This is a genomic window from Enterococcus sp. 5H (assembly GCF_028128615.1).
Taxonomy (GTDB): Bacteria; Bacillota; Bacilli; order Lactobacillales; family Enterococcaceae; genus Enterococcus_L.
In genome coordinates this window covers 173,015-230,685 of sequence record NZ_AMDP01000018.1, presented here as the reverse complement: position 1 = coordinate 230,685, position 57,671 = coordinate 173,015, and the positions used below count along the sequence as shown (strand labels likewise).

Here is a 57,671-nt window from a genome sequence, read left to right as displayed (position 1 = left end):
TTGGTTTCAATGAACTTATAATTTCCCGGCGCAAGCCCCTCAATTGAAACAACACCTGATCCGTCCGAAACCAACTGATCTTTAATCGTGTTATTATTACTGTCAACAACTTTGAATTCAGCTCCTGCTAAAACCGTGCCGCTTTTATCTGTTTTAACTAGTTGCGCAATACCTTGGTAATTAATAGCTGTACCAACTTCAATGGTTTCAGGTTTTCCAGTATCTGAATTAATAATCGAAAATGAATATTCTTCAGTATTTAAGATATAACCATTTGGTGCTTTAGTTTCAACAAATTTATAGTTTCCCGGAGCCAAACCAGTAACATTAACTTTTCCTGACAGATCAGAAGTCAAATTGTCTTGCACTATATTTCCGTTTTGATCGACAACTTTGAAAACAGCTCCAATTAATGAATTGCCTTCTTCATCATTTTTCTGTAGCTCTGCTGAGCCTTGATAATCAACCATCGCTAAATTAACTGTTGGAATTTGGTTATTGGCATTTTTTAACACATCAAATTCAATCGGTGTTGTATTTAAAAGATAACCAGTAGGTGCTTTGGTTTCATTTATACGGTAATGACCAGGTAATAAACTATCAATAGTTAGTTTTCCTTGGCTGTCTGTTACTAAATTCCCGACACTAATCGGTAACCATAAAGAAGCGTCCTGGCGCTCTAGTTTGAATTCAGCACCTGCTAGTTTTTCCCCTGATTCTCCAGTTTTAGTTAAAATTACTTTATTAGGGGTGTTCACAATTTTCATTGGAGCTGCATTGACGTCAGATGTTTCGGCCGTAATCTTAATTCGCAAACCGTAAATTAAATTATCAGGAATAGTATAGCCATTTGGCGCACTTGTTTCAAAAAGTAAATACTCACCTAATTGCAGGTTACCAAATTGGATTTTTCCAGAAGCATCAACATCACCTTCACGCAAAACTTGCGTCATCGTAGTATTCCACAATTGAAAATGAGCACCCGTTAGAAAAGTACTTTGATCTTCTTTCGTTTTTTGGAACGTAATACTGCCCTTTTTACCCGAGGCATTTCCACCTGTATGATCGACCGGAACGGTAATATCATGACCGCTGTCATCTGTTATTGTCTTAGTCCCATCACCTGTAATATCTGCTTTGTTTGAAACTGTATCCGTACTACCTGCTGCACTGGAATTAACCAAGGAACGATACTCCATATAATAGGCTTTTGATATTTCGTGCAGGAATGTAACGGTTATCACTTGATCCCCTGTAACATTGTCTGTTGTCATTTCAACAGAATAATCTGTTCCCTCAATAAAAGGTCTGGTTTTATCTGGTGTCACATCACCCAGCTCGTTAACTGTTGTTTCATAAAGTTTTATTGATTCTTTATCAGCAATCTGGTTATCAGAAGGATAGTCATGAACAACAACGTTTGATAACGTTGATTGAGCTGGATTAATCGTTAAATTCCAAATAACATACGAGGGATCATTCGGATCTAGCTTACCATTTTTTTGTAAATGCGAGCCGCCATTTTTTACTGTAACTTCACCAATGACATCTCGCTCAAGTCCATTATTGGAATATTCAGCGACATTTTCATAAGACTGCGAATCGTCAATTACTTCACCTACTAACGAAGTTTGAAACTCAATGACATAGGTATATTGACTCTCATTCGGAAAACGAATATCCATTAACTGACCATTCTCTACGCTTGGTTCTTGAACAGAAATCATTCTGTCATTGTCGGGAACATCATCTATTTTTTGGACAGTACCATCAGGTTGTGTTCTTCCTTCATAAATTTTTAGTGAGTCTGAAACATATTTTTGATTATCTTTGATCGTATCTTTAAAGTACGCATCAGTTAACAAATGACCACTTAGATTAACCGTACTGGTCCAAGTGATTAATTTTGTTTGAGCATTATATAATCCACCTTTTTTAGCATTTAAAGAGTAATCTGGATCTGGGGTAAAATTATCTCCGTCATCTGAATGATGGTCATCTCCGTTTTGATCTTTCCACTGCGCAAATACATCATTTGTAAAATGATCTAAATCTGGATCTCTAGGATCAATCAATTCACTATCAAAATTAGTCGTATACTCAATTACAAAAGAATCTGTTGTTGGATTATAGGTCGGAGCCAAAAATTTAATTGTAAAACCTGTCTCCTGACTCGCAGCATCAAAATGCTCTTCAATTGTATAATCTTGCCCATAAACTAAAGTTGTTCCGTTTGATGATTTTATGGTTAACAGACTATTCCCATCAGGATTTTTAGCTAAAGTTAGCCCCGGAACCGGTTGAAAAGTATCCTCAATCTCCAGATCTTTCATATAGTAGTGATTATTATTGACTTGAACTTTCCAATTAACACTATTGTTTTCATAGTCCACTGTAGTTAAATTTTTGATTACATTTTGCTGATTAGCATTCCCGCTTCCTTCTCCATGCTCACCTGTTCCCACGTCAACCGAATTGTTTACTGCTGTCGGGTCAGTAATAATTGTATTTACTTTTGATTTGTATTCAATTTTGTAGGCACTATCAATATCATGAGTAAATTTAACTACGAATCCTGAACCATTCGGGTTAGGTTCCAAAGTGTAGTCTCCGGGCGTTGAAAGTTCTGCTCCTTTGATTTCTTCACCATTAGGTCCAAATGTTACATTATAAATATGCACAGAGTCAGCTACTAAATCCATATTGCTGCTCAAGGTATCCGTAATAACTGCTTGATCTTGTTCGATTGTTTTTTCGCCATAATTGTACTTAATTTCCCAAGAAAATTCTTGTGCATTCGGATCATAATTGCTGCGGTTTTTTTCAACCATTTTTCCATACTCACTCGTTACAGTGTCTTTCGCATCAATTCCATCTACATCGTTATCATCAGACAATGTGGCACGGTTAGTGAACGAAATGTTTCCACCGTCATCTGGAATGACACTTTCATTAATATCTGTTTGGTAAACAATTCGATAAGCATCAGAAGTATCGCCTAAAATTTTTACATTTCCATTAGCATCTACGGTATATTGGCTAGGATCTAATTCTTCAGCAACTTCTTTGATTGTTCCATCTAAATTCATCACGAGTTTATAGACTTTTACAGATTTGTAGTCAATACCGGCTGGCCAATGTTCCGTAATTTCAGGATTAGACAATTCATTCATGCCTTGATTAAAGTCTACAGTCCATTCAACAGATGTTGGATTAGGTGTGCGGTCAAAGTGTCCATCTTTTGCTATTGATGTACTTGTTGATGGTTTTACTACCACATCAATTGGAGGAACATTATCTTCAGTCGGAAAGGTAATTTGGTGATCTCCGGGTCCATCGATATGTTCAGTATCAAAAACTGTATTAAAATTGAAATCGCCTTTAATATCGATCTCAGTTGTTACATTCTCGTTAAAAGTAATTGTTACCTTACCATTTTCATCCAATGTATACGTTGCATACACTTCACCATCCGGTCCTTTTAATGAACCACTTTGAGGGCCATTTATTTTCACTTCGTTAGGAAGGTTAAATGTAAAATAGTCTCCAGCTTTTATTTGACTACGAATTTCTTCAGGAATTGACCAATCATAATGAACCGTAACGTCAGCATCTGCTGGAATTGGCGCTGTTAAAATATTCCCTGCTTTATCTTTATAGACAACACTTGCATTGTCGATAATCGTTCCTGTATTGTTTGGAAAATAAGTTCGAATGTCAGAAGGAGTATCTGCTTTAGGTATAACTGTATTATTATCTGCTGTTTTTGAAGACTCAGTTGTCGACGAGCTGGCAGCTTGTTCTTGCTCTGGATTTGATGATGTGTTAGTCTTTGTGGTTATTTCAGTTGTCACAGTTTGATTGCCATTTAAAACTGAAATATTTTGAAGCGACCTTAATTGTTTTTGATCAATTGGTACTTTAATCAAAAAATCACCAGTACTTCCAGCCGTAATTTTTAAATATATTTTATTTTCATTAATTAAATAATTAATATCAGCTGATCCATCTGCTTTTAATTCAGATTGATCGGCAAGTGAGATAGCATTAGAAAAACTTAGCTCTTTCTCTATCATTTGTGTTCCATTATTCACAACTTGTCCTTTGATCTCGATTGTTGCTTCTTCAGAGTCTAGGTTTTTTACTTCTACATTGTTGAGTTGAAGCGATTCAGCTTCTTTTTTATTAAATGTTTCAGCAATACTAATAATTGGAATAAAATACTGAATAAAAATCAAGAGCGTCATTATTCCATAAATTATTTTTTTTCCATAATTTTTTTCCATTTTTAATTCCTCCAAATATATCAATAATTTAGAGTATAAGCCTACATGAAACATATTACTATAGATAAGAACCTTATATAAAAAACGTATGTGATTTATATGCAAAATAAACAAAAATATTTATTTATCTATCATTATTTTATTATTTTTCATTAAAAAAAGAAAAAGACGAGCATTTAACTTGCTTGCCTTTTTCTTTCTACTTAAAAATTCTAGTTAACTTATTGAAATCTTACTTACATTTCTTCTGGCGCATGTAGTCCTAAAAGACGTAAATCTTCTTTAATAATTGTAGCCATGGCAAACACTAAAGCCAAACGTGATTCCTTTTGTTCATCATCAGCTAAAATTTTCACATGGGCATAGTATTTATTAAACGCTTGGGCCACTTGGATTGCATGTTTAGCGATTACAGATGGTTCGTATTTATCCGCAGCTTGCATAACGATTTCCGGAAACTTTTGCAATAATTTGATAACTTCCCAGCTTTCTTTGTCATTTAATGCATAATCTTTGGTTTCGTCAATTGTAAATTCTGCTTTTCTCAAGATACTCATTGCACGAGCATGAGTGTATTGAACGTAAGGTCCAGTTTCACCTTCAAAACGCACAACTTCTTCTAAAACAAAATCAAAGTTATTCAAACGATCATTTTTCAAATCATGGAAAATAACTGAGCCAATCCCAACTTGTTTGGCTACTTCTTCACGATTTGGCAAGTCAGGATTTTTTTCCATAATTTGCTTATTAGCTAACTCAACCGCTTCGTTTAATACTTCTTCTAAAAGAACAATTTTCCCTTTACGAGTAGATAATTTTTTCCCGCCTTGTGTGATTAATCCAAATGGGATGTGGTGCATATCATCAGACCAATCAAAACCAAGCTCTTTTAAGACTGCTTTTAATTGCTTAAAGTGATTACTTTGTTCATTACCTACAACATACAATGATTTAGCAAAGTCATATGTGCGTTTGCGGTATACCGCTGCAGCTAAGTCACGAGTAATATAGAGTGTTGCCCCATCTGATTTTTTGATTAACGCTGGATTTAAATCGTAAGCTGTTAAATCAACGATTTCAGCTCCTTGATTTTCTGTTAACAAATGTTTTTCTTCTAACATTGTCACGATTTCATCCATTTTATCATTGTAGAATGCCTCACCGTTATATGAATCAAAAGATACTTCCAGCATTGAATAAATTTTATCGAATTCCTTTAATGACTCAGTACGAAACCATTGCCACAATTGAGTAGCTTCTTCGTCGCCTTCTTCCAGTTTTTTAAACCAAGCACGTGCTTCGTCTTCCAATTCTGGTTGAGTCTCTGCTTCTTCATGGAATTGAACATATAAACGTAATAGTTCCGCGATTGGTGCTGATTTAACCGCTTCTTCTGAACCCCACTTTTTATAACCAACAATTAACTTACCGAACTGTGTACCCCAATCTCCCAAGTGGTTAATCCGAACAGGTTCATAGCCGATTTTTTCTAAAATGTAAGCAATTGAATTGCCGATTACTGTAGAACGCAGATGTCCCATTGAGATTGGTTTAGCAATATTTGGAGATGACATATCAATAGGAACTTGACCTTTTCCGCCAATTGTACTATCACCATAGTGACCTTTTTCTTTAGCGATTTGGCCAATTACTGCTTGGCTGACAGCCGCTTTGTTCATAAAGAAATTTAAATAGGGACCAACAACTTCAATTTTTTCAAAATCATCACCAGCAATTTTTTCAGCTAAATCTGCCGCAATTTGTTGGGGTGCTTTGCGATAAACTTTGGCTAATGAAAAAGCTGGAAAAGCGACGTCACCGTGATCAACTGATTTAGGATTTTCCAGTAATTGTGTAACTGTTTCTAAAGATAAATCCTCTTTTACCACATCAAAAATGGCTTTTGCTACGATTTCTTTGTTATTCATGGAACGAAATTCCTCCTAGTATTTATTTTATGATAATGATGTATTTATTTTGTTTTATAGACATTCGGTCACCTTTAGAAAAATGCAAAAAATCTCTAGTGTTAAAAACACCAGAGACGAGATTTTCCCGCGGTACCACTCTACTTGTCCAATTTAATTGAACCCACTTCACTCTAATAACGGTAGATTGCCGTCTGCCTAAGCAGATTCTCAAAAGTACGTTTCTTCCATCCCATTACTTTCGGCTTCCACCAACCCGAAATCGCTATATTAATGCTAAATGAAATACTCTCTTTTTCAACGAATCAGTATGAAACTCGATTTATTATAGCAAAATTTTTTCACTCTGCCTAGTCTTCCATTAATTTTAATGTTCATTTCAAATAGTCATAAACGACAAGCTGGGATCGGCATTTAGATAATAGTCAGCAAAATGACCTTTTTCAGCTTCAACAAACGCTGCCGCACCAATCATCGCAGCATTATCGCCACAAAGTTTAAGCGGTGGAACAATTAATTTTACATTGGGAAGCTCTTCAGAAACCGTTTCGCTCAATCGCTCGCGCAATCCTTGATTTGCTGCCACACCACCAGCAACGACTAACTGTTTTACTGGATATTCTTTGCAGGCACGAATTGTTTTATCTACTAATACATCAATCACACTGGCTTGAAAACTGGCAGCTAAATCTTTGACTGACAAGTCTACTTCACGTTGTTGCGCATTATGGACGGTATTAATAAACGAGCTTTTTAACCCGCTAAAACTAAAATCGTAATTCGCTTCTTTAATCATCGCCCTTGGAAAATGATACGTGTCCTCACCAAGATGTGCCAGCTCATCGATTTCTTTTCCGCTTGGATAGGCTAAGCCTAATACTCTACCTACTTTATCGTAGGCTTCACCAGCTGCATCATCTCTTGTTTCACCAATAATTTCAAACGAACCCGTTTCTTTCATATAAACTAATTCCGTATGTCCTCCGCTAACTAATAAAGCCATTAATGGAAATTCCAACGGTTCAACAAAATTCGCCGCGTAGATATGACCAGCCATATGGTTAACAGGAATTAATGGTAAATCATGTGCCCAAGCAAAAGCTTTCGCAGCTGAAAGGCCGATTAATAGCGCACCCACTAATCCAGGTCCATACGTTACAGCTACTCCACTTAATTCTTCCGGTTTTACGGCTGCTTCAGTTAAAGCATCCTCAATGCATAGAGTAATTTCTTCAACATGGTGACGACTAGCAACTTCTGGTACAACACCGCCAAATCGTCGATGACTATTGACTTGCGAAGCTACAATATTAGCTAAAATTTGATCGCCATCTTCTACAACAGCAACACTTGTTTCATCACAACTGCTTTCAATGGCTAATAATAATTTTCTTTCTTTTGTAAAAAAAGTCATTGACTCACTTCCTTAATCTCTAAACACATCACAATTCCATCTTCGACAGGATGATGATAGTAATTTTTCCGAAGATTGATTTCTTTAAATCCTTTTTTTCGGTACAAATGCCGCGCACCTAAATTAGCTATACGCACTTCTAAAAATACCTTAGTTACCCCTTTTTGACTTAATTCTTGGATTACTTGATCTAATAATTGACTCCCCAATCCTTGTTGTTGATATTCGTAATGAGTAACTACATGAGTAAATTCCGCTTCATCTAAAACCAGATGATAGCTGATAAAACCAAGCAACTGCTTATTTTTTAACATCACTAGATAACGACTGGTATCTTGTTCGATATCTACCTGAAATTGTTCTTTAGACCAAGGTGAACCATGACTATATGCAGCTGAACTCAACTGCCAGACTATTTCAGCTAAATCTTCTTCAATTAAATCTTCTTTTGAATAATACATCGCTTCACACTTCTTTTAAATATAAAATCATTTCTAGCGCATCTTCGTTATCTTCTGCATAATACTCCGGTTTTATCGTATTTGAAACAAACCCGAGTTGTCGATAGACACGTTGAGCATTTTTATTACTAAGACGAACTTCTAAGGAAATTGTTTCGCAATTGTTATTCTCTGCAAACTGCTGAATCTCCCTAATCAAAAAGCTGCCGATACCTTTACCTTGATAGCTCGTTAAAACAGCAACATTCGTAATATGCGCATCTTTTCCAAAAAGCCGACACCCAATAAATCCGATAATTTGTTCTTCTTTTTTTATGAGTAGATACAAATGTGGATCAGATGACTGGAGTTCTACTAAAAAAGCAGTTTTAGTCCACGGCAACTCCCCTGCATAAACTTCTCTTTCAATTGAAAGTAAATCCTTGATATCATCAAGAACAATTGCACGGACGACATATTCTTCTGCTGAAATTGTGACTGTTTGTTCATCATAAGGTCGATTTTTAAAGAAAATACCTAAAATACTATGGAACAGATTAAATTTTTTCAACATAATTTTCTACCTCAGTATGTTCTTTTAACCAATTTTCTTCTGCTTCTACACGCTTTAAGTAATTAGGTAAAAATTGGTGAGCATCCGTTACAGGCTCCGATAATCGACCTAGTTCAGCCAGTACTGAGCCATTTGGGATTTGCCATTGCGGAATTTCGTTGATCTTTGCATCTGGTAAAATCGCCTCGATTTGCGATCGAAATTTTTCAACATCTTCGCCAACAAAATAGACAGTTTCTAACTCTTTTAATTGAATCAGCCAAGTTTCCATAGCAATATGGCAATCCTCAATAACTGTGGTTAATTTCCCATCAATAAATTGGTAAGCACCTGTATAAACATTGTTTCTTCTAGCATCAAAAATCGGAATAATTGGATTATTAATCTTGACACAATTTGCCGCTAAAGTTTTCAAACTTGAAACACCAACCAGCTCTTTTTTTAGCGTATAAGCTAGTGTTTTGGCTGTTGTCACACCAATTCTTAAGCCCGTATAAGAACCTGGGCCTTCAGCTACGACAAACCGATCAATTTCTTTAGGCGTTAACCCAACTTCTTTAATTAACTGTGTCACAGCGGGCATTAAGGTTAAACTATGGTTTCTTTTTACCGTAGTTGTATGTTGTCCTATTATTTTATTATCTTCACAGACTGCAATTGATAATGTCTGGTTAGAGGTATCTATCGCTAAAATTCGCACACAAATCCCTTTCTTTCTTCCTGTTAGTCGGTTTATTGTAGCATATTTTTCAGTCTTCGTAAAAAGTAATCGGCTAACTTAGAAAGACAGAAGCTCACATCGACCTCTGTCTTTCGTAATTATTTATTGTTTGCTTCTAAATATTCAATTAACGGTTTACTAATGTCTGTGGCTGTATCATTCTTTCTGGAATCTTCCACCATAATCATTGCCATAAATTGGTTATTACTGCGATCCATGGCTAATAAGAAACTATTTTCTTTCCCAACGGTATCTTGTTTATCTTTAATTTCTGCAGTCCCCGTTTTAGCTGCTAATGAAAAGTCTGGATTATACATATTGTGTACGTAACCTGTCTCGTCTTCTACACTGCCAAGTAAATCTGTTACAATCGTATTCGCTGCATTGGAACTGACCACATTTTCTTTTGTTTTCGTTTCTTTATCCATCTCGATTTTAGGATAAACAAGTTTACCTTCATTTTGGAAAACAGTATACATTGTTGCTTGCTGAATTGGTGAAATTAATAATTGACCCTGACCATATCCTGTATCAGCTAACAAAATTTCTGAATTAAAACTATCTTCGTTTGAGATTTGCGCTGGATTCATCGGGATAGATAGATCTAATTTTTCCCCGAAGATAAATTTATCCAAACCTTTTCTAAACGTTTCTTCTCCCATGCGCAATGTTTGTTCTGCAAAATAAATATTATCGGAGTTGACTAGAGCTGTGCGTAAATTAACCGGACTGGCTTCTTTTACACGTGTGACAAAATAATCACCCCAAGAAGCATCTTTCTGCCATTTTAAGCCATCAATTGCAATTTCTTCATCTGGTTTTAGTGTACCTGCATCTAATCCAATAGCACCAGTAATGGTTTTAAAGGTTGAACCTGGTGCATAACCTGTTGCAAAGCGTGCTGTGAATGGCAAGTTTTCATTATTTGCATAGGCATCATAATCTGTTTGTGAAATACCATTTGCCATTTTATTTGGATCAAAGGATGGTGAACTGGCTGTAGCTAATAAATCTCCTTGTTGCGGATTCATAATAACTGCACTACCAGGACGACTATTAAAAATAGCATACGCTTGTGATTGAACATTTTTATCAATCGTTAATTGGATTTTTTCACCATCTTTTTTCTCCACAGTTTGTAAATCTGATTTTTTAGTGCCATTTTCATCGGTAATAGAGATACTGCCGCCATCTTGTCCGCGTAATTGTTTATCGTAAGCCTGTTCTAATCCGACTTTACCGATTACGCCTGAACTACTTAAGCTAGGATCTTTTTCAATATCTTCAGCTGTTATTTTCCCCACATAACCAACGAGTTGCGCGGCTGCTTCTTTCAGTGGATAATAACGAATCGTTGCATCTTGCGCTGCAGCACCTTGTGGTAAAGTCGTCACGGGATCATATGAGATCGTCACTGGTACAAAGGATTCTGGCGTTACCCAGCTTTGCTTTAATAATTGTTCAATATCTTCTACAGAAACCCTAAACTGGTCACTGAAAGCTTTAATATTGTCTGTTTTTGTTTGCCCTTCACCTAGTTTTCCCGGAACAATTCCTACTTGATCAAAAGCCTGATTAACAGCTAATCCTTCTCCATTACGATCGACAATCTCTCCTCTGAGTGCTGAATCAACTGAAACAGATACCTTATCTTGCCCTGACATTTCAGGGAAAATTAAACTTGGTGACCATTTAACGACAAAATGATCTCCCTCTTTTTGAATGATGGTTTCATACGATAAGTCTTTCAAATTCCCTAAAGGAGTTGTCATTTCAAGTTTATAGCTAAATGTGTACTCGTTTTCTTCTGCTTTTTTTACTTTAACATCTGAACTTTTAATTCCTTGAGCATCAATCCCCGAAAATATAGCTTGATATTTTTCAACGACTTGTGTTTCATCGAAGTCATTTTGTTTTAATGATGCTTCACTTAACAAGGCAGTAAATTGATCAAATTCTTGTTTTGAAAGATGAGTTAAAAATGTCTTAGCTGTCTTTTCAGCTTCTTTTAGTTCTTGCGCTGATTGCCACTGTCCATAGGCAAAATAACCGCCAGCTAAACCTGCAACAATAACAATTCCACCAATGGTTAAAATTAATGGTTTTTTTGATTTTTTTCGATCTTTTCTTTCCATTTCTCAATCTCCCAACTGTGATTTCTATGTATTTTTATTTATTATACCCTATCGAACATTTTGTTTGTTACTATTTTCATTTTTTAGTAAAAATCTAATTTTTCCAACTCAATTCTTCTTTCTTAATTTACTTCTAATGGTATTTTTCTTTGAGCTCCTTATGGTATACTATTTGTACTACAACTTTATAGGAGGAACCTCGCATGGGAATTATCAAAGCAGCAACAAGTGCACTAGGCGGTGGATTAGCCGATCAGTGGATTGAAGTCATTGAACCTGCAAATATGGGCGACACAACTGTTATGACAAAAGGTGTCTTCGTACGGAAAGATGATAAAAGAGGATCAAATCGTAAAGGAACAGAAGATGTTTTAAGTGACGGATCTGTGATTCATGTTTATCCTAATATGATGATGATTTTAGTCGATGGCGGAAAAATCATTGACTACACGGCTGAAGAAGGCTATTACACGGTTAAAAATGATTCAGCACCTTCCGCTTTTAATGGTTCTTTAAAAGCAGCTATTTCAGAAACTTTTGACCGTTTTAAATTTGGTGGCGTTACTCCGCAAAAACAACAAGTTTTTTATATTAATTTACAAGAGATTAAAGGGATCAAGTTTGGCACATCTTCACCTATTAATTACTTCGACAACTTTTATAACGCTGAACTTTTTTTACGAGCTCATGGCAATTACTCAATAAAAATCACTGATCCGCTACTATTCTTTACCAATGCAATTCCACGTAATAAAGAACAAGTTGACATCAATGACATTAACGAACAGTATTTAGCAGAATTTTTAACTGCACTTCAGTCTGCAATTAATAAAATGTCTGCAGACGGTGAACGTATTTCTTATGTACCCTCTAAAAGTCTTGAGTTGAGCAAATATATGGGACAAGCCTTAGACGATGACTGGCGCGCTTTACGCGGAATGGAAATTGTTTCTGTTGCAGTTGCCAGCATTTCTTACACTGACGATTCAACTAAATTAATTAACATGCGCAATCAAGGTGCAATGCTTAGTGATCCAGGTGTGCGTGAAGGTTACGTACAAGGTGCGATGGCACGCGGAATGGAAGCTGCTGGAAGTAATGAAGGCGGTGCAATGAATGGTTTCATGGGCGTTGGCATGGGTATGAACACCAGTGGTAATTATTTTGCTCAAGCATCTCAAACCAATCAACAACAAATGCAGGAAAAACAGAACCAACAAAATGCTCAAGGCGCGACTAATACTTGGACTTGTCCTCAATGCGGCACAGAAAATAATGGTAAATTCTGTTCTAATTGCGGTACACCAAAACCAACAAACAGTGCACCTAAACTTGAAATGAAATGTAGCGAATGTAGCGAAATTGTAGATTTATCAAATGGTATTCCAAAATTCTGCCCACACTGCGGCAAACCATTTCAAGGAGTTCCTTTATAAAAATTAGCCGAACAAAATAAAAAGGGCTGGGCAACCGTGTCCTGCTCTTTTTTCTAATTTATCAATCAATTTACCAAAGAAAGGATCAATTATGGCAGATACATTTACGCATAAATGCCCAAACTGCAGCGGCCCATTAATGTTCGATCCCAAAGATCAAAAGTTTCATTGTGAATATTGTTTAAGCGTATTCACAGAAGATGAAGTCACTGCCTATGAAATGTCTCAACGAGAAGCGCATTTAGAAGATGATCTCAATAATACAGCTGAGGAAATATTAACATACACTGCTGAATCGCAAGAAAATGAAATGTCTTCTGAAGAAAAAGCCACGTTTAAAGAAGCAACTGGTACTGATGAAGCTGCAGAAGATACATTGGAAGGCGCAATGGAATTATTTAATTGCCCTAGCTGCGGTGCTCAAATCGTTACTGAAGCTACAACTGCTGCCACTTATTGTTATTATTGTCATAATCCTGTTGTCTTGTCAGGTCGACTTAGCGGTAAATTTTTACCCGAAAAAGTTTTGCCTTTTGCTATTGAAAAAGAAGAAGCTGTTGAAAAATTTTTAGCTTGGACTAAGAAAAAATGGTTTATTCCAAAAGACTTTTTTAACAAACAGCAAATCGATAAAATGACTGGCGTTTATTTCCCCTACTGGGTTGTAGATGCTGAACTCGAAGGTCAGCTGAATGCAAGAGGCACAGCAATCCGGGTTTGGCGGGTTGGTGACATTGAATACACCGAAACAAAACAATTTGATGTAGAACGTCAAGGGAAAATTTCATTTAAGGAATTAATCAAAAATGCACTTTCCAAAAATACTCAGCAAAAAATGGTAGAAGCTGTTCAGCCCTTTCTATTAGATAAAGCTGTTTCCTTTAAAAGCCAATATTTAGCAGGGTTCCAAGCAGAAAAACGTGATATTGAGTATGAAACAATTAATAAAACTGTTAAAAGTGAGTTAACAGATTACTCTGAATCATTGCTAAGAGATACTGCTTCCGGCTATACCAGCTTAACTAAAGTACGAACTGATATCACGATAGAAAATGAAGATAATCAATACATGCTCTTACCAGTTTGGCTCGTTACCTATCGAAGCCACGAAAAATCAAAAAAAGTTTATTATTATGCTATGAATGGACAAACTGGTAAAGTTAGCGGTATTTTACCCATTAGTTACAAACGTTTAGGCTTATTTACTTTCGGTATCTTTGCTGCTATTCTAGCAATTTTTCTGATTGGAGGCTGGTTTATATGAGAAATGTTCTGTTTCGTTTTTTTGCTGTCATTTTTCTACTATTTAGTTTTTCAATGAGTGTTGAAGCTGCAGAAGATTCAGTTGACGATCAGGCTTCACTATTTACCCCAGAGCAGGTAGTTCAATTAAAAGAGCTGATTAAACCAATCGAAGACAAGACAAAAGCTCGAGTTTTTATCGTGACTAATAACGACAATGAAATGGATTCCACAAGATTTGCTGATTACTATATGCTTGATCGTATTGGAAAAGACCAAAACGGTATTACTTTTTACATTGATATGAGTCAACGAAAATTTATTATTTCTACTTCTGGAAATATGATCGATTATTTAAACGACAAACGGATTGACCAGACTTTAGATGAAATTGAACCGAGCATGATAGCTGGAAATTACTTCGAAGCAGCTCAAAGCTTTTTAGAAAATACTAGTTACTATTTTGACCAAGGTGTTCCTGGTGGACATTATCGCGTTGATACTGAAACAGGTAAAATTACACGTTACAAAACATTAACTACAACTGAAATCGTTATTGCTTTCGTTGCAGCTATTATCTTGAGTGGTTTATTTTTAATTATTAATATTTCTAAATATCAATTAAAATTTGGAACTTATAAGTATCCGTTTAGAGAAAAATCTTCACTTAATTTACAACGAAAAAATGATGTTTTAATTAATTCATTTATTACCACTCGCCGAATTCCTAGAAACAACAATTCTGGAGGTGGAAGATCTGGTGGTGGCGGTGGAAGTAGCACACACTCAACTGGCGGTGGAACCTTTGGCGGCGGCGGTCGTAGTTTTTAATCTATCTAAAAAAGCAGCTAGAAAGCTGCTTTTTTTATTACGGATGAAAAACTGTATCCAGACAAATCAAAATTAGTTACTACATGTACAGTAAAAATACATTCTTTTTTTTTTGACTACTTTTAGTTTTGGACAAAATAAAAAAGGCTTCTCAGCCTTGAACTATCGTCTATTCAATCAGACACATGGCGGCACTTACTTAGTGCTGCTTCCTTCCGGATCTGACACGCTTCATAAGCCCACCATTGTCCTAGCCTTTCGGCAAGATTTAGTATACCGCATTTTTTGAACTTTGGCTAGTCTTTCTGTTGATTTTTTAAAAGTTTCTTTTTATCACGTAACTGTTTAAAAAAATTGGTTAGTAACGAACCGCATTCTTCTTCTAAAACCCCTGATTCTACATAGGCAATATGATTAAAACGTTCATCTTCTAATAAATTCATTAACGTCCCTGCTGTACCGCCTTTTGGATCTTTTGCGCCATAGTACACTTCAGCTACACGTGAAAGAATCATTGCACCACTACACATTGGACAAGGTTCAAGCGTAACAAATAATTGTGCCTGCTCCAAGCGCCAATTTTCAAGCACTTCACAAGCCTGTTTAATAGCAAACATTTCAGCATGAGCTGTTGCATCTTGACTTTCTTCTCTAAGATTATGGCCTCTACCAATAATTTTTCCATCTAACACAACAATTGCTCCAATTGGTACTTCTTGTAAACTCTCAGCTTTCTTCGCTTCTTTGATGGCTTCTTGCATAAATAGTTCTTTTTCTTCTATTGTTAGCGAAGTTGATTTTTCCTTCAAAAAAATTTCCGCCTTTCACTCGATTAGTAATAATTAAACGTTCTCTCCTATTCATGGTACAATAAACTAGTGAGGTGTGTCTATGACTATTGAAGAATTAGTTGACTTATATCCAACTGGAAAAATCCAGACAGAAAAATCAAATATGAGCGATTTGTCTTTACCAGTTGATGGAAAATATTTTATCATTAATAAAGATTTATTGAATGAAACAGAAATTAGGTTATTAGAAAAACTGTTTCCCTCTAACGAATGGGTTGTGAATTACCAAAAACATCCTTGGCATGCTTATCTTTTTAATCAGATCCCGCTTGATATAGAAGGAAACTTCCGTGTTCTTCAGTTTCAGATAAAAAAACCAAAAGAATTTTTACAACTTGAATGGGAAAAAAGCATGAGAGACATTTTCCCTGATTTAACCGATTTCTTTTTTATTAGTGAAAATGATGGCGCTTTAATAGAAGAATATACCGGGAAAAATTATTCCTTAGAAGAATTAAAAAGTATCTTTTTAACATTGGATGCCGATTTTGACTCTTCTACTACTGTTTTTATCGGGAATTTTTATGTCGCCAGTGGTGGATTTCCAAAATTATTTGAAGAAGAACAACGAATTTTTAAAGATGAACGAGAAACACTCCGCGGTAATTCTACCTTTTCACTTAGCACAGTTGCTCTACATTATTTTACGAAAAACGCAATGAATCAAAGTGCAATCGTCCAAGCTTTAAAAAAACAATTTGTTTTAACACCAGAAGTTCAGCAGATCATTCTTTCTCTTTGGCATAATCAAGGAAATATTAGCTCCGCTGCTAAGGATCTATATATGCACAGAAATACGCTCCACTACCGTTTAGAGAAATTTTATGAACAAACTGGTTTGTCCTTAAAACAAATGGATGATTTAGTTTTTTGCTACTTATTAATTACAAAATAAAAAATAGCAACCAAGTAACTAACAATAAGTTACTCAGTTGCTATTTTTACTTGCTTTTAATGACTTACATCATTTCTTCAATAAAACTAAAGAAACGATCTTTTAAATTTTCAGTATTGTCTTTCAAAGATTCACCATAAGCAGTGATTTTCTTTCTACCATCTTTAACTTTATCTAACACATTCAACATTGAATCTAATTCATCATCTGATAAATCATCTACAATGCTAAGTAATTTTTCGTTACCGCCAAATTTATCGTTAACAAATTTTTTCGCTTTACAGCGGTTGGTTACATGATAAACTTTTTTAACAATCTTTTCTGAAGCAATCACTGCCACTGAAACGCCAGCCACTGCTGCAATACTTAGACCAATACTAATTTTTGTTGATGTTTTCATTGTTATCAGCTCCCTATTACTATTTGTTTTAATGATAACACATTCTTAAAAATTGAGGTAATAAAACAAAACTTAAATCTGCTAATTAGTTCCTTCGATTGTTTCCGCCAAACAAGATAATCAAACGAAGTAATTGTAAAAACGTTGCTAAGGCTGCTGCTACATAAGTTAAAGCTGCAGCGAACAAGACTTTTCTAGCCATTGGTACTTCTTCTGCAGTTAAAATATTTCCGTCTGACAAAATTTTTAACGCTCTGCGTGATGCATTAAATTCCACTGGTAAGGTAACTAATTGAAAAAGTAAAGCTAGTGAAAAGGCAAAAATTCCGATATTAATTAATGTTTGGTTCCAACTAAATAGGACACCCACTAAAATAATCGGAAACGAAAGTGCCGAGCCAAAATTAGCTACAGGTACAATTGCCGCACGAATTTTTAAAGGGCTGTAGCCTGTATGATCTTGTACAGCATGACCACATTCATGGGCTGCAACACCAATTGCTGCAACAGAAGTTGACTGTGCCGTAGCTTCTGATAAGCTTAATATCTTATTTCCTGAATTATAATTATCGGTTAAATTTCCTGAAATTTGCTGAACTCCTACATTATTAATATGTTCCTCTTGTAAAATATACTGAGCAGCTTTTGTACCTGTTACTCCATTCTTACTTTGAACCTTATCATACTTTTTAAACGTACTGTTCACATAAGCAGAAGCAGCCATCGAAATCACTAAACCTATAATAACTAAAATAAAGGTTGGGTCAAAAATTCCATATAAAGGCATCATTTTTTCATTCCTCCTAATCTTTTATTTATTGTAGCATGAGAATCTAAAAAAAGTGTAACTATACCTTGATAAAAATGTGAATTTTACACGTTTACTAACAAAATTGTCACTTCATTTTAAGACAATTCAATGGCATCTTAAATTAAAAAAAGGCATACTATTTATGAGGTGACTATTATGAAAAAAATACTATCATTCGTCATTCCATTTGCCCTCTTAACCGCTGGCGTATGGTTTGGCTACAATTATTACTTTGGTGGAAAAGATTATTATACTCAAATAACAACACCTGGTGAAGTCAAAACAGGAAACTTCAACACTGGTGAAAAATATACAGAGTATAACTACACACAAACAGCTTTCGACACAAAAGGAGAAAAAACTGTTCAAAAGCTAAGAGAAGTCAGAGATCAGCCGTTACGAATTAATGCTTATTTGAAGTTAAAAGTTAATACTAGAAAAGGCGTCCTTAGTTGGGAAGAAATACCTGAAAACAAAGTCCCTAAAAAAGCGTTAGATCAAATAACAAAATAACAAAAAAGAGTGCGAGACAAAACTAAAAGCAAGTTTTGCTCCACACCTTAAATCCGAATAAACGGCGAGAAAAAAGCAGCTCCTTCGGAAATAAGCCGAAATTCACAAAAATTTGAAGAACACCGAGTAGGTACCAGTCATCATCCATTCGAAAGCTCATGGTGATTCTTGGCAATTTTCGTGAATTCCTTCTTATTTCTCGGAGCTAAACGCTTTTTGTCTCAGCCTCTTTTTTTATAATTGATTACTTATTTTTTCAATATTCTTCAGCATTATTGAAACTGTTCCATCAGGATTGTTTACAAACTCAATCAAATCTCCATTTCGATACACTTCAATTGGAACGATTAATTCAATGCCATTACTCATTTTTAATTTTTGTTTACCGAATTTTTTCTCAGAGATTTCTCTAGCTTCTCTAACGGGCGGCGTTTTATCAACAAATTTTGATTCATTAACTTCTTCTTGATAAGCCATTCGTGCAGAAATATTCTCTTTAAAAACTAGCTCAGCAACTTGCTCGTTATCAATGGTTCCTGTCTCTTCAATACTTTCATAAACAGCTTCCTTCACAGAAGCGATTAATTCAAACTCATCTTCATTGAATTTTTTACCGATTCGTTTGACTGCTTTTTTGATTTCTTTCATGTTTTCTTCAATTGATGGAGCTGGTTCAGATTCAATCACTTTTTCGGAAAAGTACCAAACCTTCTCCCCTGAAAATTCGTATCTTTTTTCCAATAATTCGTAAGCTAGTGTGTCCAGATTCACAGTCATTCCTTCATCTGGCTTTTGTGATTTAGACGGTAAAATTGCTCGGTTAATAATTAATTTATTATAGACCGCTTCATCTTCATAATCGACATAATGAGTATAGCTTTCTTTATAATTTAGTTTAATCATCGCTAAATGCACTACTGTATCTAGTTCATACAAAATAAATAGAACATCTGCACTAGGTGCATCTTCACTGCCAGAATAAACGTCATACCAATGTTGTGCAAGTTGTTGACTTTTTGAGACAAAATCATTTGGTATCCCTCTCATTTTATCTACAAATGCACTTTCCTCTGCTAAAATCCCGGTTTTTGTCTGTGCTGTTGATAATTTAGTAATTTTACTGGTTAAATATACGCGAATAAATTCTGTTGTTAAATCCAACTCTTTTTCTGAAAATACAGGTGTCCCTGTTTCGCGATCAATGATGTGCAAAATCGCACTTTTTAAATAAATATCCATTCGTTCGTCTCCTTTTGTTAAACCTTATTTAGTCTACCTGAAAGAAGAAAAAAAGTAAAACGAACATATACAACTTTAGTAGAAAAAAGACGCTGACAAAACTGTTAAGGTTTTGTCAACGTCCATTAATTATTATTTCTTAAAGATTTTCTTCTACAAACAATTTTCCGGTCGCTTCATCAACAGGATCAAGTTTATTAAAAATACCTTTTGTTCTAAAAATGTAAGTCAAGATAAATGGTACCACTACAGCAATTACCATGGCACCGAAGAAAGCTAAATAGTAACTAGGAACAATCGATAAAATCCCCGGTAAACCACCAACACCAATACTAATCGCTTTTACATCAAATAGTGTTGAGAATAAACCTGCACAAGCCGAACCAATCATTCCAGCCACAAATGGATAAACGTATTTTAAGTTAATCCCGAACATCGCTGGCTCCGTTACACCTAAATAACATGAGATCATCGCCGGAATTGACACTTGTTCTTCCTCTTTGTTTCCTCTATGCATGAATACTACTGCCAATACTGCAGAACCTTGAGCAATATTCGATAACGCAATCATCGGCCATAAGTTAGTTGATTGGAAATCGGCAATTAATTGAAGATCAATTGCATTAGTCATATGATGCAGCCCCGTAATTACCAATGGTGCATATAAGAAACCAAATACCGCTCCAAACAACCAGTTTACAGAAGAAGTCAAGCCAGCATTTACAATATCTGAAATCCAACTTCCGACCGCCCAGCCAATTGGCCCTAAAATAACATGAGCTGCTAAAACTGTTGGTACTAAAGCAAATAACGGAACAAAAATCATTGAAACTGCTTGTGGAATTACTTTTCTGAAAAAGATCTCCAAATACGCCAGTAAAAATCCAGCCAACATAGCAGGAATAACCTGAGCTTGGTAGCCAATCATATTAACTTGAGCGAAACCAAAATCCCAGAATTGAATATCAGCAGCAGGTGTACTTGCGACAGAATAAGCATTTAATAATTGCGGTGAGACTAAAGTAATCCCTAAAACAATCCCTAAAATTTGAGTAGTTCCCATTTTTTTAGTAATACTCCACGTAATACCTACTGGTAAAAATTGGAAAATCGCTTCACCGATCAGCCATAAAAATGAATTTACTCCACTCCAAAATTGTGAAACCTCAACAATCTTTTGACCATCTAAGAAACCAAACGGAATTCCTTCCAATACATTCCGAAAACCTAAAATCAATCCCCCAATAACTAAAGCTGGAATCAAAGGTGTAAAAATTTCTGCTAAAACTGAGATTGCTCGCTGCACAGGATTTAAATTTTGTTTTGCAGCAGCTTTCCCTTGTTCTTTGGAAACGCCTTCAAGACCAGATACAGCAGAAAACTCATTATAAAATTGTGGAACTTCATTGCCAATGATAACTTGAAATTGACCCGCGTTGGTGAATGTCCCTTTTACAGAAGGAATTTTTTCTATCTCTTTGGTATCTGCTTTACTTGGATCATTTAATACAAAACGCATTCTAGTTGCGCAATGTGAAACAGCAGCAATATTTTCTTTCCCTCCTACATCAACTAACAGTTTTTTCGCATCTTCTTGAAACTTACCCATTTTCCGTGCTCCTCTCTTATAACTTGTATATACAAATATCCTGTAAATGTATAATAAACGATTATTTTAAATTTTACAAGCGTTTTCTTTTACAAACTTGTATTTTTTTCTATGTATTCTATTCCAACTGATGTAAAAGGCTTTGCCAGCTAAACTTGAGCTAACATAAAAAATTTTTAACCTTGAAATACAATTGTAAAAGTAAAAAAAGGAGTGGAGCAAACTAAAAATCAGTTTTGCTCCACTCACTACATCCAAATAAACGGCGAGAAAAAAATAGTCTCCACACTTTGTTCCAATCACTCTCTCCTAAATCAGGAAAAATATCGTGGTTTGATGATGAACAGTATAAGTGCTTTGCTTCCTTTAAAACCTTAAGAATTGAAAATAAGCTGAATACAAAAAAATCCCACCTTCTAATGAAGATGGGAAAAGGAGTTTTACTCTATCGAGTAAAATGAAAAAATAAAAAGGGTTGTTGTTGGTATGAAATTATCATACTATTTTTTTATATAAATTTCAACTAAAACGACTTTTCGCAAATATTTTTCAAAGATAATGAAAAAACATTTTTTTTACGAAAATGAAAACTCACTCTAATATCCATAAATATAGTAATAAGACACATATAAAATTCAAATAAAAATCCCACCTTCATAATGAAGATGGGAAAAGGAGTTTTACTCTGACGAGTAAAATGAAAAAATAAAAAGGGTTGTTGTTGGTATATTTGTATAATACTAGGTTGTCAGAAATTTTGCAAATAATATACTCAATTTAATTTATTTTTCGTTTAGATATATCGATTGAAAACATTATATTATTGATAAAAATAAAAGAAATTAATATAATAAATCTATATTTTTTATTCACACAGAATCCATATATTTGACATTTTTGTAGATCAGACAATTATTAAACGTTCTGAAAAGCGTTATATTTTATTAACCTTATTCCTCAATAAATTCTGCAAAATAAGCTAACACTCGCTGAATTTCCTGATTCCAGAAATCCCATGTATGAGCGCCTACTCCTTCTTCATAGGTATAGTGTGCTAACGAATGTGCAGCTTTTTTTCGAAAGGTTTGGTTATCTCCATAGAGAAAATCTTCTGTCCCACAAATTTGGAGAAAATACGGAGCATATTCTTCATTCAACTCATGTGAAAACAACTGAAATAAATTATCGGAGCTGTCAGACACTCGCAAAAGCGAACCAAAAACTCGTTCAAACGCTTGATCTCTACCTCTATCCCGTTCCCATAGAGATACAATATCCAAAGCACCTGACATTGAGGCTACTGCCTTAACTTTTTCCGGCAAAGTCATGCCCCATTTAAACGCACCATAACCACCCATAGAAAGACCTGCAACAAAGGTTCTTTCGGGTAGCGCTGGTAAACCCAACCATTCTTCTATTTTTTCTGGCAACTCATCTGTTACATAATCCCAATAATTCAACCCATAAGCCATGTTTGTATAATAGCTAAGTTCAACCTGAGGCATTACGATTACAAACGGGTACTCGTCTGCAAATCTTGCCAAACTAGTTGCATCCAACCATGAATTACAATCATCTGAATAGCCATGGAGTAGATAAATAATCGGTGAATTCCGCGTCATCTTTTCAGGTAAATATACATTTACATTGGTAGCTTTCCCTAACACTTTTGATCGAAAACTAAGTCTTGCTATCGTCAAACTCATTCATCCCTTTCAGAAAATGAAGCCCCTTCGATAAAGCTTGTATAAATATGTTCATCTTCCGTTTTTTCACCAGTAATCAATTGGATAATCTTCTCAGCAGCCAACATACCCCAGCGGTGTTTAGAATAGGATATAGTCGCTAATCGAGGTTGAACAAAAGAACTAATATCGATATTATCAAAACCAATCAACCGAATATCCTTCCCAATTGCATAGGAAGTTTCTCTAAAATATTTGTACATCCCAATGGCCATCTCATCATTTAACGCAAAAATATCCACTGGTAACGTTGGTTGTTTTTCCATAATCATTTTTGCCACCCGATATCCGGAAGGTTCAGTAAAATCACCAGATATCACCTCGTAATCAATCCCATACCTTTCTAATTCCTTAACGCTGGCGCCTAATCGTTCTTGGCTGTCATAACTTTTTTTAGGTCCGGAAATTAAAAATAGTTTTTCTGTTTTACAAGCAACAGCTTTTTCAATTGCTAATGTTGCGCCGCCTTTATTATCAAGTAAAATTTTGCGTACATTTTCATGAGTGATTAATCGATCTAAAATCACCATAAAATGACCGCGGTCTGCAAACTGTTCAATCTCTTTATTTTTAAACGTCCAATCCAATACAATAGCTCCATCAACCATGCGTTCGGGAATAAACAAATGCGACTTATTCCCGCTGCATACAATCATTTCATAATTTTGAGCTTCTAATCCTTTTTTGATGCCATCTAGTAATTCGCCGTAAAAACTACCGCCATAATCAGCTAGGTAGACACCGATAATATTGGTTTGCTGCCGTTTCAGGGTCCGAGCTGCCATGTTAGGAACATAGTCCAATTCATCAGCAATCGCTTGAATTTTTGCTCTGGTTTCTTCAGTAACTTTTGGACTACCGTTTAGCGCATAAGAAACAGTTGAAATAGAGACACCTGCTTTTTTTGCAATTTCTTTAATTCCTACCATGTCCACTCATCTCCTAACAAAAAATATCGATTTTATTTTTCTCTTTATCTAAACAAGCTGTAAGTTCATCTAAACGAACCACGTAGCCCCCTTGTCGATACGGATTTTCCTCACGTACTAGGGTTAGCTCTTTTCCATTCGCTAAAACGGCTTCTTTCTGATGGTCTAAATGAAAGACAAGTTGAACATCTTTGCCTGCTAGCTGATACGTCATCTCCAGCTCGTTTAATTCGTTAGGTAATATTGGGTCAAAAATTATTTGATCCTTTTCTTCACGAATACCCAAGACATTTGACAACATCTGATTTAGGTAAATTCCTGGGCCACTAGAATAAATACGCCAGCCGCCTTTGACACCAACGCTGCCATCCTTTAATTTCGAAAAATTTTCTTGTGCATCATAGCGTGTTTTGAAATCACCGTCAGAACTACTAAAGTAAGCATTTGATTGGCGGATTTCAGCATTTGGCACATGTTCTTTCATCTGAATTGGGTTGATTACATTCAACGCGCGCCATGTTTCATCAGTTTTTCCTAATTTTGCCATTGCTTCGGTAAAACGAATGTGAGCATGAACATACTGCAGGCCGATTTCCCGACCAAAGTTGGCTGATTGTTCGGCACGTTTGAAGTTTGTGCTAACTCCACCATTATAATTTGCCGGTCGATTCATTAATCGCACACCATCTGGGAATTGTAGTTGTTCTTTAATAATACCATAATGATGTTCCGCTTGTTCGATTGTTAACAATTCAGCGATCATACTGCGTGTCATCGGTAATAATCGATATTGTATCCCAGTTTTTTTATCTGTTGGATGAATCATTAATTCGACATGATCTGTATCTTCCATGTAAACAAATCCCGGAATTGTTTGAGTACTTAAAATATATTTTTCATAGTCTTTTTTGATATTATTACTAAGGTCAACTAGATGTTCACCATACAACGAATCAACTTCAGCTAAAAGTCCAGCTAACTTTTTCACAACTTGATATGTTAGCGCTACGGTCCAACTACTTGCCATATATTTTTTCAATTTACTATCATATGGCTGTAACGTATCGTCCCAATCGCCATCACTATAACAAGATAAATAAGTTCCTGCCAAGAAATTATCTTCAATAAATTGAATTTCTTTTTTCACATGATCGAACAAAGTAGTTTTTTCAGCTGTTTTTAGGAAAGTTTGACGATTGGTGTACGGAATCACTTCTTCTAAAATCGTGAAGTCTTTCGTTTTAGCTAAATAATCCGCTACAATTTTCATCGGCCAAACAATCACATCTCCGTGACTTTCATCGGCTTTTTGTGTTTCATAACGATCAAACATAAACCACTGCGGCCAATTCCCATCATCTTCAAACTGATTAGCATAAACATTTTTGATAATCGAACGGACAATTTCAGGACGATTGACCGCAAAGAAAAATTCAGTCGGCCCTTGAGAAACATCACGCGTTCCCCACGCTGCTCCGCCATATTGCTCTAAACCATGTGGTGAAAGATAATGCACAAGCATATTATGGGTATACCAGCGAGCTAAAACGTTCATAGACTCAACATTTTCAGTTTTGTGGGTTAATTGAAAATTATTTAATAAATCATTAATGAAAGTAAGATATTGCTCGTTCTCATATTGGAAAGTTGTCTGGACTGCTTGATAATTTTCTCCAACTAAACTCCCTTGAATCTCCATTGTAAAACCTTTTTGCTCTTTAATCACAATTGTCGTCAATACTTCATGTGAGTGTCCAGCTAAGAATAATCGTTCGTCCGTTAATTCAAATGGTTTATCTAATACAAAATAATACGTTAGCTCTGGGTATTCTTCATGAATTATAGACTCACTTGTTGCTGTAATCATTACTTGCTGCTTTTCTTTTTTCACTTTATAAGCAGGTTCTTCCTCATCGCCATTCATGACTAACTGATTTGTTACCGCAAATGTATAATTTAAGCCTTTTTGACTAGTTACTTCTGTCCGAATTTCGCGTGTATCACATAAAGTAAACGTCGTTACTTTGATTATATCATTCTCTAATTTATAATACCAAACGGCTGAGTTCAAGCCCATTTCAAAGGCGGAAGGCATCGTTAAAATACGCCAGATATTCCCTTCTTTGATATAAATTCTTTGACCAGATTGTTTCAGGATATTTAAAGAATTACGGCTATTACTCATTAATTTATTCATTGACGTATTCCCTAAAACAATTTGAGAATTAAACAAGCCATACATATAGACTGTCGTACTCATTAAAGGTTTGTCTACTGTCAAATCCGTTCCACTTAGTAAAATATGCCCATGGGCTCGTTCCATTGCGATTTCTTTTTCTTTTAACACTACATGATGGTAGTCATCTGTATAAAATGATGCTACATTTCCATTAAGCATTTCGACTAAATTTTGTTGAGGAAATAGTTTGTTTCGTTCTTCATCTGTAAATGTTTTTCCAATCAGCGGTGCGCCGAGATTTTTCTTATAAACAGTTCCTATTTCACCAGCTTCCGCTTGTTTTAGTGAATCGTAACTTTTTATAATTTCAGCTCTGTCAATAAGTGGTTTCTCAATTACCCGCTCCTGATTATCTAATGCTGCTCCGTAAAAGACAACTTCCGTTTCGACTTCTGAAACTAGATAGGTTTGTGTTTGTAAAGCGACATAGGCAAATTCATATTGATACACTTCATTTGCTAAACACGTTTGTGTCAATGCTTTTGCCTGATTTGTTTCTTTATACTCTCGACCAAAAAACTGATAACCATCCGTTGAAAAGCCAACTAATGGGTTTAAACTTCCTTGTTCAACAACAGGAAATTTCCCAGCTTGAGGCTGATTTTGTCTAGAAGAAATAATAATGGTTTCATTTTCTTTAGTAATATGATGATCTACATATTGCGACATATAAGCTTCATTAGAACGAACAGCACCTTTAGCTGCATTCCCAATATCTTGTCCATAGATTACATCAACTTTTTGCCCTGAACCTGTCAAACCTACCTGCCAAAACCAAATTCCTGACTCGGCAATTTGAAAAACAACTTGATAGGACACATCAGAAAAAGTCCCTTTCCATATTAATCGATTATTGTTCATCGAAAATTCGCTATCTGAATTTGAACCAATCATCGGAACTGAGTGAATCCCTTTTTCATCATAAACTCTTAAATATAGTTGATTTACACTGCTATCAAGAGCATTTCCATGAAGTTGATTAATCATGATGTTATCTTTTAGAATTTCGTATAAATCACCAGTTTCTAAAAACGAGACTGTTGTCCCATTATTTTTCAACGTACTTTTTTTATATGTCATCTAACTCTTCCTATCTATTTCAATAATTTAAATGTGCCAGATAATCCTGTCACGCTACTTGATCCTAACATTACTTCGAACTCTCCTGCGTCACTTCCGTAGCTTTGATCGCTATGCACATAACGTAAAAGTTCTTCATTTATCGTAAATTCAACCGTCTTTTGCTCATGTGGTCGTATGCTTACTTTTTTAAACCCTTTTAATTCTTTGACTGGACGAACAACTTCGCCTACTAGATCACGAATATAAAGTTGAACGGTTTCTTGACCAGCAGTATCTGATTGATTTTCTATAGTAACCGAAACTGTGATTGTGCCATCAGCCTCTAATTCATGCGCACTAAACTTTAAATCAGTGTAAACAAATTCACTATAACTTAAACCAAAACCAAAAGGATATTTTGCGAAATTAGAAACGTCTAAATATTTCGAAACATATTTTTCATCACCTGGCACGTATGGTCGACCAGTATTATCGTAGTTATAATATACTGGGACTTGCCCTACTGTTTCAGGGAAAGACATACTCAAACGACCGCTTGGATTATATTTTCCATAAAGAATTTCGGCCAAAGCTGCACCACCTTCTGTACCAGGGAACCACGCTTCTACAATTGCCTTCGCAGAATCAATACCTTGTAAATCCAATGGTCGACCATTATACAGCGTTACAATGACGTTTTTATTTACTTCTTGAACAGCTTTGAATAAATCTAGTTGCGCCTGTGGTAAACGAATATCGCTACGACTTGAGGCCTCACCACTCATCCAATCTTCTTCACCTAATGCTAAAATAACTTTGTCAGCGCCTTTAGCTAAAGTAACTGCTTCATCAATTGCTGCTTGAGTTGGTTCAAAATAATCAAAGGTTTCCGTACCAGTCACATAATCAGCATCTAATTGACCTGCTCCTTGAACTAATGAAACTGCTTCTTCTTTTTTCCCTTGCCATGACCAAACACCTAAAACATCTTTCGAATTGGCAGCTGGTCCAACAATCGCAACATTATCTTGTTTTGATAATGGTAAAATGCCATCGTTTTTCAATAAAACAATCGATTTTTTAGCAACATCTCTAGCTACATCACGATTTTCTTTAGATAATACTACTTCTTTTTCTAGAATTGCATCAGCACCTCTATGAGGATTTTCAAATAAACCTAAATCATTTTTCAATGTCAAAATCCGCAAAACAGCTTCGTCTAAAATCGCTTCTTCTACGCGTTTTTCCTCAATTAATTCTTTTAAATTTTCTGAATAGCAAGTAGTCATCATTTCAATATCCACACCTGCTTTAATCGCCAGTTCCGCCGCTTCTTTTTTATCTGCTGCCACGCCATGAGGAATCAGCTCAATAATCGCGCCCCAGTCAGAAATAACGACACCGTCAAAACCAAATTCATCTCTTAAAACATCTCTAAATAACCATTTATTACCTGTAGCCGGAATACCATCGACTGTATTAAATGATGTCATCACTAATTTTGCACCCGCATCAAGTGCTGCTTTATAGCCTGGTAAATAGCTGTCCCGCAATTGTCTTTCAGACATATTGACTGTGTTATAATCACGACCACCAATTGCTGCACCATATGCTGCAAAATGTTTCACACAGGCAGCGACACGGAAGAAATCATTTTTTAGATCATCACCCTGATATCCTTTAACAAACGCTTCTGCAAAACGACTATTTAAAAATGGGTCTTCCCCCGTTGATTCCATCACACGACCCCATCTAGGATCACGGACTAAATCGACCATTGGCGAAAATGTTACGTGTAAACCGGATACAGCCGCTTCTTTAGCAGATACTTCCGCAACTTTCTCAGCAACTTCTGGGTCCCATGAACTACCTAATCCAAGCGGTATTGGGAAAATCGTGCGGAAACCATGAATAATATCTGCCATTAAAATCGTTGGAATCCCTAAGCGATTATTTGCCATATATTCCTTTTGAACTCGAATTGCTTCTTGTGCACCAGAAATTCCTAGTGTTGTCCCAGCATTATTAATATCATCATGCGTTAAACCAAGATTGGTCATCGGTCCAGTTTTTTCTTCTGCTTTTTCTGAATAAAATTCAGCAGCTAGTTGTAATAACTGTCCAATTTTTTCATCTAAGGTCATTTGCTGTAATAATTCTTCTAGTTGCTTTTGTTCCATTTTTTATTCACCTGTTTTTCTATAGTTTTCTTTACCGCTATTTCATTCCTGAAACATTGAATCCTTGTAAAATGTATTTTTGGAAAATGGCAAATACGATTAGAATTGGAATAACCATAAATGTGGCTCCTGCCATTTGCAGCGCATAATTTGTTCCATGTTGACCTTGTAATAATTGTAAGCCAACGGATAATGTGTAATATTTTTCATCATTGGCAATAATCAACGGCCATAAGAATGAATTCCAACCGCCAATAAACGTTAAAATTCCTTGAACAGCTAAAATTGGACGACTTACCGGTAAAATAATTTTGAAAAAGATATACCATTCACTTGCTCCATCTAAACGAGCAGCTTCAAGCATTTCATTAGATATCGTGCCCATAAACTGTCGGAATAAAAAGATTCCAAATGCACCCGCTAAACCCGGTAAGACAATCCCGATTAGTGTATTCGTTAAACCAACAGAATTTAGCAGTAAATACACAGGAATCATTGTTACTTGTCCCGGAATCATCATCGTTGCTAAAACCATTAAGAATAATTTGTTTTTCCCTTTAAAATCATACTTAGCAAATCCATATCCAGCCATAGCATTCAATAAAAGTCCGATAAATGAACAAGCTGTAATAATTAATGTGTTTTTAAGATAGGTCCCAAAATTTAGTCTAAAAAATAGTTCTTTAAAATTATCTAGTGTTGCTTCTTTTGGAAATAAACTAGGTACAATTTGATTGATTTCTGCATTCGTTTTAAATGAAGAAAAAATCATCCAAAGAAAAGGGAAAAAGGTCATAATACCCATAACACCTAGCAGGATACCAATAAAAACTTTAAAACTCATTTGAGCATTTTTATGCGATTTCATCTCGTTCTCCCCTTTTACCCTTCATTTTCTTTTTGTTTCGTTTGAATTTTCATTTGGATACTTGTCACGATGATTATGGCAATGAATAAGATTACTGATCCTGCTGCTGCATAACCAAATTTATTATATTGGAAACCACTTTGATAGATAAATAAGGCTACTGATAATGTACTATCTAGAGGTCCACCTTTTGTCATTACAAATGGTTCGTCAAAGAATTGGAACCAGCCTATTAAGGTTGTCACAGTTACAAAGAAAATTGAGAATTTTAGTAACGGAATAGTGATTTTGATAATTTGCTGCCATTTATTTGCACCATCTATCTCAGCTGCTTCATAGTATTCTTTGGGAATTCCTTGAATTGCTGCTAAAAAGATTAACATGTTTAAACCAATCGCTTTCCATACAGCAATAATGATTAAAGAAATTTTTGATGTACTTGGATCTGTCAACCACATAACTGAGCCGATATTTAAGTAAGAGAGTAGATGATTAAGCAAACCGATTGTCGGATTATATAAATACATCCATACAACTGAAACAGCCACCGTATTTGTAATCGAAGGACTATAAAAAACTAAACGCATAAAAGAAAAGAATTTATTTTCACCAAAGTTAATCATAATTGCTAGAGCTAAGGAAAAAATAATCACAAGCGGCACACCGATAATAACGTAATAAGCTGTATTAAACATCGCCTGCCCAAAAACTTTGTCGCCAAATATATTTAAATAGTTATCAAAACCAATAAAATTGATTCTCGAAAAATCAGCTAATCCAGCTAAACTCATATCAGTGAAGCTGATTGCTACTGCAATAAAGATGGGAATAATTGAAAAAACAAGTAATAAAGCCACGGCTGGACCAATAAAAAAGTAAGGTGTTTTAGTTTTTTTCACGTTAGTTACCTCCTTCTAAATAGAAAGCCAAACAGAAATATCCTTATTTAAGGAAATGTCAGGCTAAAAAACAAAAGGAATAAAAGCTATGTTCATTTCAGTCCTTTAAAGACCAGTCATAAACAATCGATCATCTGCTTTTATTCCACTTTTCATCTTACTTTTATTTGATCAACGTTTCTGTTTGTTCATTTAGTTCATCCATTGCTTCTTGGAGATTTTTGCCGCTTACAACAACTTGTTCCCACTGTTTCATAAAGTTTTGTGAAATCTCGTCCCATTGTTTTAATAAAGGCATAGGTTGAGATTCATTTAATTGTTCACCGAAAACAGAAATTAACGGATCACTCTTGAAGACATCTGCGTTCCATGATTCTTTACTTGTTGGAAGTGAATTGGTATTTTCAAAGAATTTTGTTTGGTTTTCTGGTTTTGACAGATACTCAATCAATTTCATTGCATCATCTTTTTTCTTAGAGCTGCTGAAGACTGCTAAGTTTGCGCCACCAGTTACAGATGTATTACTCACAGGTCCTTTTGGTAATTCGGCTACGCCCCATTTTCCATCGATATCAGGAGCAGATTCTTTAATACTGTTAATCATCCATGGTCCACTGATGAACATAGGAACAACACCGTCTCCACCAAAACTTTGACCAATTTCTAACCCTAGATCAGTTTTGGGCGCAGAACCATCTTGGACTAATTTGTCTAAGTATTTTAATGCATCAACCATCTCAGATTCATTAAAGACTGGTTCCCCCTCTTTATCAAACAACTCTGAGCCATTTTGGCGAGCAAACATAAACCCAAATGTCGGTTCTTTTAATTCCACGTTAAAACCATATTTATTATCCCCACGTGCCGCTAATTTTTTAGCTGCATCCGCTAGTTCGTCCCATGTTTTTGGTGCTTCTTTATAGCCAACACTTTCTAGCAAATCTTTTCTATAATAAAGTGCACGAGTTTCTGTATACCAAGGAACTGCATAATATTGTCCATCAAACTTCGTTGTAGCTACTGAACCATCAAAGAAATTATCTGTTTTTAAAACATCGCTTTTTTCTATATCTTCTGTAATATCAACCAAGGCTCCTGCATCTACGAACTCACTCATATATGTTGTTCCCATTTGAACGACATCCGGACCTTCTTTAGAAGCAACTGCCGTGAGTAGTTTATCTCTGGAAGTTGACCAAGGAATACTTTGGATTTTCACTTTAATACCCGATTCCTTCGTAAATTCATCAACAATTGGCTTTATTCCTTGATCCCCATCACCCATATACCAAAAGGTTAACTCGTCTGAAGCGCTTTCTTTTTTTCCCGAAGAACAGGCTGCCATCACACCTACAGTCGTTACTAAAATTGTTCCTAATAAGCAAAGTTTTTTCCAAGATTTCATGTTGCCACTCCCTTAATCATTTTAGTGAAACGTTTCTACAAAAATGATTATAACTCGTGATAAACATAAAAGCAAGCGTTTTCTTATGCTGAAAATGGTATATATTCCAGATTAAGAAAAAATAATAATAAAAACGTTTCACCGAAAGAGCTAGAAATAGTAACTCTACTTTTCGGTTTTACTTAATTTTCTATTGTAATTAATTCTCCTCAACTGGTCCACTTTTTTTGCCTCACTCAATTCTTGTATGCTAAAATAAAAATAAAAAGGTGGTAATTTTAATGCCAATTGCAACATATTTTACGTTTGAAGATCAAGCTCAGGATGCCATTACTTTTTACGAAGAAGCCTTTGAGGTGACAGTCAAAAATTTGGTTACATACAAAAGTCTCGGGATGCCCGATTTGGATGAGAAAAGCCAAAATTTAGTAATGAATGCTGTTCTTGAAGTGGAAGGTCATTCATTTATGTTTTCAGATACTCCAAGCTTTATGAGTAAAGTACCTTATGGTAGAAATATCGGCATAGTAATCGAGCTAACAGATGCCAGTAAATTAACGACTTATTTTGAAAAGCTTTCTCAAGACGCAGCAGATATTATGCCTTTGCAAAAAACAGAATGGTCAGATCTTTTTGGGCAAATAACAGATAAATTTGGAATTGCTTGGTCTTTTAATTTAATCGGTTAAAAATAAAGCATCAATCCAAACAGCTACTAAACTGTTTGGGTTGATGCTTTTCCATCTTGCTTTTTTCTCGTTAGAAAATCTCTTTCGCTAAACCAAAAGCTGACCAAGCTTTGGGCCACCCTGTATAAAAGGCTAGGTGGGTAATCAGTTCAATCATTTCCTCTTTCGTTACACCATTTTGGTGAGCTATTTTCATATGAGCCTCTAATTGTGGTGCACCCTGTGTTAGTAAACTAGCGCAGGTAATCATGCTTCGATCACGAGCGGAAAGTTCTGTTTCTCTTGACCAAACTTCACCGAATAATATATCATCATTTAATTCCGCAAATTTAGGAGCAAAATCACCTAATTGGTCTCGACCAGCAGTTTGTTTTGTCATAACAACACCTCATTTTGAAATTGATTTTTTTAATTGATTATAAAGCTCATCAGAAACTGGTTCCAACCATTCAGGTGTCCCAGCTGTAATTGCTAAATGTTCAAACCAACTATCTTCAGCCGCGCCATGCCAATGCTTTACTCCATCATGGGTAACTACTGTATCACCAGCTTTTAAAAATTGAGCAGGTTTTCCATCTTCTTGATACCAACCTTCGCCGCCAGTCACTAATAGTAATTGAAATCCATCATGATGAATATGCCAATTATTCCGACAACCGGGCTCAAAAGTAACATTTCCAACACCAACATTAATCTTTGGGTCTGTAATCAAGTTTTTTAAATAACTTTGTCCAACAAAATATTTTGCATACGCATCATTTTTATCTCCAACTGGAAAAATTACGCCGTCTTTTACTTCTTCAAACTTTGCCATTACCTATTCCTCCTAGTATCAAGATCAGTTTTATTTATGACCAACAATGACATGAGGAACATACGGTTCTTCTAAAAACTTTACTTCCTCTTCAGTTAAAACTAGATCCAAGGCTGGCATCGCTTGAGTTAAATGACTTTCTTTCGTTGCTCCAATAATCGGTGAAACAACTGGTGCTTTTTGAAGTAACCATGCAAGTGCCACCTGTACTCGCTCAACGCCACGTTTTTCAGCAACTTCAGCGACTCTTTCAACGATAATTCGATCTTGTTGTTCAGTAGTATCATATTTGGACATCGCTGTAGTATCGGTTTCAAAACGCTTCGTGTGCGCACCCCAATCTCTGGTTAAACGTCCAGAGGCTAAAGGACTATAAGGAGTAACAGCAATTTTTTGATCTTCACACAATGGTAACATTTCTCTTTCTTCTTCACGGTATAAAAGATTTAAATGGTCTTGCATGGAAACAAATTTTGTCCAACCATTTTTTTCTGCAACTGCTTGTGCTTTTGCAAATTGCCAAGCAAACATGGCCGACGCACCAATATATCGAACTTTTCCTGATTTCACTACATCGTGTAGCGCCTCCATTGTTTCTTCAATCGGCGTATTATAATCCCAGCGATGAATAATATACAAATCTACATAATCCATACCTAAACGTTCTAAACTAGCATCGATTTGATGGAAAATTTCCTTTCTTGATAATCCACCGCTATTTGGTACGTCTTTTTTCATTGTGGTAAATAGTTTTGTCGCTACAACGATTTCATCACGATTAGCATATTCATTCAACGCTTTTCCAAGGATACGTTCACTTGCACCATAAGAATATACATTGGCAGTGTCGAAAAAATTAATGCCTAAATCTAGTGCTTTTTTTATAACTTTTTTGCTTTCTTCTTCTTCCAACACCCACTCATGGAACCCGCTATTTGGATCGCCAAAACCCATAGCACCTAAACAAAGTTGTGAAACTTCCATACCTGTATTACCAAATTTTACATATTTCATTGAATTTCCTCCTTGTCTTCTTTCGTTATTCATAGGAACAACTATAGTCTATTCCTTAAAGTGCACTTCAAGTCAAGTGTTTTATTTTAAATTGCAACGAATCTTTACTACGTAACATGGAAATTAGGGAATGGTTATTATTAGCATTTGGTAGAAGAAAAATATATTTCCTTAGTCAATGCGTATATTAATAGTGTAGAAAAGTGAAAAAGATGGTGGCTAAATCTCTGAAGAAGGGGTGATGCCTATGGTTCTAGGCTTTATTCCAGTAAGGAAGAAGTATGTCTGTATTTGAAACATTGACACTAATGCTCGCTTTTGCGGCCTTAGTTTTACAAATTATAGATAAAAATAGACCAAAAAAATAACCATCTAAAAACCACTTTGACAAGTTTAGATGGTCAATACACATAACTAGTCACCGTCTTTTGAACGGGATCTACAAGAGAGGTAGGATTTCCTGCCTCTTTTCAGAAATATAATAACATAATTAATTCTTATTGTCACTATTATTATTCTTTTACGTAATTTATTTTTAGTTTAGCATCATATTCACCCATGATTATTCTAACTAAAAAAAACAACCTTCAACATTAGACTATTTTATCTAACGTTTGAAGGTTGCTTTATAAAGGATTATTCCATGAAATCCTACTTAACTGTCACAGTAAAATTATCAATAATCAGATCATACGCTCCACCAGTTGTATAGATTCCAAATGTTGTATCACCATTGCTACTACCAGTGATCTCAACTTCATATTTTTTAGTTTTTCCATCTGCAGAAGTCGGTAAAATTTCTCCTACTTTTGTCAGATCTTTAGGTGCAGTGTATTCTCCTGTAATATAACCCGCTGAGAAAATATCTTTACCGTCTGTTTGATAGTCAAAACTAATGATATATTTTTTGCCTGACTCAAAGGTGATATTCTGCGGAGTAGTCTGCAACATTAAACCAGCTCCTTGCTTATGAGCTTTTAATGACCAATTGCCTGATAAAACATCTGAAACTTTATTACCGTTCCAACCAAATTGAGTGTATGGTTCGTTTTTCTCGGATAAATGGACACGTGGATCTTCCACGCCACCCGCTTGCCCTTTTACAAATGGGAACAAGCCCACAGCTTGAGTGTCTTCAAAATCTTGTTTGATAAGTGTTTGATTATCGATATTCATTACATCAGTTTGACGTTCCACAATCCGAATAGCATTAAATTTAGTAGTCGTAGAGCCTGCTGCTGCTGATAATGTAAGGACCACTTTCTTAGCATTTTCTGGCACAACAAAATCAACTCTAGTTTTTTGCATGTATTGCGGATATTTACTACTTGTATGGTTTTTATCTGCTTGAATATAATTTTGAACAACGGAATTACTATATTCTTTAGCATATTTTTTCCCATCGATATCGATACTTATTTCAGCCTTGCGATTATGCGTTTCTGTATTAACATAAACACTATATTTCCCAGCTTTTAATTTGGCTAGCTCTTGCTTAACTTCTATTTTTTCTTTACCAGCCGTTAATGCGTAAACGCCATTTGAATCTCTCACTACTGTTGGATTTCCTTGAGTAATTTGCCAATTTGTAGTCAATGTATCTTTTGCATTAAAACCAGGATCTTTAATTGCAGTATCTGCTCCAAATGCAACAGCTGTTTGTGTTGCTGGTTCTGCAATTACGTAAGGTGTTTTGGCTTCGGCTTGGATAGTTATTTTATTGTTTGCTATCGGTGCCAAACCTTTATCGATTCTACCTTGATCCGTTAGTTCATAAAGATGCAAATTCGTTTTTCCTTGTAATTGTTCTGGTAGCGTCCACGATGTTGCCCCACCAGTTTCGTTCCAATGGTATAACTTGAAGCTATCGTTAACTGTCCAAGGTAATAAGTAGCTGTTGCCTCGTAATACTTCCGTATCATTTAAAGTGATAACTCTTTGATCGTTACCATCTTTTTTTGTTACAACAACTTGATCTGTATCATTAGCTAGCTTAATTGTACCGTAAATTTGTCCATTTGAAGCTGTTGTGGTATCCCAGTTAGTTATTTGATAATGTTGTAAAAATTTAGTTGGAACGTTGATTGCAAAGGTTTTTTCTTCATAACTATTAAAATCTGTCTTACCAACCCAGCCCTCATATGCTTCAAATTCTGCCCCACCTAATAACGGATTATCAGAAATAATCCAAGTATCTTTTTGGTGGTTGCGGATAAAACGAACGATATTACTATTAAATCCTTTAGTTGACGTTCCGCCGTACGCTTTTTCAGCAGACCAGTGGTTCCAAATTGAATCATATTCTAATGCATTTGGAAATTCATTCGCTGTTATCCAACCAAGTCCGTTAATTTCTTTTCCTAGCTGACGACTTAACCAGCCAGCTTCTCCCTGATTTCCCCAAACATCAACATAAATGTAATCCAAATTAGGAACTTTTTCTTTTAATTCCTTAAAGCGTTCAAAACGATCACCAGACATTGTATCTGGTCGTTGCTTGATAAAGTAGGAAGGATCTAGCCAATCCCAGCCTCTTTTGGTCGGATCAACCAATTTTTCACTGAATGATTTGGCTTCTGGATAAGATTCAGTATCATTAATATGAACACCATAAATTGCGTTTAACTTATGACCTTCATCAATTAAATAGTTCATATCAGCAGCGTCGCCTTGACGTTTTCCTATATCACCATAATCTGGATGAGCTGAATCATGACCTTCGTTTTGGTATCCTTTAAGTAGGTTCATTTGACCTAAACCATCAGTTAGATTATAAACTCGTTTTGTTTCATCTAATGTTACCGAAAACGGATTTGTTGCCTGACTCGCAAAATTAAAAGGAATTCGCTGGTTAACTAGTTCAGGTACCCTTTCAGCTCCTACTGGATTATTCATAATCTCACGATAACTGATTGCTGCATCTTGCCAGTCAATTTTTCCATCACCATTTAAATCTTCAGCAAATTTAATTTTCAACTCTGGGATATCGCCTGTTAAATAATTTTCTGGTGCTTCAAAAGGCCGATAAGTCCAAGCGCCACTCCACATTGAGCTTACAAAGCCATTCGCTGTCTCTTTTGTCTGTTTATAGATTCGGTGGTTGTCGTTGTTATCAACACTTCCATCTCCGTAAGCATTTGTCCAGATACTAGCTGCATATTTATTTGTATTTAAAAAACCGTACATATATTGCTTAGTTCCAACTTCGCTGGATGTTGTTAAATCTTGGAACGTGTCACCATTTTTATTTCCATTATTTGAGTTAGTCCCCGTGTTCATTACAACACCAGCAAACGCGGCGCCCTCATCCGTTCCATTAACCGAAAGTAGCCCTTGATTGGGAATAGCAATCGTATGGATTTTAGTACTTCCTTCTTTAATTTCAGTAATTTTCATCCCGAATTCCTTACCGTCTGAAACAGTAAATGTCACATTAAAACTCAATCCTATTTCAGAAACAGAGACTTTGTAAGAAACGCTATTACTGGAACTTCCTACTTTCACAGCTGTTGCAGGATAATTTTTCCCATCGATTGACACTTGATTGATTTTTTCTTGTTGACCTTTAAAAATAATCTGATTATTATTTGGATTTTCATAGCGAATCACACGTGGAAATGTTGGATCTAAAACTGCTCTAATATCAGAGGCGGTAATTTTATCTCCATCTTCACTTGAACCATCTGCAATTACTGTAACAGTTGCTTTTGCTTGCAACGCTGTTCCATTAACTGAACCATTCACAGTAAAGCTACCTGGTTTTTGATATTTTTCTGAGTCAATAGTATCCCATGTCACGTTTTCATCTTTTTGATTTCCAGTATTATAAATTGTTTTTACTGTTTGAGGCAAAGCTGGTGCAGTTCCTACTTTCGTAAAAACTTTTACAGGAACAATTTCGGTAATTTCCGGAACTAACTCTGGAATACTACCAACATCCCCACTTTTAAAATACTGATAGCTAATTGATTTTTGGTCATACCAAGTTCTAAAACCTGTACGTCCTCCATTTGTTGGAACTTTTGAACCATTTGCTAGTACTGGTTCACCTTCATAAAATTGATTGCCGTTTAGCCAGATCGTGATTTTTGTTCCAACATAACGAACTTTCAAAATATAATTTGTATCTGCTGTTAACGTCGGGCCTGAAATACTATCGTTCCAAGAAGTCGGGCTTTCTACTAACCATTTTCCGTTGACATTATACCCCACAAAAACCCAACTATCTTTGGAAGCACCTCTGATGATTACACCTGTCCGCCCATCTCCATTTTGAAGTTTGAAGGACGTTTCAACTTCGCCATCTTTTTTTTCAGGAGAATCTAAATTGATTGAAACGGCATTATTCCCTACAGACGTATTTCTAGATACTTCCAAGCGATTTTCTTTTATTACTTTACTAGTGCCGCCTACCAAGTCTTGCCAATTTCCTACTTGTCCATTAGAAAAATTAGTTTGCCAATAATCAGCAGCTACTTTTGCTTCTACTTGGTTCGCTGTTTCATCAGCCACTCCAACTTCAGTATTCAGGAAAAATGCCCCTAGTAATGGGATAAACAAACTAACCAAAATCATACACTTTTTTTTCACTTTCTTGTCTCCTCTCATCATTGAATGCGCTATCATTCCGGGATTTAGCAACACTAGATTGAACATACTCTGATCAATCTAGCTCATTACTATATTTCAGTCCGAAACTTCAACTTTTTCATGCCAAGAACTTGCCGTTTGCTCAACTACTTCATTCAATTGCTGAATAAAATCTTTTCCAGCCGTTTTAAACCATTGATTTGCTTGTATTTCACCACTTTTAACAAAAGGAACAACACCGTCTTTCCAAGTTGCACGCCCGCATAGTACACCGTTAAAGGTTGAACCGGATTCTTTTGCAAATCTCAAAGTGTCCTGAAATAATTTTGCCGAAACACCTGCACTTAGGAAAATAAATGGTAAATGGGTTGCATCGCTCTGTTGTTTGAAATAATCTAAGGCTTCACCACGAGTATAAACCACATCCTCCTCTCCAAATTCTTCTACATATTTCATATTTACTGGAACTTCGACCTTTAAAACATCGACTTTATATTGTGGTTTGGAAAATTCCTTCATCATATTAATCACTTTTTTGGGCTTCAATTTTGCATAACTTTTAGACGTAGTATCAGATATTTCGGCATCATAAGAAAGTAACTCTAGATAAAAAGGTAGATCTTCTCCCTGACATTCACTACCCAAACGTTCAATAAATCTCTGTTTCTTCTTATTGATTTCATTGGTTTCATCTACATCATAATAAAGTAAAAACTTAATCCCATCCGCACCATTTTCTTTTAATTCTCTGACCGACCACTCCTCTAAAAGATCCGGCATTCTTCCAGGCGTGGATGCATCATATCCTGTTTTTTCATAAGCTAATAATAAACCTGAATTTGCTTCTCGGACATTAGCTGCCGGGATTCCATATTCTGGATCAAGTAAAATTGCAGAAGCATACGGCGTTAACTCACGAGAAACCAGTGTTTTGAATTCTGTAATTTGTTTTTCTGTCCCATCTTGACCTAAAGCTGAAATCATTTTTTTTAACGCACCACGCTGATCGATTGCTAAGGCTTCAATTAAACCATTTTTTGTAGATAGCCTATCCATCGCTGCTTTTTTTCCAGGTGTCATTTTTAACATTCTTATCTCCTTTCTATTAACTATCATAGTTATAAATATTCACACCTTTTACCACTCGATTAACCGTTCCTGTAGCAGATGGCGTATCTGGTGTATTTTTCACTTTCAATGAGCTATGCAACGCGATTGTTTGGGCGAACATTACATATGGCAATGCTAGATAAGCTGACGGTAAATCCATGCCTCTACTGTAAGTAAAACGCGTGCCGGAAAAATTCTGCGTTCCAGAAACATCTAGTGTGATAACATCATCAGCAATTTTGTCTCCTTTAATCTCTTCGGCAATATCCAAATCATATTTTCTTGTATACGGGTGATTACTAACAAAAATGAAAACTAAAGTTTGAGCGTTAATAAAGGATTTTGGTCCATGTCTAAAGCCTACAGATGAATCAAAAATCGTCGTAATTTCCCCAGCTGTTAGCTCCAACACTTTCAGTTGCGCCTCACGTGTTAAACCCGATAAACTATCTGAGCCAAGATAAGCAATGCGTGTATAATCATTTTTAAGCAGTTGTGAAATTTCATTTTCTCTAGCAAGTACTTCTGTTCCCATGCCGATTATTTGTTGTACAAACTGCTTCTTACTATCAAGAGTATTTGAATCAAAAATCAATAACCCGCTTAACAACATGCAAGTAAAGCTTCCTGTCATTGCAAAACCTAAATCATTTGATTTTTCTGGCATTAATAATAATAAATTGTTCGAGTCATCTTTCGCTTCCAATGCCAAGTGCCCCTCTTTTGCACATGTTATCGTGATTTGGTAAAGGGTTTTAATCAATTGTTTCGCTAATTTCACCGTAGCAACCGATTCTGGAGAATTTCCGCTTCGAGCAAAAGAAACTAGAATAGTTGGACAATCTTGTTTTAAAAAATCTTCTGGAGCAGATACAATGTCTGTTGTCGGAATACTTTCAAAATCAAATTCAGCTTGGTTCCCCATTTTATTTAAGTATGGTCTAAGGACATCTCCAACATACGCGGAAGTTCCTGCACCAGTAAAAATTACTCGGATCTTTTCATGGTTTTCTACCGCAATGATTGAGGAAATAAATTCATCTATTTTGGGTTGCTGTTTTTGATAGTTATTCAAGGTTTCCTGCCATAAATCAGGTTGCTGTTTAATCTCTTGAGTAGTAATGGCCGCACTCAGTTTTTCTAATGTTTCTTGAGATTCTGTAAATAATTCCATCGTTACCGTAACTCCTTCCTACTCATCTTCTTCATCAAAAATATCTGTCTCGATTATTTCATTCACTTTGACAATATTTTCTCTAGCTTCACCTACAAAATCACTTGCTTCACCTACTAAAGTTCCATTAATAAAACTAATCACCATCGGTAAATTCATTCCTGCATATAGTTCAAAAGTTGCCCCTGTCATTAATTTTTTTGATAAAACATTACACGGTGTACCACCCAATAAATCTGAAAACACAATATATTCTTCTAAAGTACTCGTTTCCTTAGCAAATTTGGCTAGAAATTCCTGCTCACCTTCTTCTGCTAACAAGGGTACTGTGTATATATTTTCTTGAGGTCCCATAATCATTTCAACCGTATTTTTCAATTCTGTACAAAAATTACCATGGCTCGTCAATACTAAATTGTTCAACTTTTTCCCTCCTGACTATTTTGAAATGACACCTAAAGCAGATAAAGCAACTGACACAATTAATACGATAAAAATTGCCCGCGTAGAGGTGATATTTTTCTTGCCAAGTAACCAATAAACACCACCAACAATCGCTGCTGGTAATAATCGTGGCATAATCATATCGACATTATTTTGGACATTAATCGTCAAATCGCCAATCGCAGGAGCCCAAGCAAAATGAACATTAATCATTGTCGCAACTAATGCGCCAACCATAAATACACCTAGTAACGTCGCTGCATTAGTCATCGCTGTTAATCTACTTTGCATTGTTGTTACTAACGAAATTCCTTCTTTGTATGCAAATTCCAGTTGCTTCCAACGAAAAACCATAATCGCAATTTGAGCTGCCATCCAGATAAATGCACCTACAGGGTTCCCATTCACGGCCATATTAGCTGCTAAAGCGCCAAAAATTGTTGGAATCAATGCACCAAAAATAGAATCCCCAATCGCAGCAAACGGACCCATTAAACCAACTTTAATCCCGGCAACGGAATCTTTCGCTGAGATTCCTTCTTTTTCTTCAATGGCCAAATCAATCCCAGTAATAATCGTATTTAAAAAGTTACTAGTATTGAAAAACTGTGCATGTGTCCGCATCATTTCTTTTAATTCTGGAGTATCATCACCGTACATTTTTCTTAGCTGCGGTAAAATCGTATACAAATATCCCGAACCTTGCATTCGTTCATAGTTCCAGCCTAATTGGAAAGTGAATAAACTTCTCTTATTAATTTGGTTAAAGTCTTTTTTGGTTAATTTATAATCAGATTTCGTCATCTTCAATCTCTCCTTCACTTGTTTCATCAGAATAATTTGCTGTAACAACAGGTTGATCTATTGATTTTTTATATTCATTAAGGGCAAAGGCAAAACCAATTAAGGCAATTGCCAGCATTGGTAAATTAGTAAACATTGGTGCAAAATCTTTCGCCACACCAGCAACTGCTCCACCTAATAGTTGAATATTTCCAAAAACAGTCGTCAATAGTGCTGTAAGTACAAATCCTAAAATCAAATAAGCTAAATGTTTTTTGACTGGTAAATATCTTAATAAAATTGCAAAACCGACTGCAGGTAAAACAGCTCCTGCTACTGATAATCCATCACCTAGCCATTTTAAATCTGTATTCAAGTAACCAACAACATTATCAACAAATCCTCCACCAAAACTTAAAGCAAAAAATACTGGTAACGCACGGGATAACGCCCACGGAACTGCCCCAAGTAGGAAGTTACGTTCAATCCCTTTATAATTCATTGCTTCAATATTGCTGTCAATTCTATGAGCAAAAAATGTATTTGTGAAACGACCTAAAATATCCATTTGAATCATTAAACTGGCTACTGGCACCGCAATTGCTGCAATGGCTTGTTCTGGATTCATACCTAAGCCCACTGAAAAAGCAGTTGCTAATACCGTTCCCGAATTTGCATCAATTCTGGAAGCGCCACCAAAAGTTCCTACACCTAAAATCGTTAATTGCATACTGCCGCCAATAATTAAACCAGCTGTTACATCTCCCATAACCAAACCTGCAACTAAACCTGCAAACACCGGTTGACTAAACGCAGAATAAATTTGTAATTCATCCAAAATTTGATATCCTGCATAAAGCGTTAATAATAAAATTTGCCACCATTGTATTGCCATTGTGATTCCCCCTCAATTAATCGATTAAACTCATAAAATCTTCTGCTTTATCATTTGGCACCATTTGAGAAACTAATGTCACACCATGTTTATTCAATTTTTTAAATACGTCAATATCATTTTCTTCTACATTAATGGATTTCGTTACAGCTCTTGAATGCTCACTTTGAGACATATTACCAACATTGATTTCCTTCAGCGGCACACCAAGTTCAACTAGTTTTAAAAGTCGATCAGGTTTTCTTGCAATAATTAACAAACGTTGTGAATCATATTTTCCAGCTAAAATATTTGCAGCTGCTTTTTCAATTGGTAAAACACTTAATTTCACACCTGCTGGGGTCGCTAGTTTCAAGCCACTTTTTTCAATCGCATTTTCTGCTACATCATCATCAACCACCATGATCCGACTAATATTTAATTTTGTCGTCCAAAGGTTGGCTACTTGTCCATGAATTAATCTACCATCGATTCTAACTGCAATAATACTCATTCTGCTCACTTTCCTTCCAATAATGTTTTGTATTTTGGCTGTGCTTCAATCTTCAATTCATCCACCCACTCTCCTTCTGTTTCAAAGATTATGATTTCATTTACCCCTTCTTTCAAAATAGATGCCGGTGTATAAAGCGAAAGTGTTGGCCCAATAGTCCAAAATCTGCCTAAGTTAAAACCATTAACAATCACGATCCCTTTTCCGAATTTTTCTAAATTAAGATACATATCTGTAGGTACCTCAACTGACAATTCAAAGCGATAAAATGCTGGTGTTCCTACTGTCCAATCTTTTTGATAATCGATACTATCCAATTTTGAAAAATCAAGACTATACTGTTCCCAATCACAAATAAAATGTAAATCCGACATCACACCTGTACGAATTCCTTTGTGTTGCGTTTCAGCTAGCAACTTATGACCATAATTTACACGTCCCATATTTTCAACTAAAATACTTAATTGATTACTTTCTTCATCAGGAGTAGCAAAAATCCTCTCTCCGATTTCTTCCCGATACTGCGTTGCCAGTTTTAGATTATTTAAGAAAAAATGAACCCGATCACTAGCATCAATTACTCGATAAAATTCTTCATTTATACTTTTTTCAATTTTTGTTTGGTACAATAGATAACCATAATTTTGGTTGACTTCTTCCATACTTTTCGGGAACTTACTTGAATGACGATGAGCAATTTGTTCAACAACTGAAAACAAACTGACTTTTTCTTTTAGATAAGCTGTTGTTGGATCTGTTACTTTTTTTATCAAGGGTTCCGTTTGTTTTATTTCCGGAAACATTTCGTGCACTTTCTTTTGGACAGAAAAGAATTTTTTTGTAGGATTTCCTTGCTCATCTAATAAAGCATCATAATCATAAGATGTTACTTGAGGTAAATCTTTACTTCCTCTAGCTGAGCATCCGTTCATAAACCCAAAATTGGTTCCGCCATGAAACATATATAAATTAATACTGCCGATTTCAAGTGCATGACCAACTTCTTCCGCCAATTCGTCCGGATCACGCCGAATGATTTCTTCACCCCATCGGTTAAACCAACCATCCCAAAACTCCATGCACATTAACGGCCACTTCTTTTTATGTCTTTCTTGAAATTTTTTTAACTGGGCAAAATTTTCTTGTGATCTCGAACCAAAATTTCCTGTTGTTAGGATATCTTTTTCTAATAAAGTTCCCGCAGTTTGAGTCGCTTCCCAAGGTCCATCTGAGGTAAACAGCGGAACCGAAACACCATTTTTCAGCATTAAATCATATATCGCAAGTAAATATTCCTTATCTTCCCCATAAGACCCGTATTCATTTTCCAATTGCATCATAATCACTGGTCCACCTCGATCAATCTGCAAGGGGCTAATAACTTGAAATAATTCTTTATAATAATTCGCTACTTTTTGAATAAAAGCTGGATCTGATGAACGAATACGCATTTCTTTATTCTTTAACAACCATGCTGGTAATCCGCCAAACTCCCACTCTGCGCAAATATAAGGTGATGGTCGCAAAATGACATGTAACCCCAATTCTTCTGCTAGTCTAACAAATTTTTCAATATCTAACTCATCGCTAAATATAAACTTCCCTTCCACCTCTTCATGTAAATTCCATGGTATATACGTCTCAACTGTATTAAAACCTAATGCTTTCAGATTATACAAGGAATGATACCACTCATCCGGTCTAATTCTAAAGTAATGAATGGCTCCTGACATGATTTTAAATGGCTCTCCATCTAACAAAAATTCTTCTTTTATTTCAAACGTATGCATAATTACCCTCCTGTAAAAACGCTTCCACTTAATATATGAACATATTAACTTGACTTACTTATCTTTGTCAACCATTATTGTTTTTTATTTCAATATTTAGATATAAGTTATATATATTTCCTTTTTTTAGATTAAACTAAAACATACGTAATCATTTCATTAACACTTTCAATTTATGAAGAAATTTTACAGATTACTATCAAAAATCGTGGCTATTTCTTTCACTTTGACTTACTATGTAAGCATGAACTCAAATGGAGGTGCTGTATGAAAATCCCTAAATATCAGCAAATTAAAAATGACTTATTAAACAAAATAAAATCGGGAGAATTTGAACATGGGGATCGTTTTTATAGTGAAAATGAATTAGTTAAATTGTATAACGCAAGCTCAATTACCGTGATTAGAGCGATTCAAGAACTAGCTGCTGAAGGATATTTAGTCCGCTATCAAGGAAAAGGAACCTACGTCTCCCGCTCAAGAAAACGAAAATTAGTAGAATTTACTGATATTGAAGTTTTTGCAGGAAAAACAGAAACAGTGGAAGTAATTAGTATTGCTGAAGAAGCTGAACCAAGAATTTTAAAAGAATTAAACTTAAGTCCAAATCAAACCTATCGACGAATTATCCGCGTTCGAAAAGTTGATGATGTTTCGTATATTTTACATTTTACTTATCTACCAAATCAATTTCTAAGTAAAAAAGAACAAGAACCAAGTTATTACGACTCAATTTATGAACACTTCAAAACGGAATTTGGAATTCACATGTATGATGAATATGCTACAGAAACCAATGAAATCTTGTTTCCAACACCTAAACATGTGGCAGAACTTTTAGCTATTTCTGAAAATGAACCTGTTGTTTTCCAGAAAAAGAAGACAACTTTACAAGACGGAGTCATTGCAGAATATGCTGAGAGTTATAAAAAATGGGATTATTATAAAATAGAATTTTCTACGATTAAATCATAGTTTATTTATTTGTGGATTAATTACTAGACCATTAAAATGATAAAGCTGAGTATGTACATTTAATTAAGTACATACTCAGCTTATTTGATCTAATTATTTCTTCTGATCGTCCTCATCCATTTTCAGAACTGCCATGAAGGCTTATTTTCGCAATAGCTTTTTCATTCCTAACTATTCCTATTGTCTCCGAACTTCATTGTTGCCACAGCAATTATTAACACTTTCATTTCCTTGTCCATTCTAATAATTTTTTCTCTCTTAAAAAAGTTAGTCGATCGTGGCAATGTGCTAGTCAACAATTCCAAAAATCATCTTCCTAAAAAAAATCATTTTGACACTAAAAGTTAAATATAATAAACTTAAAGAAAAACAAATGGAGGAATATTATGAAAAAATTTCTAGGAATTACTTTATTATTTTTAGGGCTTGGGTTTAGCTCAATTGTTGAAGCTCAAGAAAAATTTGAAATTAATGAGGAAAACAGCAACTTGATTGTAGAGCTTTCAGCATCTGAACCTGCAAATAAGGATTATATCGAGAGTACAATTAACATGTATTACGATATTCCATCAGAAAATGATTCTGCAAAAGATTTAAATTTATTTTTGAATTCCGCACTATCTGAGTTAGAAAGTTTTGATACTACGCAAGATGAAAAGCTAGACAATGTGGTAGAAGCTTCCAACCTTCCACAAAAAAGAAGTATTACGCCCTATGTTGTTACACCATACCCTACAGCTATTTCAGCTTATAAAGTAGGTATTGCCATTGTTGATCGTATGGGGCATTGGCAAACTGCAAACTACATGAGACGTGCAATTGTCCCGTTAGACAAGATTGGTACGAATTATACTCCTGCAACATATTATAATAAAGATGACACGTGGGCGCGGATGGTAGACAGCGAAAGTCTTATGGCTGCCTATTATGGTCGTCTGAAAGCGGAAGCGTTCAGAGGTGGAAAAGCATCGGGGGCGTTTTCTAGCACGCATACTTTTTCCAGCGGACACCTCATGACGGCATTGAGAGGTGTATCATATACAGTTTCATATAAAAAACAGGCGAACGGCAATTACTTTACTACAGTCAAAGTTACTGATATATTTGATTTCAAGTGGGAAATAAATGGTTATAGTAATAATTTTGGTGTAGGCTTTGGAAATAATTATTGCGTGTTAGTTCAAACATTAGGTGCAATCAAACCATATAAGATTGAGGTCGTGAGGACTATGTCAAGATAAAGGAGTTCATTATTGTGTTTAATAGAAAAAAACTAATACAAAACTCGTATTTTGTTCTTTTCCTTATTTGGTTGATAGGTGTTATCTTAACATTAAATTTTCTTCCAATGCAAGATCCGGATACCTTAACATTGGAAGAGATGATTAATCTTCAGAAACAATTTTCTATTAATTATGATTTGGGTCACTTACTTATAAAAATTAGTGAGCTATCTTTTATAATTTTAACTATGTATACAATTATTTCATTCTTGATCGAAAAATATAAAGAAAAAAGAGAAACTTGAAGTGCTGTTTTTATTAATGAATGATTAATGGCCACACAATTCAAGATTTAGTGCTCCAAAAAAGTCCGATTTTGATGAATAGTATCAAAATCGGACTTTTTTTCTTTTAGCGAGAGGACTACTGTCCCACTCTCATTTCAATTATCAAGCTTACAAACCAAGCAAACCCATACTATTTCTTCTGATCGTCCTCATCCATTTTCAGAACTGCCATGAATGCTTCTTGCGGAACTTCTACCGAACCGATTTGTTTCATACGTTTTTTACCTTCTTTTTGTTTCTCCAGTAATTTACGTTTTCGTGAAACATCTCCGCCGTAACATTTCGCCAGTACATTTTTACGCAAGGCTTTAATATCAGAACGTGCCACAATTTTTTGACCAATTGCTGCTTGGATCGGCACTTCAAATTGTTGTCTTGGAATTAATTTTTTCAACTTCTCAACAATTGCTTTTCCACGTTCAAAAGCAAAATCACGATGAACAATAAAGCTTAATGCATCGACTTTTTCAGCATTTAATAAGATGTCCATCTTCACTAAGCGGCTAGTTTTATAACCAGTCATTTCATAATCTAAAGAAGCGTAGCCTTTTGTTCCTGATTTTAGTTTATCAAAAAAGTCAAACACGATTTCTGATAAAGGAATTTCATAGACCACATTCACACGATAATCGTCTAAGTAGTCCATCGTGATAAATTCTCCACGTTTTCTTTGTGATAATTCCATTACTGCACCAACGTATTCATTCGGTACCATAATTTGTGCTTTCACATAGGGTTCTTCTACTGAATCAATCGAAACAGGTTCTGGGAATTCAGCTGGATTATCAACAACTACTTGAGTTCCATCAGTTTTGTTTACATGATAAATTACGGACGGCGCAGTTGTAATCAAGTCTAAATTAAATTCACGCTCTAAACGTTCTTGAATAACATCCATATGCAGCAAACCTAAGAAACCACAACGGAAACCAAAACCTAAAGCTTGAGAGGTTTCAGGCTCAAATTGTAACGCGGCATCGTTCAATTGTAATTTTTCCAAAGCTTCCCTTAAATCATTATAGCGAGAAGTATCAATCGGATAAAGTCCGCAATAAACCATTGGATTCATTTTACGATAACCAGGCAAGGCTTCTTCCGCCGGATTATTCGCTAGTGTTACCGTATCACCAACGCGTGTATCTTGAACAGTTTTAATACTAGCTGTAATATATCCTACATCACCGACCATTAAATAATCCCGGGCAATTGCTTTGGGAGAAAAAACACCTACTTCGGTAACATCGAACGTGGTACCGTTACTCATCATTTGGATTTTATCTCCTGGACGAACAACACCATCCATTACACGAACATTTAAAACAACCCCGCGATAACTGTCATAAACAGAATCGAAAATCAAAGCTTTTAACGGCGCATCTAAATTACCAGCTGGAGCCGGTACATATTCAACAACTTGTTCTAAAATATCTTCGATTCCAATCCCTGCTTTGGCACTTGCTAACACGGCTTCACTAGCATCAATACCGATCACATCTTCAATTTCTCCCCGTACACGCTCAGGATCTGCAGCAGGTAAATCGATTTTATTGATTACGGGTAAGATTTCTAAGTCGTTATCCAAAGCTAAGTAGACATTCGCTAGTGTCTGAGCCTCGATCCCTTGAGCTGCGTCCACTACTAACACCGCACCTTCACAAGCAGCCAAACTACGAGAAACTTCATAAGTAAAATCGACATGTCCCGGCGTATCAATCAAGTGAAAAATATACGTTTCGCCATCTTTGGCTGTATACGTCAACTCAACTGCATTCAACTTAATTGTAATACCGCGTTCTCTTTCCAAATCCATCGAATCTAATAACTGATCCTGCATCTCTCTTGATGTCACTGTATTGGTTTTTTCAAGAATTCGGTCAGCTAAAGTTGATTTACCGTGGTCAATATGAGCAATAATGGAAAAATTACGAATTTTTTCTTGTCGTTGCTTCATTTCATTTATATTCATTCATAGTCCTCATTTCTTTTATGAAAAGCTACATAAGCATGTTTTTTACTACTTAGATCAAACTGCTTACTGCTCCGATCAATTTCAATCAGCACTTCCCATTATAGCAAGATTTCTACTATATTTAAAGAACTTTCATAGGTTAACAAAACAACGAAGGAAACAGCCTAAATTAAGACCTATTTTCATCTAAAATAAACAAGATTTATCAGATTTACTCATTCTTAGCAATCAAATACTCTATTTCTTTTAGCTTTTTTGTTATACTAAGAGTAGTAAAAATATTGGAGATGGAAAAATGGACCAAAAAGAGTTCAGAGAAAATTTAGAATTAAAAGCAGTCGATGAAAAATATGTCGATCAATTCAACGAATTGCTAAGTTATGTTTTTCAATTTACAGAAGCTGATTTAGAAGAAAGCGGCTATGAAAGTAAAAAGGAATTAATTAAATCCAAGCAACCTATTTTAGAACAATCAAAAGTTTTTGGCTGGTTTCATGAAGATAAGCTAATTTCTCAAATCGCAATATATCCTTGTGAAGTGAATATTCATGGCACGTTATTTAAAATGGGCGGTGTCACAGGAGTTGGAACTTACCCTGAATATGCTAACCACGGTTTAATGCAGGATTTAATTCATTTAGCACTTAAAAATATGCGTGAAGACAAGCAGTGGATCTCTTATCTTTATCCTTACAGTATCCCTTACTATCGCAGAAAAGGCTGGGAAATCATGTCGGATAAGTTGTCTTTTAAAATTCGCGATACTCAGTTACCTAAACAAGTGGATGTACCGGGAATGGTGGAACGTGTCAGTGTTGACCATGAAGATGTTTTTACTGTTTATGCTAAATTTGCTCGTCAAAATCACGGAGCCTTAATTCGAAGTGAGTTTAACTGGGAAGAATACTGGCGCTTTGAAAATGAAGATGAACGAACAGCCGCTGTTTATTATGGTGCAAATCAAGAACCGTTAGGGGTACTTTTTTATTGGGTTGCTGAAGAAGTTTTTCATATCAAAGAAATGTTTTATATTAATCAGGAAGCTCGAAATGGTTTGTGGAATTTTGTTTCTGCTCACTTTTCAATGGTTTATTGGGTTCAAGGCGATATTTACAAAAACGAACCTTTAGCTTTCTTATTAGACGATAGCCAGATTAAAGAAACTATCGAACCTTATTTTATGGCTAGAATTGTAGATGTGAAAGAGATGCTTTTAGCTTATCCCTATTTCAGTACGGCGAAACCGTTCCATTTCGTTGTAACGGATCCTGTGGCTGAATGGAATAATGGTATTTTTGGTTTAATTTGGGATGAAGATGACCAAGTTTCAGTAACGGATGAACCCTTGGGCCAGCCAGTTCATATTGATATTCAGACATTAACATGCTTATTAATGAATTATCGCCGCCCTACCTATCTCCATCGAATTGAACGTTTAGATACGGATAAAGAAACACTAAATTCTTTAGAACGAATTTTTCCCGATCAAGAAGCTTACTTTAGTGATTACTTTTAAAAAAATCGATAAAGGATGATTTTATGAATGACTTCCTTATTATTCCAACCTTGCTAGCTGAAACATCAAATAACCAACTAACATTCTCGGAAATAGAAGTAAAAATGTCTTTAAATCAGACGTTGCCTGAACTAGCAAAAACGTATAGTGCTTGGTGGACAAAAAAAGAACACTCTTTTTCGTCTGCTTGGACTGCCTATGGTTATCGGGTTGAAAAAGTAGATTTGGTTAATCAAATTGTCTATTTTTCTAAAATAAAAGAATGAAACTAACTTAGAGGTGAAGAAATGAATATTTATTTTGCAGGACCCATGTTTGCAACAGCTGACTTACTTTACAATGATTACTTAGTGAAAAAAATTCGTGAATTGGACGATTCTCTTGAAGTCTATTTACCCCAAGAAAATGGAGCTATCAATGATAAAACAGCCTATGCTGATAGTAAAATGATCGCTTTAGCAGATACTGAAAAAGTTTTAGAAAGTGACTTACTGGTAGCTGTTTTAGATGGACTAACCATTGATCCCGGAGTGGCTTCTGAAATTGGCGTAGCTTACGCAAAAAATATTCCGATGATCGGTTTGTATACTGATACACGTCAACAAGGTGCTGATAATACGAAAAAAATTGATGCATTAAATACTGTTGGGGAAAATCAATTCCATTATCTGAATTTATACACTGTAGGACTTTTAAAATTAAATGGTAGTATCGTTAGTGATGAACAAGATTTTCTTACACTAATTGAAAAGCAGCTAAACGCCTGAGCTATTAGAACGTATTGGAGGAGTTTTTATGAAATTAGATTTTGAGGATAAACAAGAAAAAGCAGCATTTTATTTTCTATTAATTTTTGGGGTTATTACCTTAATTGTCAATATTATTAAAACATTTATGGTGCAGCCAACTGAGCAGTATGTTTTGTTAAGTTTTGAAATGGTTGCTGGGATTGCCGTGATTTTTGTGCCATTTGTTTTTACAAAGTTTACGAACCTGGTTTTCCCAAAGATGGTTCGACTTTATTATTGGTTTTTCATTTGGATTGCGGTTTTCCTTGGAACTGGTTTGCGCTTGATTATTGTTGTTTCATTTTGGGATAAAATTTTACATGCTGTTAGTCCGATATTATTGGTAGCTGTGGGTTACGCGATTATTGGTTATTGTTTAAGAGATACAGATTTTTCTAAAATTAGTCCTTGGTTATTTATTATTATGGGCTTTGCTTTTGCCGGATTATGTGGTGTTTTCTGGGAATTTTGGGAATTTCTCTGTGACTCAATTGGCAACATGAACTTACAACGTTACATGACTGAATCAGGACAACCTTACATTGGTCGTGAAGCATTGATGGATACAATGGGCGATCTTTTGACAAACACGATTGGTGCATTAATTTTAACCGTTTATAGCTTTACTCAACGGCACAAACCTGAGTACTTTAAAGCATATGCTTTTAGAAAATTAGAGAAATAAAAAAATAAGAGTAGCGCAACGGTTCTGCGCCACTCTTATTTTTTTTATTCAACTTCTAAATCAACGGAGATATTTCCTCTAGTTGCTTTAGAATATGGGCAAACTTCATGTGCTGCTTTCACTAATTTTTCAGCTGTTTCACGATCTACATCATCAATTTTGACTGATAATACTACGCCAACTTGGAAACCTGATTGTTCATCACTAAATAGTGAAACTGTTGCTTTAACTGTGCTCTTAGATTGAATTTTTTCTTTGGCCATAACAAGTTCCAAAGCACTATTGAAACATGAACTGTAGGCTGCGGCGAATAATTGTTCTGGATTTGTTTTGTTTTCTTGATGTGGACCTGGTGACGTTACTTGATAGCTAAAAGACTTATCTGGTGAATAAACTTCCCCGTTTCTTCCGCCTGTATTGATAATTGTTGTTGAATAGATTTTTTTCATGTGAATTGCCTCCAATTTTTTTATAATCATATCGTACAATTATATTGTACACAACATTTATAGAGATGTACAATGGTATGCTTAAAAAAAGAACTTTTAAAATTAGGAACCGAATTCTCCCAATTTTAAAAGCTCACAACATTTATTTAATTTTATTCACTTGTTGACTTAAGTCATTAATTTGCTTAATCAAAGTGAAATAATCCGCTTCATTTAGTGTCAATTGAGTTAAACATCCATCCACACATTGGTAAATATCAGATTCTAATTGCATTGCTTTTTCCGATAAAGAAACAATCACAATCCGCTCATCTTCTACTGCTCGATTCCGATTAATAAAACCATTTTTCTCCATTCGTTTTAACATGGGAGTCAAAGTGCCGGTATCCAATTGTAGTTTTTCACCAAGATCAGAAATACGCTGATCAGAATACTCCCATAACACTAGCAAAACTAAATACTGCGGATAGGTTAAGTTAAATGGTTTTAACGCTTTAGTATACATCCGATTAAATTGTTTAGATACGGTTTGCAAAGAAAAACAAAGTTGTTCCTCTAATCGTCTTTTCTTATTTTCCACTAAATCCCTCTTTTGGCTCAATTTTATTCTAGTTAGATTTTACACAATATAATTTCTCAAATCAATCTTTTCAGCTCATCTATACTAATTTCAATCAAATAAAGAGACCATCCGCACTATAAGCAGATGATCTCAGTTGTCTATTTACTCTTCAATCGGTTCATTTTCAAATACTAACTGATTGTTTAACAAACTGATGGTTACTTTTGTTTTCGGCATTATACGACCAGAAACAATTTCTTTCGCTAACGGTGTTTCCACTTCTTTCGTGATAAAACGTTTCAATGGGCGGGCACCATAAGCTGGATCATAACCGCTTTCTGCAATCCACGTTTCCGCTTCATCTGAAATCACTAATTCAATTTCTTGATGTTCTAAGCGTTTCGCTAGTTGGGCAGTCATTTTTCCAATGATTCCTTTCACATTATCTAAGCTAAGCGGTGTAAAGAGGATCGTATCATCAATTCTGTTTAAAAACTCTGGCTTGAAGTTGCCGCGTAAAATAGTCATTACTTGTTCTTCAACTTCTTCTGGAATTGTACCTTCTGGTGTCACGCCTTCCAGCAATAATTGAGAACCAATATTACTCGTCATAATCAAAACAGTATTTTTAAAGTCAACAACTCGTCCTTTAGAATCTGTTAAACGACCGTCATCTAACACTTGTAGTAAAATATTGAACACATCTGGATGTGCTTTTTCGATTTCATCTAGTAAAACAATCGTGTATGGATTACGACGAACGGCTTCGGTTAATTGGCCACCTTCTTCGTAACCGACATAACCTGGAGGGGCTCCGACTAAACGAGAGACGCTATGTTTTTCCATGTACTCACTCATATCAATCCGCACCATATGATCTTCTGAGTCAAACAAATCTTCTGCTAAAGCTTTAGCCAATTCTGTTTTACCTACGCCTGTTGGACCTAAGAACAAGAATGAGCCTAATGGACGATTTGGATCTTGCAGACCTGCACGTGAGCGAATCACTGCATCACTAACTGCGTCGACTGCTTCAGCTTGTCCAATCACGCGTTTGTGCAATGTTTCGTTGAGTTTCATTAATTTTTCACGTTCACCCTCAACTAATTTTGTCACTGGAATTCCAGTTAAACGTCCAACAACTTGGGCGATTTCGTTTTCGGTTACAGCTTCTTGCACCATTTTTACATTGTCACTTGCATTTTTAGCTTCAAGTTCTTTTAGTTCTTCTTCTAACTTTGGAATTGTACCGTGACGTAAAACAGCTGCCCGCTCTAAATCATAATTATTTTCAGCATCTTCTAATTCATGCTTAGCTTTATCGATTTCAGAACGCTTGTTGCTGACAGCATTTACTTCTTCTTTTTCTGTTTCCCACTGCATCTTCATCGCATTAGCTTCTTCACGAAGATCTGCCAATTCTTCCTGCAGTGTGCCTAAACGTTTTTTACTAGCATCATCTGATTCTTTTTTCAAAGCTGCTTCTTCAATTTCCAACTGCATTAATCGACGAGTAACTTGGTCTAATTCTGTCGGCATTGAATTCATTTCAACACGAATTGTTGCACTGGCTTCATCAACCAAATCAATTGCTTTATCTGGTAAGAAGCGGTCGGTAATATAGCGATCAGATAAGGTCGCAGCTGCAACTAAGGCATTGTCATGAATGTTTACGCTATGATGGATTTCAAAACGTTCTTTTAATCCGCGCAAAATACTAATTGTATCTTCAACAGTTGGTTCTTTAACTAAAACTTTTTGGAAACGGCGTTCAAGCGCTTTGTCTTTTTCCATATATTGACGATATTCATCCAGCGTTGTCGCACCAATTAAATGTAATTCACCACGTGCCAGCATTGGTTTTAACAAGTTTCCGGCATCCATGCTGCCTTCCGTTTTGCCCGCACCAACAATATTATGAATTTCATCAATAAAGAGAATGATCCGTCCATCGCTTTTCTTGACTTCTTTTAACACAGCTTTTAAACGTTCTTCAAATTCGCCACGGAATTTAGCACCTGCAATCAATGCCCCCATATCTAATGAAAAAATTGTTTTGTCTTTTAGATTTTCGGGAACATCTTTACGCACAATCCGTTGAGCTAATCCCTCGATAATTGCGGTTTTACCAACACCGGGTTCCCCGATTAAGACCGGGTTATTTTTTGTTTTACGAGATAAAATCCTAATCACATCACGAATTTCTTCATCACGTCCGATGATTGGATCTTGTTTGCCGCTTTTTACTTGTTGGACTAAGTCTACACCATATTTTTCTAAAGCTTTGTATTGTTCTTCTTGATTTTGAGAAGTCACACGATCTCCTCCTCTCATGTCTTCGATATTTTTTCGTAATTCTTTTTCATTAATTCCTTGACCAGTTAAATATTTAGTTAAGCGATAGTTCTTTAACTTCATCAGAGCCAAAATCACGATTTCAGTCGCTAAAAATTCATCTTGAAAAGATTCTCTCAATTTATCTGCTTCTGATAGTAAATTAAATAAGTTTTGACTCATACTTTGACCATATTGTACATTTCCACCTTGAACACTAGGTAATTCATCAATTGCTCGATCAATTTCCCGTTCAAAAGCATCCACATCCACACCAGCATCCGTGTAAAAATTCCGACCAAAATGATTAGGCTGTAAAAATATTTTCCACAAATGAGCAATATCAATTTCCTGCTGATGACGCGTAACAGCTAC

Annotated in this window: 47 protein-coding genes, 1 other RNA gene and 1 other annotated feature (2 of these 49 running past the window's edge); of the genes, 13 read left to right on the top strand and 35 right to left on the bottom strand. The window is 35.5% G+C overall.

Annotation, left to right across the window (positions count from 1 at the left end):
* The 7 genes from C240_RS05875 to pbp4 all read right to left on the bottom strand — a co-directional run.
* Window positions 1-4,286: the 5' portion of a SpaA isopeptide-forming pilin-related protein gene (locus C240_RS05875; RefSeq protein WP_271492182.1), read on the bottom strand. It extends 1,783 nt beyond the left edge of the window; the window shows 4,286 of its 6,069 coding nt (coding positions 1-4,286); the start codon lies at window positions 4,284-4,286; the stop codon falls past the left edge of the window.
* 236 nt (window positions 4,287-4,522) lie between these two features.
* Window positions 4,523-6,214 (bottom strand): arginine--tRNA ligase, encoded by a 1,692-nt coding sequence (gene argS, locus C240_RS05870; RefSeq protein WP_271492179.1) that lies wholly within the window; start codon window positions 6,212-6,214, stop codon window positions 4,523-4,525.
* 109 nt (window positions 6,215-6,323) lie between these two features.
* Window positions 6,324-6,524, bottom strand: a binding site (T-box leader).
* 69 nt (window positions 6,525-6,593) lie between these two features.
* The gene (tsaD, locus tag C240_RS05865) at window positions 6,594-7,628 is read right to left on the bottom strand and encodes a tRNA (adenosine(37)-N6)-threonylcarbamoyltransferase complex transferase subunit TsaD (RefSeq protein ID WP_271492176.1); all 1,035 of its coding nucleotides are present in this window, start codon (window positions 7,626-7,628) and stop codon (window positions 6,594-6,596) included.
* Window positions 7,625-8,089 carry a ribosomal protein S18-alanine N-acetyltransferase gene (rimI, locus tag C240_RS05860; protein ID WP_271492173.1) on the bottom strand — a complete coding sequence of 155 codons (465 nt, stop codon included), beginning with the start codon at window positions 8,087-8,089 and terminating at the stop codon, window positions 7,625-7,627. Before rimI (C240_RS05860) ends, tsaD begins: the two co-directional genes overlap by 4 nt.
* 4 nt (window positions 8,090-8,093) lie before the next feature.
* The gene (rimI, locus tag C240_RS05855) at window positions 8,094-8,642 is read right to left on the bottom strand and encodes a ribosomal protein S18-alanine N-acetyltransferase (protein ID WP_271492170.1); all 549 of its coding nucleotides are present in this window, start codon (window positions 8,640-8,642) and stop codon (window positions 8,094-8,096) included.
* Window positions 8,626-9,342, bottom strand: coding sequence for a tRNA (adenosine(37)-N6)-threonylcarbamoyltransferase complex dimerization subunit type 1 TsaB (gene tsaB, locus C240_RS05850; protein ID WP_271492167.1), 717 nt, complete (start codon window positions 9,340-9,342; stop codon window positions 8,626-8,628). Before tsaB ends, rimI (C240_RS05855) begins: the two co-directional genes overlap by 17 nt.
* A 119-nt stretch (window positions 9,343-9,461) precedes the next feature.
* A complete protein-coding gene (gene pbp4 / locus C240_RS05845) occupies window positions 9,462-11,498 on the bottom strand; it encodes a penicillin-binding protein PBP4(5) (protein ID WP_271492164.1) in 2,037 nt (678 codons plus the stop codon).
* Between the two features lie 203 nt (window positions 11,499-11,701).
* Between pbp4 and C240_RS05840 the strand changes: the two genes are divergently transcribed.
* The 3 genes from C240_RS05840 to C240_RS05830 all read left to right on the top strand — a co-directional run bounded on the left by C240_RS05840 (window position 11,702) and on the right by C240_RS05830 (window position 15,007).
* A complete protein-coding gene (locus C240_RS05840; RefSeq protein ID WP_271492161.1) occupies window positions 11,702-12,934 on the top strand; it encodes an SPFH domain-containing protein in 1,233 nt (410 codons plus the stop codon).
* A 91-nt stretch (window positions 12,935-13,025) separates the two neighbouring features.
* Window positions 13,026-14,198 (top strand): TFIIB-type zinc ribbon-containing protein, encoded by a 1,173-nt coding sequence (locus tag C240_RS05835; RefSeq protein WP_271492158.1) that lies wholly within the window; start codon window positions 13,026-13,028, stop codon window positions 14,196-14,198.
* Window positions 14,195-15,007, top strand: a complete 813-nt coding sequence (locus C240_RS05830; protein ID WP_271492155.1) for a TPM domain-containing protein — start codon at window positions 14,195-14,197, stop codon at window positions 15,005-15,007. Before C240_RS05835 ends, C240_RS05830 begins: the two co-directional genes overlap by 4 nt.
* Window positions 15,008-15,177: 170 nt before the next feature.
* Here the strand turns inward: C240_RS05830 and ffs are convergent.
* An RNA gene (gene ffs, locus C240_RS05825) (signal recognition particle sRNA small type) lies at window positions 15,178-15,264 on the bottom strand.
* A gap of 39 nt (window positions 15,265-15,303) precedes the next feature.
* Window positions 15,304-15,816, bottom strand: coding sequence for a tRNA adenosine(34) deaminase TadA (gene tadA / locus C240_RS05820; RefSeq protein WP_271492152.1), 513 nt, complete (start codon window positions 15,814-15,816; stop codon window positions 15,304-15,306).
* 82 nt (window positions 15,817-15,898) lie between these two features.
* Between tadA and C240_RS05815 the strand changes: the two genes are divergently transcribed.
* Window positions 15,899-16,753 (top strand): helix-turn-helix domain-containing protein, encoded by an 855-nt coding sequence (locus C240_RS05815; RefSeq protein WP_271492149.1) that lies wholly within the window; start codon window positions 15,899-15,901, stop codon window positions 16,751-16,753.
* Window positions 16,754-16,817: 64 nt separating this feature from the next.
* Here the strand turns inward: C240_RS05815 and C240_RS05810 are convergent, their stop codons facing one another.
* Window positions 16,818-17,153 (bottom strand): hypothetical protein, encoded by a 336-nt coding sequence (locus C240_RS05810; RefSeq protein ID WP_271492146.1) that lies wholly within the window; start codon window positions 17,151-17,153, stop codon window positions 16,818-16,820.
* Window positions 17,154-17,238: 85 nt separating this feature from the next.
* The gene (locus C240_RS05805) at window positions 17,239-17,943 is read right to left on the bottom strand and encodes a zinc metallopeptidase (protein WP_271492144.1); all 705 of its coding nucleotides are present in this window, start codon (window positions 17,941-17,943) and stop codon (window positions 17,239-17,241) included.
* A gap of 177 nt (window positions 17,944-18,120) precedes the next feature.
* On the opposite strand from C240_RS05805, the gene C240_RS05800 reads away from it, so the two are divergent.
* On the top strand, window positions 18,121-18,477 hold the full coding sequence (locus C240_RS05800; protein ID WP_271492141.1) for a YxeA family protein: 357 nt from the start codon (window positions 18,121-18,123) through the stop codon (window positions 18,475-18,477).
* A gap of 234 nt (window positions 18,478-18,711) precedes the next feature.
* Here the strand turns inward: C240_RS05800 and C240_RS05795 are convergent, their stop codons facing one another.
* The 9 genes from C240_RS05795 to C240_RS05755 all read right to left on the bottom strand — a co-directional run bounded on the left by C240_RS05795 (window position 18,712) and on the right by C240_RS05755 (window position 32,652).
* Window positions 18,712-19,716, bottom strand: coding sequence for a nucleoid-associated protein (locus C240_RS05795; protein WP_271492138.1), 1,005 nt, complete (start codon window positions 19,714-19,716; stop codon window positions 18,712-18,714).
* 139 nt (window positions 19,717-19,855) lie between these two features.
* Window positions 19,856-21,325: a PTS system trehalose-specific EIIBC component gene (gene treP, locus C240_RS05790; RefSeq protein ID WP_271492136.1), complete on the bottom strand. Its 1,470-nt coding sequence runs from the start codon at window positions 21,323-21,325 to the stop codon at window positions 19,856-19,858.
* 950 nt (window positions 21,326-22,275) lie between these two features.
* Window positions 22,276-23,031 (bottom strand): alpha/beta hydrolase, encoded by a 756-nt coding sequence (locus C240_RS05785; RefSeq protein ID WP_442896575.1) that lies wholly within the window; start codon window positions 23,029-23,031, stop codon window positions 22,276-22,278.
* Window positions 23,028-23,999: a LacI family DNA-binding transcriptional regulator gene (locus tag C240_RS05780; protein WP_271492130.1), complete on the bottom strand. Its 972-nt coding sequence runs from the start codon at window positions 23,997-23,999 to the stop codon at window positions 23,028-23,030. The genes C240_RS05785 and C240_RS05780 overlap by 4 nt, the downstream gene beginning before the upstream one ends.
* A gap of 13 nt (window positions 24,000-24,012) precedes the next feature.
* Window positions 24,013-27,318, bottom strand: a complete 3,306-nt coding sequence (locus tag C240_RS05775) for a GH36-type glycosyl hydrolase domain-containing protein (protein WP_271492125.1) — start codon at window positions 27,316-27,318, stop codon at window positions 24,013-24,015.
* 14 nt (window positions 27,319-27,332) lie between these two features.
* Window positions 27,333-29,480 carry a glycoside hydrolase family 3 N-terminal domain-containing protein gene (locus C240_RS05770; RefSeq protein ID WP_271492122.1) on the bottom strand — a complete coding sequence of 716 codons (2,148 nt, stop codon included), beginning with the start codon at window positions 29,478-29,480 and terminating at the stop codon, window positions 27,333-27,335.
* Window positions 29,481-29,517: 37 nt separating this feature from the next.
* Window positions 29,518-30,348: a carbohydrate ABC transporter permease gene (locus tag C240_RS05765; protein ID WP_271492119.1), complete on the bottom strand. Its 831-nt coding sequence runs from the start codon at window positions 30,346-30,348 to the stop codon at window positions 29,518-29,520.
* A gap of 14 nt (window positions 30,349-30,362) precedes the next feature.
* Entirely contained in the window at window positions 30,363-31,247 is an 885-nt protein-coding gene (locus C240_RS05760) for a carbohydrate ABC transporter permease (RefSeq protein ID WP_271492116.1), read from the bottom strand.
* A gap of 163 nt (window positions 31,248-31,410) precedes the next feature.
* Entirely contained in the window at window positions 31,411-32,652 is a 1,242-nt protein-coding gene (locus C240_RS05755) for a sugar ABC transporter substrate-binding protein (protein ID WP_271492113.1), read from the bottom strand.
* 281 nt (window positions 32,653-32,933) lie between these two features.
* Between C240_RS05755 and C240_RS05750 the strand changes: the two genes are divergently transcribed.
* Complete coding sequence (locus tag C240_RS05750) at window positions 32,934-33,341, top strand: VOC family protein (protein WP_271492111.1); 408 nt, start codon at window positions 32,934-32,936, stop codon at window positions 33,339-33,341.
* A 70-nt stretch (window positions 33,342-33,411) separates the two neighbouring features.
* Here C240_RS05750 and C240_RS05745 read toward each other — a convergent pair whose 3' ends face one another.
* From C240_RS05745 to C240_RS05735, 3 genes are read right to left on the bottom strand one after another with little or no spacing between them, the layout of a single operon-like run.
* Window positions 33,412-33,720: a carboxymuconolactone decarboxylase family protein gene (locus C240_RS05745; protein WP_271492108.1), complete on the bottom strand. Its 309-nt coding sequence runs from the start codon at window positions 33,718-33,720 to the stop codon at window positions 33,412-33,414.
* A gap of 9 nt (window positions 33,721-33,729) precedes the next feature.
* On the bottom strand, window positions 33,730-34,155 hold the full coding sequence (locus tag C240_RS05740; RefSeq protein WP_271492105.1) for a cupin domain-containing protein: 426 nt from the start codon (window positions 34,153-34,155) through the stop codon (window positions 33,730-33,732).
* Window positions 34,156-34,185: 30 nt separating this feature from the next.
* Complete coding sequence (locus tag C240_RS05735) at window positions 34,186-35,169, bottom strand: aldo/keto reductase (protein WP_271492102.1); 984 nt, start codon at window positions 35,167-35,169, stop codon at window positions 34,186-34,188.
* Window positions 35,170-35,450: 281 nt separating this feature from the next.
* On the opposite strand from C240_RS05735, the gene C240_RS16360 reads away from it, so the two are divergent.
* The gene (locus C240_RS16360) at window positions 35,451-35,537 is read left to right on the top strand and encodes a putative holin-like toxin (RefSeq protein WP_442896578.1); all 87 of its coding nucleotides are present in this window, start codon (window positions 35,451-35,453) and stop codon (window positions 35,535-35,537) included.
* Between the two features lie 283 nt (window positions 35,538-35,820).
* Here the strand turns inward: C240_RS16360 and C240_RS05730 are convergent, their stop codons facing one another.
* Genes C240_RS05730 through C240_RS05695 form a run of 8 tightly spaced genes read right to left on the bottom strand, consistent with a single transcriptional unit; the run spans window position 35,821 to window position 46,448 of the window.
* Entirely contained in the window at window positions 35,821-39,813 is a 3,993-nt protein-coding gene (locus C240_RS05730; RefSeq protein WP_442896577.1) for an endo-alpha-N-acetylgalactosaminidase family protein, read from the bottom strand.
* Between the two features lie 42 nt (window positions 39,814-39,855).
* Window positions 39,856-40,848 (bottom strand): tagatose-bisphosphate aldolase, encoded by a 993-nt coding sequence (gene lacD, locus C240_RS05725; protein WP_271492095.1) that lies wholly within the window; start codon window positions 40,846-40,848, stop codon window positions 39,856-39,858.
* Between the two features lie 16 nt (window positions 40,849-40,864).
* The gene (locus C240_RS05720; RefSeq protein WP_271492092.1) at window positions 40,865-42,043 is read right to left on the bottom strand and encodes an SIS domain-containing protein; all 1,179 of its coding nucleotides are present in this window, start codon (window positions 42,041-42,043) and stop codon (window positions 40,865-40,867) included.
* Between the two features lie 18 nt (window positions 42,044-42,061).
* The gene (locus tag C240_RS05715) at window positions 42,062-42,466 is read right to left on the bottom strand and encodes a PTS sugar transporter subunit IIA (protein ID WP_271492090.1); all 405 of its coding nucleotides are present in this window, start codon (window positions 42,464-42,466) and stop codon (window positions 42,062-42,064) included.
* Between the two features lie 15 nt (window positions 42,467-42,481).
* Complete coding sequence (locus C240_RS05710) at window positions 42,482-43,291, bottom strand: PTS system mannose/fructose/sorbose family transporter subunit IID (protein WP_271492087.1); 810 nt, start codon at window positions 43,289-43,291, stop codon at window positions 42,482-42,484.
* Window positions 43,278-44,165, bottom strand: a complete 888-nt coding sequence (locus C240_RS05705) for a PTS mannose/fructose/sorbose/N-acetylgalactosamine transporter subunit IIC (protein ID WP_271492084.1) — start codon at window positions 44,163-44,165, stop codon at window positions 43,278-43,280. The genes C240_RS05710 and C240_RS05705 overlap by 14 nt, the downstream gene beginning before the upstream one ends.
* A gap of 16 nt (window positions 44,166-44,181) precedes the next feature.
* Complete coding sequence (locus C240_RS05700; protein WP_271492081.1) at window positions 44,182-44,658, bottom strand: PTS system mannose/fructose/N-acetylgalactosamine-transporter subunit IIB; 477 nt, start codon at window positions 44,656-44,658, stop codon at window positions 44,182-44,184.
* Window positions 44,659-44,663: 5 nt separating this feature from the next.
* A complete protein-coding gene (locus C240_RS05695) occupies window positions 44,664-46,448 on the bottom strand; it encodes a glycoside hydrolase family 35 protein (RefSeq protein WP_271492079.1) in 1,785 nt (594 codons plus the stop codon).
* 267 nt (window positions 46,449-46,715) lie between these two features.
* On the opposite strand from C240_RS05695, the gene C240_RS05690 reads away from it, so the two are divergent.
* Both C240_RS05690 and C240_RS05685 read left to right on the top strand, forming a co-directional pair.
* Window positions 46,716-47,423, top strand: coding sequence for a GntR family transcriptional regulator (locus C240_RS05690; RefSeq protein ID WP_271492076.1), 708 nt, complete (start codon window positions 46,716-46,718; stop codon window positions 47,421-47,423).
* Between the two features lie 386 nt (window positions 47,424-47,809).
* Window positions 47,810-48,664, top strand: coding sequence for a hypothetical protein (locus C240_RS05685; protein ID WP_271492073.1), 855 nt, complete (start codon window positions 47,810-47,812; stop codon window positions 48,662-48,664).
* A 459-nt stretch (window positions 48,665-49,123) separates the two neighbouring features.
* Here the strand turns inward: C240_RS05685 and lepA are convergent, their stop codons facing one another.
* Window positions 49,124-50,959: a translation elongation factor 4 gene (gene lepA, locus C240_RS05680; protein ID WP_271492071.1), complete on the bottom strand. Its 1,836-nt coding sequence runs from the start codon at window positions 50,957-50,959 to the stop codon at window positions 49,124-49,126.
* A 298-nt stretch (window positions 50,960-51,257) separates the two neighbouring features.
* Here lepA and C240_RS05675 point away from each other — a divergent pair, with 298 nt between their 5' ends.
* The 4 genes from C240_RS05675 to C240_RS05660 are packed head-to-tail and all read left to right on the top strand — an operon-like array spanning window position 51,258 to window position 53,951.
* Entirely contained in the window at window positions 51,258-52,478 is a 1,221-nt protein-coding gene (locus tag C240_RS05675) for a GNAT family N-acetyltransferase (protein ID WP_271492068.1), read from the top strand.
* 23 nt (window positions 52,479-52,501) lie between these two features.
* Window positions 52,502-52,744 (top strand): DUF7662 domain-containing protein, encoded by a 243-nt coding sequence (locus tag C240_RS05670; protein WP_271492065.1) that lies wholly within the window; start codon window positions 52,502-52,504, stop codon window positions 52,742-52,744.
* Window positions 52,745-52,765: 21 nt separating this feature from the next.
* A complete protein-coding gene (locus C240_RS05665; protein WP_271492062.1) occupies window positions 52,766-53,245 on the top strand; it encodes a nucleoside 2-deoxyribosyltransferase in 480 nt (159 codons plus the stop codon).
* Between the two features lie 28 nt (window positions 53,246-53,273).
* Window positions 53,274-53,951, top strand: coding sequence for a hypothetical protein (locus C240_RS05660; RefSeq protein ID WP_271492060.1), 678 nt, complete (start codon window positions 53,274-53,276; stop codon window positions 53,949-53,951).
* A 44-nt stretch (window positions 53,952-53,995) separates the two neighbouring features.
* On the opposite strand, the gene C240_RS05655 is transcribed toward C240_RS05660, so the two are convergent.
* From C240_RS05655 to clpB, 3 genes are all read right to left on the bottom strand, one after another.
* Entirely contained in the window at window positions 53,996-54,400 is a 405-nt protein-coding gene (locus C240_RS05655; protein WP_271492058.1) for an organic hydroperoxide resistance protein, read from the bottom strand.
* Window positions 54,401-54,542: 142 nt separating this feature from the next.
* The gene (locus C240_RS05650) at window positions 54,543-54,980 is read right to left on the bottom strand and encodes a MarR family winged helix-turn-helix transcriptional regulator (RefSeq protein WP_271492056.1); all 438 of its coding nucleotides are present in this window, start codon (window positions 54,978-54,980) and stop codon (window positions 54,543-54,545) included.
* 144 nt (window positions 54,981-55,124) lie between these two features.
* Window positions 55,125-57,671 carry the 3' portion of an ATP-dependent chaperone ClpB gene (clpB, locus tag C240_RS05645; protein WP_271492054.1) on the bottom strand. The gene runs 57 nt beyond the window's last position, so the window shows 2,547 of its 2,604 coding nt (coding positions 58-2,604); its start codon lies off the right edge, out of view; it ends in the stop codon at window positions 55,125-55,127.

Bases quoted from the DNA above. Each gene is read 5' to 3' on its own strand.
- argS (WP_271492179.1), bottom strand. From the start codon at position 6,214: ATGAATAACAAAGAAATCGTAGCAAAAGCCATTTTTGATGTGGTAAAA.
- tsaD (WP_271492176.1), bottom strand. From the start codon at position 7,628: ATGACTTTTTTTACAAAAGAAAGAAAATTATTATTAGCCATTGAAAGC.
- rimI (WP_271492173.1), bottom strand. From the start codon at position 8,089: ATGTATTATTCAAAAGAAGATTTAATTGAAGAAGATTTAGCTGAAATA.
- rimI (WP_271492170.1), bottom strand. From the start codon at position 8,642: ATGTTGAAAAAATTTAATCTGTTCCATAGTATTTTAGGTATTTTCTTT.
- pbp4 (WP_271492164.1), bottom strand. From the start codon at position 11,498: ATGGAAAGAAAAGATCGAAAAAAATCAAAAAAACCATTAATTTTAACC.
- C240_RS05840 (WP_271492161.1), top strand. From the start codon at position 11,702: ATGGGAATTATCAAAGCAGCAACAAGTGCACTAGGCGGTGGATTAGCC.
- C240_RS05835 (WP_271492158.1), top strand. From the start codon at position 13,026: ATGGCAGATACATTTACGCATAAATGCCCAAACTGCAGCGGCCCATTA.
- C240_RS05830 (WP_271492155.1), top strand. From the start codon at position 14,195: ATGAGAAATGTTCTGTTTCGTTTTTTTGCTGTCATTTTTCTACTATTT.
- C240_RS05815 (WP_271492149.1), top strand. From the start codon at position 15,899: ATGACTATTGAAGAATTAGTTGACTTATATCCAACTGGAAAAATCCAG.
- C240_RS05810 (WP_271492146.1), bottom strand. From the start codon at position 17,153: ATGAAAACATCAACAAAAATTAGTATTGGTCTAAGTATTGCAGCAGTG.
- C240_RS05805 (WP_271492144.1), bottom strand. From the start codon at position 17,943: ATGATGCCTTTATATGGAATTTTTGACCCAACCTTTATTTTAGTTATT.
- C240_RS05800 (WP_271492141.1), top strand. From the start codon at position 18,121: ATGAAAAAAATACTATCATTCGTCATTCCATTTGCCCTCTTAACCGCT.
- C240_RS05795 (WP_271492138.1), bottom strand. From the start codon at position 19,716: ATGGATATTTATTTAAAAAGTGCGATTTTGCACATCATTGATCGCGAA.
- treP (WP_271492136.1), bottom strand. From the start codon at position 21,325: ATGGGTAAGTTTCAAGAAGATGCGAAAAAACTGTTAGTTGATGTAGGA.
- C240_RS05785 (WP_442896575.1), bottom strand. From the start codon at position 23,031: ATGAGTTTGACGATAGCAAGACTTAGTTTTCGATCAAAAGTGTTAGGG.
- C240_RS05780 (WP_271492130.1), bottom strand. From the start codon at position 23,999: ATGGTAGGAATTAAAGAAATTGCAAAAAAAGCAGGTGTCTCTATTTCA.
- C240_RS05775 (WP_271492125.1), bottom strand. From the start codon at position 27,318: ATGACATATAAAAAAAGTACGTTGAAAAATAATGGGACAACAGTCTCG.
- C240_RS05770 (WP_271492122.1), bottom strand. From the start codon at position 29,480: ATGGAACAAAAGCAACTAGAAGAATTATTACAGCAAATGACCTTAGAT.
- C240_RS05765 (WP_271492119.1), bottom strand. From the start codon at position 30,348: ATGAAATCGCATAAAAATGCTCAAATGAGTTTTAAAGTTTTTATTGGT.
- C240_RS05755 (WP_271492113.1), bottom strand. From the start codon at position 32,652: ATGAAATCTTGGAAAAAACTTTGCTTATTAGGAACAATTTTAGTAACG.
- C240_RS05750 (WP_271492111.1), top strand. From the start codon at position 32,934: ATGCCAATTGCAACATATTTTACGTTTGAAGATCAAGCTCAGGATGCC.
- C240_RS05745 (WP_271492108.1), bottom strand. From the start codon at position 33,720: ATGACAAAACAAACTGCTGGTCGAGACCAATTAGGTGATTTTGCTCCT.
- C240_RS05740 (WP_271492105.1), bottom strand. From the start codon at position 34,155: ATGGCAAAGTTTGAAGAAGTAAAAGACGGCGTAATTTTTCCAGTTGGA.
- C240_RS05735 (WP_271492102.1), bottom strand. From the start codon at position 35,169: ATGAAATATGTAAAATTTGGTAATACAGGTATGGAAGTTTCACAACTT.
- C240_RS16360 (WP_442896578.1), top strand. From the start codon at position 35,451: ATGTCTGTATTTGAAACATTGACACTAATGCTCGCTTTTGCGGCCTTA.
- lacD (WP_271492095.1), bottom strand. From the start codon at position 40,848: ATGTTAAAAATGACACCTGGAAAAAAAGCAGCGATGGATAGGCTATCT.
- C240_RS05720 (WP_271492092.1), bottom strand. From the start codon at position 42,043: ATGGAATTATTTACAGAATCTCAAGAAACATTAGAAAAACTGAGTGCG.
- C240_RS05710 (WP_271492087.1), bottom strand. From the start codon at position 43,291: ATGACGAAATCTGATTATAAATTAACCAAAAAAGACTTTAACCAAATT.
- C240_RS05705 (WP_271492084.1), bottom strand. From the start codon at position 44,165: ATGGCAATACAATGGTGGCAAATTTTATTATTAACGCTTTATGCAGGA.
- C240_RS05700 (WP_271492081.1), bottom strand. From the start codon at position 44,658: ATGAGTATTATTGCAGTTAGAATCGATGGTAGATTAATTCATGGACAA.
- C240_RS05695 (WP_271492079.1), bottom strand. From the start codon at position 46,448: ATGCATACGTTTGAAATAAAAGAAGAATTTTTGTTAGATGGAGAGCCA.
- C240_RS05690 (WP_271492076.1), top strand. From the start codon at position 46,716: ATGAAAATCCCTAAATATCAGCAAATTAAAAATGACTTATTAAACAAA.
- C240_RS05685 (WP_271492073.1), top strand. From the start codon at position 47,810: ATGAAAAAATTTCTAGGAATTACTTTATTATTTTTAGGGCTTGGGTTT.
- lepA (WP_271492071.1), bottom strand. From the start codon at position 50,959: ATGAATATAAATGAAATGAAGCAACGACAAGAAAAAATTCGTAATTTT.
- C240_RS05675 (WP_271492068.1), top strand. From the start codon at position 51,258: ATGGACCAAAAAGAGTTCAGAGAAAATTTAGAATTAAAAGCAGTCGAT.
- C240_RS05670 (WP_271492065.1), top strand. From the start codon at position 52,502: ATGAATGACTTCCTTATTATTCCAACCTTGCTAGCTGAAACATCAAAT.
- C240_RS05665 (WP_271492062.1), top strand. From the start codon at position 52,766: ATGAATATTTATTTTGCAGGACCCATGTTTGCAACAGCTGACTTACTT.
- C240_RS05660 (WP_271492060.1), top strand. From the start codon at position 53,274: ATGAAATTAGATTTTGAGGATAAACAAGAAAAAGCAGCATTTTATTTT.
- C240_RS05655 (WP_271492058.1), bottom strand. From the start codon at position 54,400: ATGAAAAAAATCTATTCAACAACAATTATCAATACAGGCGGAAGAAAC.